Source organism: Pseudomonas lactis, from assembly GCF_001439845.1.
GTDB lineage: Bacteria > Pseudomonadota > Gammaproteobacteria > Pseudomonadales > Pseudomonadaceae > Aquipseudomonas > Aquipseudomonas lactis.
In genome coordinates this window covers 56,585-114,255 of sequence record NZ_JYLO01000008.1, presented here as the reverse complement: position 1 = coordinate 114,255, position 57,671 = coordinate 56,585, and the positions used below count along the sequence as shown (strand labels likewise).

Genomic DNA, 57,671 nt, shown 5'->3' with positions numbered 1-57,671 from the left:
CGACAAGCAGAGCCTGAGCCTGGCCCAGGAAACCGTGGCCATCGAAGTCCCTGGCCTGAGCCTGTACTACGGCGACAAGCAGGCGTTGTTCGACGTCAGCATGAACATCCCCAAGCAACGCGTGACCGCCTTCATCGGCCCGTCGGGCTGCGGCAAGTCCACGCTGCTGCGAACCTTCAACCGCATGAATGACCTGGTGGACGGTTGCCGTGTAGAAGGTGCGATCAACCTCTACGGCACCAATATCTACCGCAAGGGCGAAGACGTGGCCGAGCTGCGTCGCCGCGTGGGCATGGTGTTCCAGAAGCCCAACCCGTTCCCCAAGACCATCTACGAAAACGTGGTCTACGGCCTGCGTATCCAGGGCATCAACAAGAAACGCATCCTCGACGAAGCGGTTGAATGGGCGCTCAAGGGCGCGGCATTGTGGGACGAGGTCAAGGACCGCCTGCACGAATCGGCACTCGGCTTGTCCGGCGGCCAGCAGCAGCGTCTGGTGATCGCCCGTACCATCGCCGTAGAGCCGGAAGTGTTGCTGCTCGACGAACCGTGCTCGGCCCTCGACCCGATCTCCACCCTGAAAGTCGAAGAGCTGATCTACGAGCTCAAGTCCAAGTTCACCATCGTCATCGTCACCCACAACATGCAACAGGCGGCGCGGGTTTCCGACTACACCGCGTTCATGTACATGGGCAAGCTGGTGGAGTTCGGTGATACCGACACCCTGTTCACCAATCCGGCGAAGAAGCAGACCGAAGACTACATCACCGGTCGCTACGGCTAGGAAGCTGTGGTTCTGATTGCACTGACGCTGCGGTTCTCCGCACCTTACCGGACGCTCCAAGGACGCCAACATGATTAGCAAAGAAGGCCTTACCCACCACATCTCCGCGCAGTTCAATGCCGAGCTTGAGGAAGTGCGCAGCCACCTCCTGGCGATGGGCGGGCTGGTGGAGAAGCAAGTCAACGATGCGGTCACCGCGCTGATCGAGGCCGACTCGGGCCTGGCCCAGCAGGTGCGTGAGATTGATGAGCAGATCAACCAGATGGAACGCAATATCGACGAAGAGTGCCTGCGCATTCTCGCCCGTCGCCAGCCGGCGGCCTCGGACCTGCGTTTGATCATCAGCATTTCCAAGTCGGTGATCGACCTGGAGCGCATCGGTGACGAAGCCACCAAGATTGCCCGCCGCGCCATCCAGCTGTGCGAGGAGGGTGAAGCCCCTCGTGGCTACGTGGAAGTGCGCCATATCGGCGATCAGGTGCGCAACATGGTGCGTGATGCCCTCGACGCCTTCGCTCGCTTTGACGCCGAACTGGCGTTGTCTGTGGCCCAGTACGACAAAATCATCGACCGCGAATACAAGACTGCGCTGCGTGAGTTGGCCACTTACATGATGGAAGACCCGCGCTCGATCTCGCGAGTCTTGAACATCATTTGGGTGCTGCGTTCCCTGGAGCGTATCGGCGACCATGCGCGCAATATCTCGGAACTGGTGATTTATCTGGTGCGCGGCACCGACGTGCGGCACATGGGCCTCAAGCGCATGAAAGCCGAAGTTGAAGGCACTGCTGATCTAATCCCTAATGTTTCGGGCGAATCTGACGATAAGTAAGGTTGCCCGAGAAATTAACGCCCGGCCTCTGGCCGGGCGTTTTCGTTTGTGGCATCTGAATTTTTTGCACAGCAGGCGCCATAAAGTCCTTCTGTGACCCGCGAGTTTTGGCAAAATGCCATCAGTCAGGCGTTTTGCAGACGTTTTTATAGGATGAAGGGTCGATGAGTAAAGTCAGTGTGTTGGTGGTGGATGACGCCTCGTTTATTCGCGACCTGGTGAAGAAGTGCCTGCGCAATTACTTCCCTGGGATCAAGATCGAAGATGCGGTGAACGGCAAAAAGGCGCAATCCATCCTGATGCGCGAAACCTTCGACCTGGTGCTGTGTGACTGGGAAATGCCGGAAATGTCCGGCCTTGAGCTGTTGACCTGGTGCCGCGAGCAAGCCCACCTGAAGGCCATGCCGTTCGTGATGGTGACTAGTCGTGGCGACAAGGAAAACGTGGTGCAGGCCATCCAGGCAGGCGTTTCCGGCTACGTCAGCAAGCCGTTCACCAACGAGCAGTTGCTCAACAAGGTCAAGCAGGCCCTGCACAAGATCGGTCGCCTCGATGCACTGATTGCCAGCGCGCCGACCAAGATGAACTCAGCCTTCGGCAACGACTCCCTGAGCGCCCTGACCGGCGGCAAACCCGAAGCGGTCAAGCCGGCCCCGGTGGCGGCGCCCAGCAAAGGCCTGCTCAACACCCCGCCCGTCAAGGCCCCCGCGGCAGCGGCGCCGGCTGGCAGTCGCGGTCAGGGCCAGTTGCGCCTCGCAAGCGGCACCCAGCAATGCGTGATCAAGGCCCTGAGCATCAAGGAGGCGTTGCTGGTGGTAAAGCGTGGCGAGGTCCTGCCTCAGGTACTGGAAAGCGCCGTGCTCGACCTTGAGCAGGGCGACAACGCCGAAGTCGCACGGCTCAACGGCTACCTGCACGCCATCGTCGCCTACGAGCCCAAGCCCGACAGCGACTGGTTGCAACTGACCTTCCGCTTTATCGACCAGGATGCGCAGAAGCTGGATTACATTTCCCGCCTGATCGCCCGTGGCACGGCGCAGAAGCATTTCGTGCCGGGTGCGTGACCCTTCAAGGCGACGCTTGGTCCATGTGGGAGCGGGCTTGCCCTCGATAGCAATCTATCAGTCAACGATGCGCTGGCTGACCCACCGCTATCGCGGGCAAGCCCGCTCCCACACACAGCACTGCGCCTGCAGTCAGTCCAGCAGCAGCACCTTGGCCAGTACGATCTTCGGCCCTTTCATCTTCTTGATGATGATCCGCAAGCCTTCCACTTCCAGCACTTCCTCTTCTTCCGGCACGCGCTTGAGCGTGTCGTAGATCAGGCCGGCCAGGGTTTCGGCTTCGATGTGGTCCAGGTCGACGCCCAACAGGCGCTCCACCTTGAACAACGGCGTATCGCCACGCACCAGCAGTTTGCCGGGCTGGTAGGCGAGGATGCCGCGCTCGGCCTTGCGGTGTTCGTCCTGGATATCGCCCACCAGCACTTCCAGTACGTCTTCCATGGTCAGGTAGCCGATGATCTTGCCGTCGGCTTCTTCCACCAGGGCGAAGTGCGCGCCGCCTTTGCGGAACTGCTCCAGCAGTTGCGACAACGGCATATGCCGCGATACGCGTTCCAGCGGGCGGGTCAATTCGGCCAGGTTGAACGATTCGGGGATATGGTCCAGGGCCGCCAGCTCCAGCAGCAAATCCTTGATGTGCAACAAGCCGACAAACTCGTTGCGCACCGCGTCATACACCGGGTAACGGCTGAATTTGTGACGACGGAACAGCGCGAGGATTTCCTTGAGCGGGGCGTTGAAATCCAGGGTCACCAGGTCTTCCCGGGAGTTGGCCCAGTCCACCACTTCCAGCTCGCCCATTTCCACGGCGGAGGCCAGTACGCGCATGCCTTGGTCGCTGGGGTCCTGGCCACGGCTGGAGTGCAGGATCAGCTTGAGTTCTTCGCGGCTGTAATGGTGCTCATGGTGCGGGCCAGGCTCGCCTTGGCCAGCGATGCGCAAAATGGCGTTGGCACTGGCGTTGAGCAGGTAGATGGCCGGGTACATCGCCCAGTAGAACAGGTACAGCGGCACGGCCGTCCACAGCGACAGCAGCTCGGGTTTGCGGATCGCCCAGGACTTGGGGGCCAGTTCGCCGACCACGATGTGCAGGTAGGAAATCACGAAGAAGGCGGCAAAGAACGACACGCCCTTGATCACTTCCGGCGACTGCACGCCGACCGCGCCCAGCATCGGCTCGAGGATGTGCGCAAAGGCCGGTTCACCGACCCAGCCCAGGCCCAGGGACGCCAGGGTGATACCCAGCTGGCAGGCCGACAGGTAGGCGTCGAGCTGGCTGTGCACGGTACGCAGGATCTGCCCGCGCCAGCCGTTCTTATGGGCGATGGCCTCGACGCGGGTGGCGCGCAGTTTGACCATGGCAAATTCCGCCGCAACGAAGAAGCCGTTGAGCAGTACCAGGATCAGTGCAAAAAGAATCATGCCGAAATCGGCGAAGAGTGTAGCCAGGGTAATGCCAGGGGAAGGGTCCATGATGGGGTTTTGCAGGTTCCGTGTGTTCAATAAGGGGTGACAGGTGGGCCTGAAAGGCAGGCACAAGTCGGCCAATGTAGCGGCTGACGGGGCGCTTGCCTAGTGCCCGCTGCCGGGCGGGGCTGCAAAGTCGTGTCGCAGAACCCTTGTGGGAGCTGTCTTGCCTGCGATGGCGGTCTGCCTGCTACCGATAATTTGGCTGACCCGCCGCCATCGCAGGCAAGCCAGCTCCCACAGTGGGCCGTGCTCACTTCCACTTAATCATCGGCCTCGACCGCTCGCGAACGGTTTACCTGCGCCGGCGGAAAGTGACAGGTAAAGGTACTGCCATGCCCCAGCACGCTGCTGATTTCCAAGCGGGCCCGATGGCGCAACAGCACATGTTTGACGATGGCCAGGCCCAGCCCGGTGCCGCCGGTATTGGAGTTACGGCTGGAATCGACACGGTAGAAGCGCTCGGTCAGGCGCGGCAGGTGCTTGGCGTCGATACCGATCCCCGAGTCCTGCACACTCAGGTGTGCGCCATGCTCATCGGCCCACCAGCGAATGCGGATATTGCCCTTGTCCTGGGTGTACTTCACCGCGTTGAACACCAGGTTGGAGAAGGCGCTGCGTAGTTCGCCTTCACTGCCCTTGAGCAATACGGTTGGGTCGGCCTCCAGCGTGATCTGCTGCCCGCGTTCGCCTGAGAGCGCCTGGGCATCGTTCTTGATCGTCTGCAACAGGCTCTGCACAGCCACGGGGTGGTTGTCCGAGGGGTAGTCCGTGGCTTCAAGCTTGGCCAGCAACAGCAGGTCGTTGAGCAGGGTCTGCATGCGTGAGCCTTGCTGCTGCATCTGTTGCAGGGCGCGGCTCCAGCGCGGGTTGATCTCGTCGACATTGTCCAGCAGCGTCTCCAGGTAGCCGCAGATCACCGTCAGCGGTGTGCGAAGCTCGTGGGAGACGTTGGCGACGAAGTCTTTACGCATCTGTTCCAACTGATGGATACGGGTCACATCACGCACCAGCATCAAGTGTTCGTTGTTGCCGTAGCGCGTCAGGTACAACTGGATGCGCACGCGGTCGTTGGTGGGCGAGGGGATTTCCAGGGCTTCTTCGTAGTTGTCCTGCTCGAAGTATTCCTTGAAGCGCGGGTGGCGCACCAGGTTGGTCACCGGCTGGCCGCTGTCCTGGGGCGTCTTGAGGCCCAGCAGGGTCTCGGCGGCACGGTTCCACCATTCCAGGTTGCCGTCGCTGTCGAGCATGATCACCGCGTCCTTGAGCGCGGCGGTGGACTCCTGCACCCGGTCGATCACCGCTTGCAGCCGCCCGCGTACCCGTTGGTCGCGGCGTTGCAGGTGGTAGATGCTGTCGAACACCTCGCCCCACAGGCCGTAGCCATCGGGCGGTGCTTCATCGGGTTTGTGCTGGCGCAGCCATTCATGCAAGCGCAGCAACTGCTTGAGGGTCCAGCCCAGGTACAAGGCAATGCCCGCGGCCAGGCTCCAGCCGTAGTAGCCGCTGACCAGCCCCACCAACAGGCAGCCGGTGACCAGCAAGAGCATGTGGCGGATCAGGGTGCCATGCCAGTTTTGATTCACTTGAACATGCGTCCTTGTCAGCTGTTTAAGTCAGGCTATTGATTCACGAAACGGCTGGCTCAGCCTTTGGTAGAAAACCGATAGCCGGTGCCGCGCACGGTTTGTACCAGATTCTCGTACGCATCACCCAAGGCTTTGCGCAGGCGGCGGATATGCACATCCACCGTGCGCTCTTCCACATAGACGTTGCCGCCCCACACCTGGTCGAGCAGTTGGCCACGGGTGTAGGCGCGCTCCTGGTGGGTCATGAAGAATTGCAGCAGGCGGTATTCGGTCGGCCCCATTTCCGCAGGCTTGCCGTCGATGGTCACGCGGTGGCTGATCGGGTCCAGGATCAAGCCGTCGACTTCGATAGGCGCTTCGCCATCGGTCGGGCCGGCACGGCGCAGCACGGCTTTGAGGCGTGCCACCAGTTCCCGTGGGGAAAACGGCTTGGTGATGTAGTCATCGGCGCCGACTTCCAGGCCCTGGATCTTGTTGTCCTCTTCGCCCTTGGCGGTGAGCATGATGATCGGGATATCCCCGGTCAGCTCGTCACGCTTGAGACGGCGGGCCAACTCGATGCCCGAGGTGCCGGGCAGCATCCAGTCGAGCAGAATCAGGTCCGGCTTGCGGTCGACGATAATGGCGTGGGCCTGCTGGGAGTTCTCCGCCTCCAGGCAGTCATAGCCGGCCATTTCCAACGCGACGGCGATCATTTCGCGAATGGGCGCTTCGTCGTCAACGATCAGAATGCTCCTGCCAACCATGCTCAATCCTCTTGTCATTTAACTGTCTTGCGCCGCATTAGATAACGGAATTATTGCAGTCGTGTGACAGTAATTTAGTCGCTTGGGCAATTAACGGCACTCTGGACTACCCTTTGGGTCCGAATCCTGACAACCACAAAAGGAAGGTTCCGATGACTTACAGCACTGTTTCCTGGAAAGCCCTGCTGGTATCTGCGGTGTTGACGCTGCCAGGCCTGGCGTTTGCGGCAGAGCCGGCGATGACCAAAGACGGGATGTTGGTGGATCACAAGGGGATGACGCTCTACACCTTCGACAAGGACGCTGATGGCAAATCAGTGTGCAAGGACCAGTGCGCGACCAACTGGCCACCGCTGAAAGCAGAATCCACCGACACCAAGACCGGCGATTGGACGGTGATCACCCGCGACGACCAGACCAGCCAGTGGGCCTACAAAGGCAAGCCTGTCTATACCTACAAGGACGACAAGAAAGCCGGTGACAAGACCGGTGATGGGAAGGGTAGCGTCTGGCACATCATCAAGCCTTAAGTCTGCGGCGCTGCTGAATCCATCGGGGGGCAAGCCTCTCCCAATTTTTTGATCTGCGAATACAGTCAAAATGTGGGAGCTGGCTTGCCTGCGATGGCGTCCCAACAGTCACCACAGAATCCTCAGCGAACCGCGTAATCCACCACAATCCCGATAAAAATCGCTAACCCGGCCCAGTGGTTATGCAAGAACGCCTTGAAGCACTTCATGCGGTCCCTGTCCCGTGTGTACCAGAACTCCCAGGCAAAACAGCCCGCTGCCGCCAGCAGCCCCAGGTGGAACCACCCGCCCAGCTCGAACCGCGCGCCGGCCAGCAACAGACACGCCAGCGCCAGGCCTTGCAACGTGAGGATGATCACGCGGTCGGCATCGCCAAATAGAATGGCGGTGGATTTCACCCCGATCTTCAAGTCGTCATCGCGGTCGGTCATGGCGTAATAGGTGTCGTAGCCCACCGTCCACAACAGGTTGGCGATGTACAGCAGCCACGCCGTGGCAGGCAAATGGCCGGTCTCGGCGGTAAACGCCATCGGCATGCCCCAGGAAAACGCCGCGCCCAGCACCACTTGGGGGTAATAGGTGTAGCGCTTCATGAATGGGTAACTTGCCGCCAGAGCCAGGCCGCCCAGGGAGAGCAGGATGGTGCTGGCGTTGGTCAGCAGCACCAGCAGGAAACTGGTGCCCATCAGCACGGCAAAAAACACCAGGGCTTCTTTCGAACTGATCTTGCCGCTCACCAGCGGGCGTTGCTCGGTGCGTTTCACATGGCCATCGACCTTGCGGTCGGCCCAGTCATTGATCACGCAGCCGCCGGCCCGGGTGAGTACCACGCCCAGCACGAAAATCACGATATTGATCAGCGACGGCGAGCCCTTGCCGGCGATCCACAGGGCCCACAGTGTCGGCCACAGCAGCAGGTAGATGCCGATGGGCTTGTCCATACGCGTCAACTGAATGAAATCCCAGGCCCTGGGGTTCAGGCGGTTCAAGGACTTGAGCAGACGTTGGTACATCAGCAGTTCTCCGGATGATCGTGCAACGCGTGCCAGAAACTCGGCAGAAAGACTTCCGCCACCAGCACGCTCAGCGCCCCGCGGTCGAAGCGCGAGCGGCGCGCCCACAGGTTATCGGCCTGGTCCGCTGTTGGCAGCCAGGCACGAGGGTAGTGACACACTTCAATAGCCTGGCGGGTAAAGGCGCGGTCGCAGAACAGCAACTCGCCCAGCGAACGGCTGCCCAGCTCGTCCATGTGCAGCCCGTCGCCCTGCAAGGCACTGCGGGCCGCCACGCTGCGGGCGAACACCCAAGGCTGGCCGTGCCCGCGCAAATACACCTCGCGTACCCAACCGATACTGGCCGGCGGCAGGTCCAGCGCGGCACATTCGTCGTCGCGCAACGGTTGCCAGCCTTCGAACAGCGGCGTCACGCTGAAACCCTCGTTGGAAAGCCACGTCAGCCGTCGCGTCAGCGAGCCTTCGTCAAACAGCCAATTGAGGGTCAAGGGCGTGGGCAAGGGGCTCAGAAGGCTCTGGGTCAGCCATTGGCAAGCATCGGGAAGGGCGATTGAGTGCGGCACGGTGAGTCAGTATTGGCAGCAAAAGAGGCCGCGAGCTTACCATGGCACCCTGGGCTTTTGCCGTGCCAAACCCGTCGTTTGCGTCGAACATGCTTGCATCTGCAGGCCCCGATCAGTACAAAACGCCCTGAGCCGCGCGGCAACGCTGGATCCATCGACCGCCGGCCAACACGCCTGAACCTGAGGAAGCACGTAATGAAGAAGTGGCAATGTATCGTCTGTGGCCTTATTTACAACGAAGCGGACGGCTGGCCGGATGACGGTATTGCACCAGGCACTCTGTGGCAGGACGTCCCGGAAGACTGGCTGTGCCCGGACTGCGGTGTGGGCAAAATGGATTTCGAAATGATCGAAATCGGCTAATCAACGAATTAAGAAACGTACTACAAGGAGAAGGGAATGAACGCACCTGTCGTGATCATCGGCACAGGATTGGCCGGTTACAACGTCGCCCGGGAGTTTCGCAAGCTCGACAGCGAGACCCCATTGCTGCTGATCACTGCCGATGACGGACGCTCCTACTCCAAGCCCATGCTCTCCACCGGCTTTGGCAAGAACAAGGAAGCCGATGGCCTGAGCATGGCCGAGCCTGGCGCGATGGCCGAGCAACTCAAGGCCCAAGTGCGCACCCATACGCGCATCAGCGGCATCGACCCAGGCCACAAGCGTCTGTGGATCGGCGAGGAAGCAGTGACCTACCGCGACCTGGTCCTGGCCTGGGGCGCAGAAACCGTGCGCGTACCGGTCGAAGGCGATGCGGCTGAGTTGATTTTCCCGATCAACGACCTGGAAGACTATGCGCGCTTTCGCGCTGCCGCTGCCGGCAAACGGCGGGTGCTGCTGCTCGGCGCCGGCCTGATCGGTTGTGAGTTTGCCAATGATCTGATCCTGGGCGGCTATGAAATCGATCTGGTCGCACCGTGTGAGCAAGTCATGCCGACCCTGCTGCACCCGGCGGCAGCCGCAGCGGTGCAAGCCGGGCTGGAAGGCATCGGCGCGCGTTTCCACCTAGGCCCGGTGCTCAATCGCTTGCAACGCACGGCTGACGGCCTTGAAGCGCACCTGTCGGACGGCGAAGTGATCCACTGTGACCTGGTGGTGTCCGCCATTGGCCTGCGCCCTCGCGTGGACTTGGCCGCAGCCGCCGGCCTGCAAATCAACCGCGGCATCATGGTGGACCGCCACCTCAAGACCTCCCACGCCAACATCTACGCCTTGGGCGACTGCGCAGAGGTTGATGGTCTGAACCTGTTGTACGTGATGCCATTGATGAGCTGCGCCCGCGCCCTGGCGCAAACCTTGGCCGGCAATGCCACGGCGGTGAGCTATGGGCCTATGCCGATCACGGTGAAAACCCCGGTGTGCCCGCTGGTGGTGTCTCCTGCGCCACGGGGCACCGAAGGTGTGTGGAGCGTCGAAGGGCAGGGTGCCGACATCAAGGCCCTGTGCCGCGATGCCAGCGGCCGCCTGCTGGGTTACGCACTGACCGGCAGCGCCGTCATGGAAAAACTGGCGCTGAACAAAGAACTTCCGCCGTTACTGGCGTAAATACCAGCCGTTCTGTCGCAAACATCACGTTCATACCCGGAGAAAGGCCGCCGCGAGACTGGCGCGGCGCCCGAGGGCATGCCATCCTCACTCCCGTCTGCCGCAGAGTAGAGCCTGCGGCGCCTTGGCGCTGCTCCACCAGAGAGCAGCACGGACATAACAACAAAAAACCGTCAAAGAGGCTTCACATATGCGTAAACCAGATCTCGCAGCCGCCATCGCTGAAAAAGCCGATCTCACCAAAGAACAGGCCAACCGCGTCCTCAACGCCGTCCTTGAAGAAATCACCGGCGCCCTGCACCGCAAGGACAGCGTCACCCTGGTCGGCTTCGGCACCTTCCTGCAACGCCACCGCGGCGCCCGCACCGGCAAAAACCCGCAAACCGGTGAGCCAGTGAAGATCAAGGCCAGCAACACCGTCGCTTTCAAGCCAGGCAAGTCGCTCAAAGACAGCGTCAACCCGTAAGTTAAGCGGTACCGTCTCGAAGGGAGGCGGGGCGGTAAAGAAAATGGGCACGCCGACGGGGTCGGGTGCCCATTTTTGTTGGGTGTTAGAAGCGTTCCCGGTGGAATAACAGTCGTTGCCTCTTGCTTAGGTATTAATAAATACAGTAGCGACTACTTGAATCACTGTTTATGGTTTATGTTTTTTACTTCACTGTGGAACTACATCTGTACAAGAAGACACATATAGCGCGAGACAGCAGGGAGCGGCTCTAACTCATTTTAGAGGTGTGTATATGAAAATTGATCAGCCTTTTGTTCCATCTTCCTTTTTACCTCAAGAGAAAAAAGTGGAGGCGAATGCTCCAGCGGCCTCGGGTACTGCCGGCACAGTAGCAGACAGTTCTAACGTTGAACGTGACTCTAGTGCCGCGAACGAGAAGGCCCTTAAATACCCACTGGCGACCCCTGAAGAAATCGCTGCTAAAAACAAACGTGCCGATGCTGCAGTTGCTAATAACCTTAGCGCTGGTGTATCCGAGCTTGATACTGCCAAGTCTCGTGGAGCTGGATTTGGAGTACTTGGATCTAGCCGTTCTGGTCGCGGCTCCAAGAGGCCTCCGTCTCGTAGGCAGCCCGTGCCGAATACACCAACTCCGCCGAATAAACCAACTTCGCAGGACAAACCAACTTCGCAGGACAAACCAACTTCTCAGGATAAACCAACTTCGCAGGACAAACCAACTTCGCAGGACAAACCAACTTCTCATGATAAACCAACTTCGCAGGACAAACCAACTTCGCAGAATAAACCGCCCGTGTCGCCTTCGCAGCATAGGCCGACTACGCCATTGCCAAGTGGTACACCGAACAGTCCGAAGCCTACCGTAAGCACAATACAAAGTATTGTCAGCCAGCCACAGAGCTTGCCTCCAGCGCCTCCATCAGTAGCAGCCACTGTACGTAATGCTTTTATAAGCGCCGCGGCAGACAACATGGTCAGTAGCCCCTTTACTGTCGGACAGCAATTCTCGTCCAGCTATTTCCAGAATAAATTTGCAGCGTACAGTGAAATGCCAGGGGCGGAAGTACAGAACGCAGATGGCACGATTGGAACTGTAGATCCTGCTGCAACGAAAGAGCAAAAAATGGAGGCTCGCCTCACCGGCGCTGAAATAAAAAATGAGGCGACGGCCAACCTGTTTATTTTTCTGGCTTTAGGGCGCGACGCGATAGGGGTGCAGCCGAGCGATGATGCGCCTACTGATACAGAAGGGCGCTTGAGCAATATTGAGAAGACGCTGGATGAAATCGAAAAGCAAATGCCAGAGCTCGCCGAGCGGTTCGACATTCTCTACAAACCGTATGTAACTCCTGAGTCATCAGAAGCGCCGACTGAGCAGTCTCGTATGGACAATATTGAAAAGCGCCAAGCTTATATAGATGAAAAAGTCGATTTGCTGAAAACTATCCAGGAACAAAAGGCAAAGAAAAAACTAGGCGTTTAAGTAAAGGGACGAATAGGCGGGGAGGTTATTCGATTTTGGCAGTTGCTTAGGCCCCGTTATTTATTGAATAAACCTCTCCTCCTTCTCGTTGAAAAAGCCTTCTTTCTTTTGCCCGCTATATGTTCGGACAGGCAGGGACGGGTTTGAATAGCACTTACTCAACAGGTAATCCACGGAACCTGCTAAAAAATTGAAAAAGGCTGGCCTTGGTCTATAGCGATAGTTGGATGAACCCACCTTTCGGTATTGGGATTTCCCCTTTCAAAACCATATAAACGTTACCCAATCCAATTTGCACAGTTCGAAGTCAACGAGAATGGTAAAGGGGACGGATTAACTTAATTTATCTTATGGGTATTCATTTTGAATAATCTGCCTAATGAATAAGTTTGGGTCACACAAGAATAATAGGGTGAAATTCCAAAAGAGAATGGTCAAAGTCAAAGCCCTGCAACTTATTTTTATACGCTTCGCAAATGACGATGTTGAAAGCTCCGCCCCAGCCCTCTAAGCGAAAAACCTCTGTTTTTTTTGGGATTTTGTCTATGCTTAATGTTGGGTTGAAAAAGAAACGACCTCTTGGATTTTGCCACTCTTTGACCACATGTGATTCGGGCCACGCCTCGTATTCTGACAGCGCCCAATCGACGCAATCGACATGTTTGTAAGCGTTAAGAAGACGATAACGCACGTTTTGTTTTTCGTGGCTGATGGGCAAAAATTGCACATGCTCCGTCAGCAAGTTATCCAATCCTTGGAGAGCTTCGTCGAATACAAAAAAATCAGCCCCGATGGTGTTGACCGGAGCTGTTTTTCCATCTAGGAGAATCTCGTAGTGCAGGGGTTCGAAGACACAAGGCGTTCTACTATTAGACAGCTCGACATCGTCTACTTCCTCTCCTTTATAAAAGAGCCCTCCCAGGTTTACATAACCTTCCCACTTTTTACTGGTAACGTTTGGATTAAGTTTGAAGTAATTCATAAGTCTACTTTCCTCAAAATCTTATTAAGCGTGGAGGTAGGGTCCAGTGCCTCCTTCCTAAGCTCTGCGAGCTCGGCCTTGAATTGATCCGGCCCTTTCGGCTCGCATTTTGCGGTCGTTTGTTTTATGGTCGTGGGTTTAAATAAAACCGTTCATTTGTGCTGTGTTGCACTGGTTTTTTATGGCAAGTATTCGTGAAATAATTTTACTTCCTGTGGATCTTCCGATGACTGTAATGTTGCCCTGTATTGTTTCTCAAGGCTTTGCTTGAGCCCTTCCTTGTTGAGAAGATACAGAGAAGGGTAAACAGTATTGGAACGGATCCAGTCGTCTGAATCGACCTCTCTAAACCAAATCATTGCCAATTCAAAGCTCGCCATTAATTGCTCTTCCCAATCAGGCATTTCATCCAAATGGTCGAATGAGTACAACCATATGGAGAACCGTTTATTGAAATGCTCAAGCGGTTCGCTGGGGTCTTTTAACCCTCGCCAATCGGTGAGCTCGGCGACAATGTGATTAGACGTTCGGGTTTTTATTGTCTTTTCGATAATTGACTGCGACCAGTTTTCCGGATATTCAAGTCTTTCATCCCTGAGTGCTTTTTCAAGGATGATGTTAACGCTTTTCATTAGAGCTGGATCAAGCATTTGTAGCGTCAGGTGGAGAGAGAACCAGCCTTTTTTATTAGATAGGTTTATAGCATATCGACGAATCCGACCATTCTGTTCTACGTGTTCAAAGTATCGATCTTTTTTCAGGATATACCCGTTTTCGTTAAATGGAACTTTCAAAAAATCTGTAAGTGCTTTTAGTATGTTTTTTGTAGATTCTGTCACTACGGCAACCTCCATAATGGAACCCTGGCTTCGCTGACGGTTACGCCTTTGGTGCTTTTTCCAGAGCTTCCGAAAATACCTTTTCCGTCTGTGATAATTTTATCTTTTGCTAGCTGAGCTTTAGATCGTACCGCCCCGCCTGACTTGACTTCGACGGCGACAATTTTTCCAGTCTTGTTATTTCTTATAAGAATATCTACATAACGGCCCCGCCCCGCCCCGGGGGTTCTGATGTACACCTGTGTACCGAGTACAGTGACATTAGGGTTGTTGAGGAGTTTTTTATGCACCAAGTTTTCGGCTGCTTTACCGTTGGCTTTATTCTGTCGCCGTTGTGCGGAGGAACAAGCCCAACCCAATGGATCTATCCAGCCTGTCGGATTGGGGGCGTACTGGTAAAGGTTGCCCCCGCCCGCCAGCCCAATCGGGTCGGGTGTAGTAAAGCACCCCACAGCGGGATCGTAAAACCTGAACGTATTGAAATGCAGCCCAGTCTCTCGGTCCAGATACTGCCCCTGGAACCTAAAATTCTGCTCTTCAATATAGGACGGTTCGCGCTCCTCCGTCAGCGTGCTACCCCACACCCGATAAGTAGCACGCCAAACATCATGACCATCGGCCTCGGTGAGCTGTTCCGGCAAGCCATTGAGGTCGTTATGGTAATAGCGGATTTTTTGCAGCGGGCCAATACCGTCGACACGAGCGAGTGGTTCATAACCTTCGTCTTCATAAATATAAAGGCTGGTCTGGCGGTATTTTTGCTCCTGCAACAGACGCAGGCCATCCCAGATGAAGCGGGTCTCGCCCAGCGGATAGCCGTTACTGTCGTGCTCGGTTTTTTCATTACGCCGGCCCAGCGGGTCATAGGCCATCCTGACCACGCTGCTGTTTTCATTGCGCACTTCCACTAACCGGTTTTCGGCATCGTAAGCAAATCGTTGCAAACCCCGCGCCGCGCTGCGCTTTTCGATCATCCGCCCGAGGGCGTCGTACTTGTAACGTTTGTCCTGATAAGTGAGCAGCCGGTTATGTCGTACCAAACCACTTTGGCTCGGGCTGTCGAGTAAATTGGCGGCAGCATCGTAGGCATAGGTTTCGCTGTGTCCCGCTTGGTGGCTTGAGAGGATACGTCCCGTACTGTCGTAGCCCAGGTGCTCTTGACGGTCAATACGACGACGCCCGAGCAGATTATCACTGGGGTCGTAGGTGTAATCGGTCTCGACCAAGGGGGGCAACTGCCATGGCTGGTCGATGCTGCGACGCTGTCGGGACCGAACCCTTCCGCTACGGTCGTACGTAGTGCTTGTCTTGAGTTGACCCTGGGTACGCTGTACTTCGCGATGCAAGCGATCACGCTCGAAGTCGCTGATGACCTTTCCATCGAGATTCAACTGATGCAGATGGCCACTGCCGTAGTACAGGCGGTTCAGCCATCGACCGTCGGGTAACTGGGTTTGAATCAAATTCCCAAGTTCGTCATAGTGATGCCGCAAGGATCCTGCTGTGCTTTGCTCCTGTACCATTTGCCCCAGCGCGTCATAGCGAAAGCCCAGTATCTGCTCTGCACCGTCAAGCGCTGTGAAAGTGACGCTTACCAGTTGATCGTTCGGATCATGCTGATAAACGGTAGTGCCGTCCGCAGTGATTTTACTGGTCAGGCGTCCCACTGCATCTCGCTGAAACTGATGTGACAGCGGCGCTACCGGCTCACCTTCCGTCCCAGGCAGGTAGTCAACGGCGATGACATCATCCAGCGGATCATAGGTATAGCAGCGCCGGCTTTTATCCAGGTCTTGCTGCTGCACCATACGGTCGGCCGCGTCCCATTCAAAGCGGTAGCTTTCTCCGTTCTCGTTTGTCAGCTTGCGAAGTCGCCCGTAGGCGTCATGATCGAACATGACCGTGCGGTTATGCGCATCCCAGCGTTGCTTGACCAGGCCGCGTACGTCATAGGCATAGCGCGTGGTGCTACCGGCCGGGTCGATGTAAGCCGTCAGATAACCACTGGTGCTACGTTGAAATTGCTCCACGCGACCATCTGGAAGCTGGCATTCCAGCAATAGTCCCTGAGGTCCGTATCGGTAGCGCACCGATTCACCTTCGGCATTGGTCTGCACCACCAGATTGCCAAACGCGTCATATTGATAACGCGTCGGATAACCGGAGCAATCGACTTCTTCGACCAGTTGGCTCCACTCGTTCCAATGCAATGTTCTGGTTTTTTCCGTCGCATCAATGATGCGCACCGGCTGTCCGAAGCCGTCATAGACATAGCGCGTGCGGTTGCCCAGTGGATCGACTTCCTCAATGCAGTTGCCCCGTTGGTCGTAGCGGTAATGCCAACTATTGCCCGCAGGGTCGGTTTCAATCTGAGGCAATGCCCAATGCGCAAGCCATTGTGTGCCACGGGTCCTGCCCAGCGGATCGGTCACTGTACTCAGGTTGCCGGAGTCGTCGTAACAGAAGCGCCATCTGCCGTTCTTTGGGTCAATCGCGCCTGCAAACTGGCGATCTTCGTTCCATTCGAATTCCCAGATATCGCCCGCGTTATCAACGTATCGGGTGATCTGATATTGCGGGTTCCAATGCCGAGTGCTGACGCGCATCAACCCATCGGTGACGCGTGTAATGCCCGCATCCAAGTCGTAGTCGAAGTTGTATTCATCGCCCGCATCTGTCCAGTGCCGACTGACGCGCCATTCCTGGCCGTCTGGTCCAGGTACTTGAGCCCATTGGTAGAAGCAGCGCAGACCACTCGCCAATTGGTGCTCGACCATGCGTCTGCTGCTGTCGTAGGCAAAGCGTCGTAGGGTCGTGCCCTGGGCATCCAATACTTCGGCAAGATCGCCGTTGCTGTCATAGCGATAACTGACGAGCACGTCGCAGCGCCCATCGAAATGGTCCTGGCGCAGGTAACGGCGCTCGATATGGCTCACACGACGCGGATGCTGAGTTGTATAACTCAACTCGACGTGCATGAAATCATGGGTGTCACGCAAGCGGTGAAGCCTTCCCTGGGCATCGTAATCGAGAAAGATCCGCCCTTCATTGCGATCACCCAGCAGGTGCAAGCGCATCCGTGAGTTGTTCTGCGGGTCGATTTCGAACAGCCGATACAGACCGTCGATGCTCTCGATCAATACTGCGCCATCACCGCTGCGTCTCACCGCGAGGCCTTCGCCGGGATCGAACGCGCCACCGGACAACGGGATATAACCGATCTCCAGGCGCCGTCCCTGCTCATCGATATAGAAAAGGTTTTCATCGGCATCTATTTCGACGGACACCTCATAGTCGACGCTCCAGCCTGCGCCGAAGAGGCCATCGCGACGTGTATCGAGACTGTTGTAGAAACGTTGCCAATCGATAGGGAGCAGACCGGGCAGGACAAAGTCCAGCTCCTCCTCTTCGCCCAAGACCTTGGCCCCCGTCGCACTGTGCACCGGATTGGGTGAGCCATGCATGGCGCTCTTGAGTGCCGAGGTGACCTTGGCGGTCCCGTAAGAGATCGCGCCACCCACCAACGCACCTCCGATCATGCACGGCAGCTTGGTCCAGAAACATTTCAAGTTGCCCCGCAACGCCATCACCACGGCAATCGCCAGCCCCACCCCTGGCGTTTTCCCGCTACGAATCTCCTGCACCACAATGGTCTCACCACCAATGCGCACATCCGGCGAAATCAAGCCCTCGGCCGTCCCAATCTTTGCATCGCAGGTACTGCGATCCCCGCTGCGCGCCGCCGGCTGACCATTGATGAATACCGAACTGGAACCCTCGGCAATGAACTGCAGCGGCATAGGCGGATGCTTGTTGCACGCCACGGTGTCCAGCGGGCACGGCTCGGTGCCGGGGGCGGGCGAGGCGACGGTCGGGCGCCACATCTGCGAGAAAAACTCCCCGGCCATGTCCAGGAAGCTGGGTGCCGGCGGCTCGCTGGGCGCGACCGGCACGGCGGTCATCTTGCCGGCTGCACGGGCAGCTTTTTTGCCATTGATAAACACGTTGTACGAGCCGCTGGTGATGAATGCATCGATCACCGGCGGGAACACCCAGTTGGCGGCGGACTCGCACCAACTGGATATCTTCAGGTCCGCCCCCGTGAGGCCCGCGGTAATGCCGACGACCGCGCCGACCACCAACACCAGTGCCACACCGCCTGTGGCAATGGTTGCACCGGTCGCGAGGAAAACCGCTCCGGCAACGGCGAGGCAGCCCACGGTGGTGAGCGCCGCATAGGCGGCCACTTCCAGCACACCACCGAGAATGTCGGCCATCACCGAGGTGTGCAGCAGTGCGTCGCCTTCGCGGGCGGCCCAAAGATCCTCACTCATTGCTCAGGCTCGAGCTGAGCGGCTATTGGGTTCATGCGTAATAGTCGATGAAGTCTTCCAGTGAGGACTGGACTGTGTTTTTTCTGGAGGCGCTTTTGATTGATGGGATATGCGGCAATATGTTTGTTTTAAGTTCATTGGCCACGGCAGCCATGTCGTTATCGAGTGCTTCGACAGTGTTGTCCGACATGATGTCAAGCAGTGCGGCAAACAGTCGATATTCATCGCTGCCCGCCCGGTTGTCAGGATCCAACGGAGCATCATTCTGGCCTACCAAATAATCCAGAGGGTTGAACAGCTCAAAACCGAAATACTGATCCTCCGCCAGGAGTATCGTGAAGTCCTTTCCAAGGTTGACTCGGGTGAGCGCTTCTTTTTTAGTGGGAGGGCGCATGAAGCAAGACAACTGTCGGCCAAGAGGATCAAATAGTCTGAGCATGGTCGGCAGAACGTTAAAGACCGGCTTATGAAGTTTGATGCGGCCGGTTATTGTTTTATCGATCCTGAAAGTAGCCAGATGATTTTCTCCTGGTACGGAGAGCTCCAGGCAAGCCAGGTCGCCGTTTTCAGAGAATGAAAAGAGGTCCGAATTCTCTGAAATCCAATGCTCGGAGTTCGTATGCGGTTTGCGTGATGTGTCGAGGCGGACCACGGAAGAATTGGTGTCGAAAACCCATCTGACAGACGCATCCTCATAATAGAGTTGCGAGGTTTCTATCAATTCAATGTTGGGGGTGATCAGCACTTTCAAATGTCTTCCATTCTCGTCTTTTCAAACTCATTCTGTTGTGTATAAGTAAATTGCATCTTCGGTAATATAAATTATGTTGCCGTTTGGGTACGACTCTACTGGCGCAATCAAAAGCTCACGAAGATCGCCTGAGGTCTCGGCATTATCCAGGAAACTCAATAGATCGGTTTTTTCTGATTTGCAAAGTTCACCTTTGAAGATTTTTTTCTTGCCTTTGGTAATAAAAAGTTTGTTGGCAACGTAGTAACAGTCTGAGGTTAAAAAAGGTCGCAGCTTGGTCAATGAGTCAAGCACATGAGTGAAATTACCCGACAGGACAGTTTTGAGCATCATTGAAGAAATCTGCTCAATGTTTTCATTCGGGCCTAACCCGATTTTTTTGAGTGTTTCAAATCGATATTCATTTTTCATATCAATTCGGGACGTCATAAAATATATGACCATCCCCTCCATTGTTGTACCACTTGATGTGCGGTGTATCCCCAAAGCCGCCTTCTGGAGCCATATGTTGCTCATAGCCCTTAGGGTACTTCGCTACGCCGTCGGCGCGCGCACTCTGAGTATGGGCCTTATAGCGGTTCATATTACCTTGTGATTCTTTCAAAAACGCTTTGGCGTCCGAGCTTGATTTTACCTTGACCTGAAATTTTTCACCGTTAGCCATGGCTGCCCGGTTATCCAGGACGGCCTGTTTCCACTCCTTGGAGCCTTTGGTCAACGTGGGCATTTTCGAGGCTTTTTGGTTCAGCTTCCCTTTGTAAGCGCCGCACGCCAATCCTTTGGGGTCAATCCAGCCCGAGGGGTTTTGAGCATATTGATAAAGGTTCAATCCGCCCGCCAGTCCAATCGGATCCGGCGTTATGAATCGTCCAACATCGGGATCATAAAACCTGAACGTGTTGAAGTGCAGTCCGACTTCCCGATCCAGATATTGCCCTTGGAACCGTACGTTTTGCTCTTCCAAAAAAGAAGCTTCGTGCCACTCTTCTGAGGTATTGCCCCACACTCGAAAATGCGCCTGCCACACGATATGACCGTTGGTTTGCGTTAGCTGTTCAGGCATGCCGTTCAGGTCGTTATGGTAGTACCGCACATGTTGATGCTGGCCAGTGCCATCCACCCGTGCGATAGGCTCGTAACCGTCATCTTCATAGAGATAAAGGCTGGCCTGCCCGTTTCGATACTCCTTCAGCAACCGCAAGCCATCCCAGTCGAAGCGGGTTTCTCCCAAGCGAAACCCACGCTGATCATGTTCTGTTTTGCCAATACGCCGGCCCAGTGGGTCATACACCATCCGCACCAGCGTCTCCCGCTCGCCTTTCTGGTTACGGACTTCGATCAGTCGATGTTCGGCATCGTAGGCAAAGCGCTGTAAACCATGCATGGCGCTACGCTTTTCGATCATGCGACCAAAAGCATCGTATCGATAGCGCTTGTCTTGATAAGTGAGAAGCCGGTTATACCTTACCAATCCACTCTGCAGCGGAGCGTCGAGCAAGTTGGCGGCTGCGTCGTAAGCATAGGTTTCGCGATGACTCTGACGATAGCTGACCAGCACACGACCGGTACTGTCGTAACCCATATGTTCCTGATAGTCGAGTTGTCGATCGGTACGGCGGCGTCCGATCAGGTTGTCGCATGGGTCATAGCTGTAGTCGGTCTCGACCAATGGTGGCAACTGCCAAGGCTGATCAATGCTGCGGCGCTGGCGTGAACGTACCCTGCCACTTCGATCATAGGCCGTATTCGTTTTGACTTGGCCCTGAGTACGCTGCACTTCGCGATGCAAGCGATCACGCTCGAAATCGCTAATGACGTGGCCGTCAAGATTCAACTGATGAAGATGGCCACTGCCGTAGTAAAGTCTGTTCAACCACCGTCCATCAGGCAATCCAGTTTGGGTCAAGTTTCCTAACTCGTCGTAACGATGCTGCACAGAACCTGCAGAGCTTTGCTCCTCAAGCAGTTGCCCTAGCGGGTCATAGCTGAAACTGAGTACCTGCTGGCAACCGTCAAGGGCCGTGAAGGTTATTCCGACCAATTGGTCACGCAGATCATGCTCAAAAACTGTGGTTCCGTCGGCGGTGGTTTTACTGGTCAGGCGTCCTAGTGGGTCGCGCTGGAATTGGTGCCTGATTGGAGCCACAGGTTCGCCTTCGATCCCCGGCAGATAGTCCAAGGCCACAACCTCAGCCAATGGGTCATAGGTATAGCAGCGTCGACTCAGGTCAAGGTCTTGTTGTTGGACCAACCGGTTAGCCGCGTCCCATTCGAAGTGGTAGCTTTCGCCATTCTCATTGGTCAGTTTCAGCAATCGGCCATAGGCATCATGATCGAACATGACCGTGCGGTTATACGCATCCCAACGTTGTTTGACCTGACCGCGCAGGGTGTAGGCGTAGCGCGTGGAGCTGCCGGCGGGGTCGATATAGGCCGACAGATATCCATTGGCGCTACGTTGAAATTGCTCTATGCGACCATCCGGCAGCAGGCACTCCAGAAGTAGTCCCCGGGGGTTGTACCGATAGCGCACGGACTCCCCTTCAGCATTAATTTGCGTCACTTGATTGCCGAACGCGTCGTACTCATAGCGAGTGGGATAACCCGAGCAGTCCACTTCTTCGACCAGTTGGCTCCACTCGTTCCAATGCAATGTTCTGGTTTTTTCCATCGCATCGATGATGCGTACAGGCTGGCCGAAACCGTCATAGACATAGCGCGTACGGTTGCCCAGGGGGTTGATTTCCTCGATGCAGTTACCACGCTGGTCGTAGCGGTAATGCCAGCTGTGGCCCGCAGTGTCGGTTTCCACCTCGGGCAATGCCCAATGCGCCAGCCACTGCGTGCTGCTGGTTCTGGACAGTGGATCGATGACAGCGCTCAGGTTGCCGCACGCGTCATAGTTGAAACGCCACTGGCCGTTTTGCGGGTCAATCGCACCGAGCAGTTGGCGATCTTCGCTCCACTCAAACTGCCACGTATGGCCCAGGTTATCGACGTAGCGAGTGATCTGGTACTGCGGGTTCCAATGCCGTGTGCTGATCCGCATCAGCCCGTCGGTCACACGGGTAATGCCGGCATCGAGGTCGTATTCGAAGCTGTATTCATCGCCCGCATCTGTCCAGTGCCGACTGACGCGCCATTCCTGGCCGTCTGGTCCAGGTACTTGAGCCCATTGGTAGAAGCAGCGCATGCCACTCGGCAATCGGTGCTCGGTCATGCGCCTGCCGCTGTCGTAGGCAAAGCTGCGAAGGGTCGTGCCCTGGGCATCCAATACTTCGGCAAGATCGCCGTTGCTGTCATAGTGATAACTGACGAGCACGTCGCAGCGCCCATCGAAATGGTCCTGGCGCAGGTAACGGCGTTCGATATGGCTTACACGCCCAGGATGCTCTGCGGTGTAGCTCAGGTCGACGTGCATCAAGTCATGCGTGTCGCGTAGGCGGCACAGCCGTCCTTGGGCATCGTAATCAAGGAAGATCCGCCCTTCATTGCGATCACCCAGCAGGTGCAAGCGCATCCGTGAACTGTTCAGCGGATCGGGCTCGAACAGCCGATACAGACCGTCGATGCTCTCGATCAATACTGCGCCATCACCGCTGCGTCTCACCGCGAGGCCTTCGCCGGGATCGAACGCGCCACCGGATAACGGGATATAACCGATCTCCAGGCGCCGTCCCTGCTCATCGATATAGAAAAGGTTTTCATCGGCATCTATTTCGACGGACACCTCATAGTCGACGCTCCAGCCTGCGCCGAAGAGGCCATCGCGACGTGTATCGAGACTGTTGTAGAAACGTTGCCAATCGATAGGGAGCAGACCGGGCAGAACAAAGTCCAACTCCTCCTCTTCGCCCAGTACCTTGGCCCCCGTCGCGCTGTGCACCGGATTGGGTGAGCCATGCATGGCGCTCTTGAGTGCCGAGGTGACCTTGGCGGTCCCGTAAGAGATCGCGCCACCCACCAACGCACCTCCGATCATGCACGGCAGCTTGGTCCAGAAACATTTCAAGTTGCCCCGCAACGCCATCACCACGGCAATCGCCAGCCCCACCCCTGGCGTTTTCCCGCTACGAATCTCCTGCACCACAATGGTCTCGCCACCAATGCGCACATCCGGCGAAATCAGGCCCTCGGCCGTCCCAATCTTTGCATCGCAGGTACTGCGATCCCCGCTGCGTGCCGCCGGCTGCCCGTTGATGAACACCGAACTGGAACCCTCGGCAATAAACTGCAGGGGCATGGGAGGGTGCTTGTTGCACGCCACGGTATCCAGCGGGCACGGCTCGGTGCCGGGGGCGGGCGAGGCGACGGTCGGGCGCCACATCTGCGAGAAAAACTCCCCGGCCATGTCCAGGAAGCTGGGTGCCGGCGGCTCGCTGGGCGCGACCGGCACGGCGGTCATCTTGCCGGCTGCACGGGCAGCTTTTTTGCCATTGATAAACACGTTGTGCGAGCCGCTGGTGATGAATGCATCGATCACCGGCGGGAACACCCAGTTGGCGGCGGACTCGCACCAACTGGATATCTTCAGGTCCGCCCCCGTGAGGCCCGCGGTAATGCCGACGACCGCGCCGACCACCAACACCAGTGCCACACCGCCTGTGGCAATGGTTGCACCGGTCGCGAGGAAAACCGCTCCGGCAACGGCGAGGCAGCCCACGGTGGTGAGCGCCGCATAGGCGGCCACTTCCAGCACACCACCGAGAATGTCGGCCATCACCGAGGTGTGCAGCAGTGCGTCGCCTTCGCGGGCGGCCCAAAGATCCTCACTCATTGCTCAAGCTCGACTCAAGGCGTGGCGAGAAAGTTGAGTGTGCTTTTCAGCGTTGCCCAGTGCGCCGCCTCGGCCGGGCCCAGGGGCTGGGCCTTGACGTAACTGAGGGCGATCAAGCGACGCGTGCCCGGTATCTGCATGGCCAGCTGATATTGGTAAATGTTGTCGCTGCCTTTGCTGAAGTGGTTCTGCACTTCAAACGCGTCGATGTCCTGCGCCGGGCCGACCTTGACCGCTTGCGCCGGGGAATAGCGAAGGTCCTGGACCTGCTGTTCAAGCTTTTTCAGCTGGCCTTCGAAATTGCTTTGCAGGCTCTCGCCATCGGCCAAGGGGCTGCGGCTCACCACCAAGGTGGTGCCCAGCTTGGCGAACTTGAGGATATTGATCGAAGTGTCCTGTACCTCGACATCGGGCAGGGTGAATTGGGCTTCGTTGATCAGGTAGTTCATGGTGGCGAAATCTCGTTATTGACCAGCACCGGGCTTACCGGGAAATTTTGATTCGACGGCGGACTTGATCGTGCTTTGCACGCCCTGGGCACCGGGCGATGTGCCCTTGTCACTGCCCAGGTTGATGTCCAATTTTCCCTTTGTCTGGATCTTGCTGCTGCCGGTGGAAAACAGGTTGAACGAGCCACAGGTCAGGTTGATGTCGCCGCCAGCCTTGAGCTCAATCACGCTGTCGCCGCACACCAGGCGAAGACTCTCGCCGGCCTCGATGGTGTAATGCGTGGCGGCGCTGTCGGACTTGGCACCGCCCACGATCACCGTGTCGTTGTTGCGCACAACCCGCAGACGGTTACTGCCAATGGTCACCGTCTCGTTATGGCCAATGCTTTTATTGCGGTCATGCCCCACCGAGTGGCTCTCATCCACCTCCACCACGATGTCCTGGTTACGCTCGGCATGGATATACAACTGCTCCAACCCCTTCTTGTCCTCCATGCGGATTTCATTGAAGTTGGCCGGCGTTCCGCCCTTGCTGGAGCGGCTTTTCATGCCGCTCTGGGTGGCGTTCTCTGGCAAATCGTAGGGCACCGTCTGCTCAGCGTTGTAGACGCGGCCGGTGATGATCGGCCGGTCGGGGTCGCCTTCGAGGAAGCTGACGATCACTTCCTGGCCGATGCGTGGAATCTGCATCGAACCCCAGTTCTTGCCGGCCCAGGATTGCGACACACGAATCCAGCACGAGCTGTTCTCGTTGGATTGGTCGTGGCGGTCCCAGTAGAAGTGCACCTTCACGCGGCCGTACTGGTCGGTCCAGATTTCCTCGCCCTTGGGGCCTACCACCAACGCGGTCTGCGGGCCTTTGACGATGGGGCGGTGGGTGTTGGCCAGCGGGCGGAAACTCTGTTGGGCGTCGATGCAGGTCAGGCTGCTTTCAAACTGCGCCGAGCCTGAACCGCCACCGCTTTCCAGGCTTTCCTGCACGATGAAGTAGCGGCAACCGACGATCAGGTACTCGCGGTTCTGGTCCTGGCGACTGAACCCGGTGAGACTGAACAGATGGCCCGAGCCCAGGCCGCGCGCGTTGCCGCTGAACTCGATCTGTTCATGCAGGGTTTGCAGGGCTTCGATGCGGGTGCGCGCATAGTGTTCGCCGTCGGCGCTTTGCACGTACGTGCCGGGGTAGTCGTACAGCGGATAGTCACCGGCGGTGTGCGGGCGCGGCATGGCCGAGCGCACATCGATGCTCGCGCTGGGGCGCTGGAAGTCGTAGTCGTTCAGCTCCAGCGAGCCCGGCTGCACCTCCTGCGCCAGGTGCCAGTTGTGCATATGGTCGCGTTCGCGCTGTTGCTCGTCCTTGGGGTAGTAAGGGATCGACGCATAGCCGGGCACGCTGGTGTGGGCGCCATAGGCGTCGGCCAGCACCAGCACATGGCGATCCTGTTCATGGCGGAAGAAGTAGTAGATGCCTTCCTGTTCCATCAGGCGGCTGACGAAATCGAAGCTGGTCTCGCGGTACTGCACGCAGTATTCCCACTCGCGATATGGCCGGCTGAGGGCGTCTTCGAAGTCGGAAAAACCCAGGTCGCGGAACACCTGCTTGATAATCTGCGGGATGCTCAGGTTCTGGAAGATACGGCAATCGGAGGTACGGCTGAGCAACCACAACCAGGGGCGCAGGGTGGCCTGATAACTGGCGAACTGGCCCTGGTCGATGTTCTGGCTGCAGCGCGCGACGATGCCATGAAAGTACCGTTCGCCACCGTCGGCCAGTTGCAGGCCCACGCTCATCGGTTTGCCCAGCAACTGGTTGAGGTCGATGTTGGCGTCCAGGGACGTCAGTTGCAGCTCATAGTTGAACAGCCGGCCCAGCTCTTCACCGCCGCCCATTTCGTTGAGCAGCAGCACATCCGGCCCGAGGGGGCTGGTGATCTTGGCCAGGCGTGAGGCTTGGTTGAATAGCATCGGTAGTCCCGTAAATACCTTAATAACTGAAGAAACCGAATCCAGTGTGGGAGCTGGCTTGCCTGCGATGGCAGTGGTTCAGTCAACATTGATGTTGAATGTCAGACCGCTATCGCAGGCAAGCCAGCTCCCACAGTTTTGACCGTGTTTCTTCAGGTCAATCGTTGAACTGGTAGTGCAGTTCATTATCCCGACTGCTGATCCGCACCCCCGCCAACGCCTTGCCTTCCAACATGCGCGTGAGGAATTCGCGGCTCATGTCCGGCAGCAGGCTATTGGTCAGAATGGTGTCGATCATGCGCCCGCCGCTTTCAGTCTCGGTGCAGCGCGAGACGATCAGGTCGACCACGGCGTCGTCATACTCGAACGCGACTTTGTGGGTATTCTCCACGCGCTTCTTGATGCGGTTCAGTTGCAGGCGGGTGATCGCCTTGAGCATCTCGTCGCTCAGCGGGTAGTACGGGATGGTCACCAGTCTACCGAGCAAGGCCGGTGGGAAAATCTCCAGCAGCGGCTGGCGCAGGGCCTTGGCGATTTCCTCGGGCTCGGGGATGTTCGCCGGGTCTTTACAGACGTGGGAGATCAGTTCGGTACCGGCATTGGTGGTCAGCAGGATCAGGGTGTTCTTGAAGTCGATCACCCGGCCTTCGCCGTCTTCCATCACGCCCTTGTCGAACACCTGGAAGAAAATCTCGTGCACGTCCGGGTGGGCTTTCTCCACCTCATCGAGCAGCACCACGCTGTAGGGCTTGCGCCGCACCGCTTCGGTCAGCACACCGCCTTCGCCGTAGCCGATATAGCCCGGTGGCGCGCCTTTGAGTGTGGACACGGTGTGGGCTTCCTGGAACTCGCTCATGTTGATGGTGATGACGTTCTGCTCACCGCCGTACATGGCTTCGGCCAGGGCCAGGGCGGTTTCGGTCTTGCCCACACCCGAGGTGCCGGCCAGCATGAATACGCCAATCGGCTTGCTTGGGTTGTCGAGGCCGGCGCGGGAGGTCTGGATGCGCTTGGCGATCATTTGCAGCGCGTGGTCCTGGCCGATGATGCGTTTCTTCAAGTGTTGATCGAGATTGAGCACAGTCTCCAGCTCATTGCGCGCCATGCGGCCCACCGGGATGCCGGTCCAGTCGGCGACCACCGAGGCCACGGCCTGGTAATCCACGGTCGGCAGGATCAACGGGGTTTCGCCTTGCAGGGCGGTGAGGCGCTGTTGCAGGTCGACCAATTGCGCACGCAACGCATCGTTGCCGCTGTCCACCACACCGGCTTTTTCGCGCAGGGTTGCACGGGTAGCCAGCAATTCATCTACCAAGGCTTTTTCTTCAGCCCAACGGCTTTCCAGCGTGGCCAGACGCTCACGCTCGGCGGTCAGCAACGCTTCGCTATTGGTTTGACGCGCACCAATGGCAATGCCGATCGCATGCTCACGGGCGATGATTTGCAGCTCGGTTTCCAGGGCCTCGATACGGCGACGGCTGTCGTCCACTTCCGCGGGTACCGCGTGCAGGCTGATGGCGACGCGGGCGCAGGCGGTGTCGAGCAGGCTCACGGATTTGTCCGGCAACTGGCGCGCCGGAATATAGCGGTGGGAGAGCTTCACCGAGGCTTCCAGAGCTTCGTCGAGGATCTGCACCTGGTGGTGTTTTTCCATGGTGGAAGCCACGCCGCGCATCATCAGCAGGGCCTTGTCTTCCGACGGTTCGGCAACCTGTACTACCTGGAAGCGGCGGGTCAGGGCCGGGTCTTTCTCGATGTGCTTTTTGTACTCGGCCCAAGTGGTGGCAGCCACGGTACGCAAGGTGCCACGGGCCAGGGCAGGCTTGAGCAGGTTGGCCGCGTCACCGGTGCCGGCAGCGCCACCGGCACCCACCAGGGTATGGGCTTCGTCGATAAACAGGATGATCGGCTTGGGCGAGGCCTGCACGTCTTCGATGACCTGGCGCAGGCGCTGTTCGAACTCGCCTTTCATGCTGGCGCCGGCTTGCAGCAAGCCCACGTCGAGGCTGCGCAGCTCCACGTCTTTCAAGGCGGGCGGCACGTCACCGGCGACGATGCGCAGGGCGAAACCTTCGACCACGGCGGTCTTGCCCACCCCGGCTTCACCGGTGAGGATCGGGTTGTTCTGGCGCCGACGCATGAGGATATCCACCAGTTGGCGAATCTCCTCGTCACGGCCCACGATGGGGTCGAGCTTGCCGCTGCGGGCCTGTTCGGTCAGGTCCACAGTGAAACGCTTGAGCGCTTCCTGCTTGCCCATCGCGCTGGGCGCCATGGCGCCGCTGGCCTCGCCAGGGACACCGGCATTGAAGCCGTCGCTGGCGCTCAAGGCGTTTTCCGGCGAGTCACCGATGTATTCATCAAAGCGCTCGCTCAAGGCCTCGGCCTTGATCTTGTCGAACTCGCCGGACAAGCCCAGCAGCGCATGGCGCAGGCTCGGTGTCTTCAAGATGCCCAGCACCAGATAACCGGTGCGCACCTGGCTTTCGCCGAACATCAGGCTGCCATACACCCAGCCGCGCTCTACGGCCTCTTCCACATGGGAGGACAGGTCGGTGATCGATGTGGAGCCGCGCGGCAGGCGGTCCAGGGCTTCGGTGAGGTCGCGGGCCAGGCGCGCCGGCTCCACGTTGAACTGACGGATGATGCGGTGCAGGTCGGAGTCCTGCAGTTGCAGCAACTGGTGAAACCAGTGGGCCAGTTCCACATACGGATTGCCCCGCAACTTGCAGAACACGGTGGCGGCTTCGATGGCTTTGTAGGCCACGCTGTTGAGTTTGCCGAACAGTGCGGCGCGACTGATTTCACCCATGCTCTGGATTCCTTGAGGTGGTGGCGTGGTCGGCGTAATGCCGGGCCAGGATTAGGTCGTTGGCGTCATGCGCAGGTTGGCCGAGCCAGGTGTTGAAGCCCAGGCGGAACTGGCCGTTGAGTTGCAGCGCCGGAACTTCGGGTTGTTGCAAAACCAGATTCAAGTCCCAGTCCAATTCATGGCCCAGGTACTCGGCCACCCACGCCACCAGCTCGTTGAACGGCTGTTGGCCGGGCAGCATGCCCATGTAGTCATCCAGCGTGAGCGGGCCCAGGCGGATGCGGAATTTGTGCTGGCGGTCCCACACGTGGCTGCCCAGGCAGAAGTCCACGCCCAACTGGTTGGCGCTGACCCCCACACGGCTGCGTTCGGGCAGTTCCAGCCATTGGCCGACGTATTCCTCGATCTCTACCGGCAGGCCGAAGTACTCGCTGAGGATCGCTTTCAAGCCATCCGGGTAGCGGGTTTGCGCCGACAGATGGCCGCTGTAATGCAGCTTCGCGGTATCGGGGATCAGCCCTTGATTGAGCAGGCTCGGCATCCCGCGGCCACTCAGGGCGGCGAGGCGGGCGGACCAGTAGTCATCGTCCGGGCGGTCATGGCTGACCGTTGGCCGCGCCTCGGCCCAGGCCCGATAGAACAGGGTCAGCAGGCGATGGTGGAATACATCCAAGAACTGCTTGCTGGTGCTGTCGGCGTTGTTGCGCTGGCGCTCGCGCACGTACTCGGTGATGTGCAGCGGCAGCGGGCCGTTGGGGCCGCCGAGGCCGAAGAAGAACTGCTCCAACCGCGCCGGCTTGCCATCGCCTCCTGGCTCGACCGAGGCAAGGGTGGCGGGTGCGAAGGTGCAATCGGCCTGCTGCCCCAGGCGCAGCGGATCATCGGCCAGGCGCAGGGAATGGCCCAGGCGTGGCAGCTCGGGCGTTTCGCACTCGATGCGCCGCAATGCCTGGAAAAAGTCATATTCCCAGGGCTCCTGGTGCATCGCGTCCAGGGTTCTCACAGGGTCGGACGCCGTCCGGGCTTGGCTTTCCATCGCATGATCTCGCCGCGTTCGGTGGTACGGATCACCGTCTCGGTAAAGCTGTTGATCGACACGTAGCGTGCCAGGAAGCGCTCCAGCACGGCACCGAGCAGGAACACGCCGGTGCCGCGAAACGCGTTTTCATCGAACTCCAAGGTGATTTCCAGGCCGCGGCCAAACACAATCGGGCCGGGCATCGGCAGGCGTCGGGTCACCGCCTTACTGCTGACTTCGCGCAAGCCCTCGATCTGCAATTGCAGGGCGGCGTCATTGCTGTCGCCGTACAGGCGCAGCAGTTCGCGCAAGGCGCCGGCGCCCTGGCCCTGTTCGCTCAAGGAGAGGTAGTTGAGCGATAACTGGCTGATCAGGCGCCAGGCCTTGGCGTCATGCGCATGGCTGGCACGCGGGCGGCTTGGCCCGGCGACGCACCGCACGGCCAGCACCGGCGCACTATCGGCCAGGGTGAAGTCGGTCTTGCCGTTGCCCACGCTCATGAACAGCGGCAGGTCGCGGTTGGTGCACAGCGCCGTCACGCCCAGTTGGCGCAGGTCATGGCGATACGGTGCCTGGCGGCTGTCCACCAGGCTGACGAAGGTTTCACTGCCCACATACGTGGAGCGCGGGCCATTGCGGCGTTGGTCGCTGGACAGCACCCGCGGCTCGCGGCGCACGCTGTAATAGGCCTGGTCGCGGCCATAGCGCGACGGATCGCGCACGGCATAGAACGGCAAGAACGGCTGCTCCGGCCCGGTGCCATGACCAGTGATGCCGCTCAAGGAATGAATCTCGAAATCCATTGGCCGCGTACGGTCGGCGATCACGTGGTGTTCATTGACCCGGTCGGACAAGTGGATGCGGTCCACGCGCTTGGGGAACAGGTTGATGGCGGGCGTGCAGAACGGCAAGAACTGCGCCGCGCCGACACTGCCTTCCAGGCTCGGTTCGTGGCGGTCGAACAGCACGATCAGTTCCAGCTCCTGGCCGTCACACCGTTTGACTGCACGGCTCAACTCGGCGAACTCAACGAACAGGAAGCGATGGGGCAGGGCAAAGTATTCCTGCAACAGGCGATAGCCCTGGAACGCCCGCGCCACCACCGGCATGGCCGCATCGGCATCATCGAACCCCCGCGAGCGCAACGCGCCCTGGGGCAGGCGCTCGACCCAATCGCCACCGGGCTGGCGCGCAAACACCGCGCAGGCATTGCCCAGCAGTTGTTCGTAGAGGCGAAACGGTTGTTCATCGGCGCCGCTCAGGTACAGCGGCAAGGTGTCCAAATCGAGGCTGTTGAACGGCAGCTCGGCACCGGTGCGCAGGGTCAGGCGCAGGCCGGCCTTGGCTTTCGGTTCGCTGGCGGCCAGGCGGCCGAGCACGGCGGCGGGGTTGCCGAAGTACTCGGCGTTGCTGACCTGCAACGGCCACAGCGTCACCGGGTGCGCGGTGCGGTACTCGCAGCAGGTCTGGGTTTCACGGCCCAGGGCGGCACGCAGCACGGTGTCACGGGGTAGCGGGAAACCGCCGGCCAGGGAGCCTTCATCGGGGTCGGTCTGCAGTTGCACTACGGTCATCGACGGCGTCGGTGCCAGGTAGTGCGGGTAGGCGATTTCCAGCAAGTTGTGGGTGAAGGTCGGGTACTCGGCGTCGAGCTTGAGCTGCACGCGGGCGGTGAGATAGGCGAAGCCTTCAAGCAAACGTTCGACGTATGGGTCGGCGCAGTCCATACCGGACAGGGTCAGCCGACTGGCGATCTTCGGGTATTCCTTGGCGAACTCGGCGGCGCTTTCGCGCACATGGTGCAGTTCCTGGTTGTACAGCTCCAGCAGGCGCGGGTTCATGGGCGTCTCCGCTGGTCGGCATTGAGCACGCGCACATGGCCGGACTCCAGGTCCACGTCGGTCTGCAACAGCAAACGCAACGGCACCGGCTGTGCCCACAGGTCGCCTTCAATCTCGAAACTCAGGGCATTGTGATTCATCTCGCCATGGCCCATGCGCGCCTTGACCCGCAATGTGTGGCGCAAAATACGCGGCTCGAAGGTGGCGATTGCCTGGTAAATCAAGGCTTCCAGGGCTTTGATATCGACGCTCGAAGCGCTGTTGCCCGCCAGTGCCGGCAGGCCGTAATTGACCACCGATGTACCGGCCGGGGTGTGCAGCGTGGCATCGGTATCGAGTAACGAGGTGGTGTTAAGCAACCACGCCAGGTCACGCAGCACCGAGGCCTTCAATTGGGTCAGGGACAGCACGCGTTTGTCGGCGCTTTCCTTGGGGTTGGTCGGGTCGTCGTCGGTCAACCGGTCCAGCAGGGACGGTTGCAGACGGTCGCGGGAAGCGATTTCAGTTACCACCAAAGCAGCTCCACGGACGGGTTGAGAGAGGGACACAATGGCCGTGGCACCGGGCCACGGCCACAAGGGCTATCAGCGTTTGGTGTTGGAGCGGATGTTCCAACCAAACTTGATCGCGCCGCCGTCTTTGGTGCCGTCGGCTTTCTGCGGCTGGTAGTCGACCATCACTTGGGCGAAGTTCAGGGTGACGTTTTCGGTCAGGCGATCATCGCTGCCCGAACCGCCGGTGCTCAAGGAGGTGACCAGCACTTCTTCCAGGTTGATCACCATGTACTCGACCTGGCTCTCGCCACCGGCCTTGCGCACGGTCAGCTTGACCTTGTCGATGTGCTTGCCGCTGGCGCAGTGCATCATCAGGTTGGGCGAAGCCTTGTCGACGTACTTGGTCAGCGACAGGTCCTGGATATTCACCTTGCCCGCACCACCGCCACCGCCGACGTGCATGTTGCCGGACTGGGACATGCCCCAGCTCCAGTTCAACACATCGATTTCGTCCTTGTGGGCCTTGTCCATGGACTCGCCCTTGATGTCGCCGATCTTGATGAAAATATCAACAGCCATGTTTTCTCCCTGTGTGGCTCATGCCACTTGATTGGGTGATCGTTCCCACGCTCTGCGTGGTAACGCATCCTGTGACGCTACGCGTCACCGGGACGCAGAGCGTCCCGGGCGGCATTCCCACGCGGAGCGTGGGAACGAGCTAGCTCAACCGTTACTTATGCGCTTTTTGCCGAAGGCAGCTTCGATACCAGGCGCAACGACACCGTCAGCCCTTCAAGCTGATAGTGCGGGCGCAGGTAGAACTTGGAGTTGTAATACCCCGGGTTGCCTTCGACTTCTTCCACGATCACTTCGGCGGCTGCCAACGGGTGCTGGGCCTTGGTGGTTTCGGTGGAGTGTGCCGGGTCGCCGTCGACGTAGTTGAGGATCCAGTCCTGCAACCAGCGCTGCATTTCGTCCTTCTCTTTGAAGGAGCCGACCTTGTCGCGCACGATGCACTTCAAGTAGTGGGCGAAACGGCAGGTGGCGAACAGGTACGGCAGGCGCGCGGCCAGGTTGGCGTTGGCGGTGGCGTCCGGGTCGTCGTATTCGGCAGGTTTTTGCAGCGACTGGGCGCCAATGAACGCGGCGAAGTCGGTGTTTTTCTTGTGCAGCAGCGGCATGAAACCGTTCTTCGCCAGTTCCGCTTCACGGCGGTCGCTGATGGCGATTTCGGTCGGGCACTTCATGTCCACGCCACCGTCATCGGTAGGGAACGTGTGGGCCGGCAGGTTTTCCACCTCACCGCCAGACTCGATGCCACGGATACGCGAGCACCAGCCGTAGTGCTTGAACGAACGGTTGATGTTCACCGCCATGGCGTAGGCGGCGTTGGCCCAGGTGTACTTGGAGCTGTCGGCGCCGTCGGTGTTTTCTTCGAAAGCGAAGGCTTCCACCGGATCGGTCTTGGCGCCGTACGGCAGGCGTGCCAGGAAGCGCGGCATGGTCAGGCCGATGTAGCGCGAGTCTTCCGATTCACGCAGCGAGCGCCAGCCGGCGTATTCCGGGGTGGTGAAGATCTTGGTCAGGTCGCGTGGGTTCGACAGTTCCTGCCACGAGCCCATGCCCATCACAGTCGGCGAGGCCGCAGCGATGAACGGCGAGTGCATGGCGGCGCAGACTTTCGACAGCTCGCCCAGCAGTTCCACATCGGGCGGCGACTGGTCGAAGTAGTAGTCACCCACCAGGCAGCCGTAAGGCTCGCCACCGAACTGGCCGTATTCTTCTTCGTACATCTTCTTGAAGATCGGGCTCTGGTCCCACGCGGTGCCCTTGAACTTCTTCAGGGTCTTGTGCAGGTCTGGCTTGGAGATGTTGAGTACGCGAATCTTCAGTTGCTCATCGCTCTCGGTGTTGTTGACCAGGTAATGCAGGCCACGCCAGGCGCTTTCCAGTTGTTGGAAGTCCTGGTGGTGGATGATCTGGTTGACCTGGGCGGTGAGCTTGGCGTCGATGGCGGCGATGATCGATTCGATCGACTTGATCGCGTCGTTGGACACCAGGTCGGTTTGCGCCAGGGCCTGTTCGGCCAGGGTGCGCACCGCGGTTTCAACGGCTTCGCGGGCACGCTCGGTCTTGGGTTTGAATTCTTGCAGCAGCAGGTTCGCGAACTCGCTGGCTTCTTCGGTGGTACCCAGGATCTGGCTGCCTTCGCGGGCGGTATTGTCCGTCATGATTACTGCTCCCCTGCAGGCTTGGGCGCACTGGCAAGTGCCTGAAGCAATGCCGGGTCCTTGATCGCCTTCATGATGATTTCTTCAGCGCCAGTCTTGCCGTCCATGTAGGTCAGCAGGTTGGCCAATTGGGTGCGGGCTTCGAGCAGCTGGTTCAGGGAGTCGACCTTGCGCGCCACGGCGGCCGGGCTGAAGTCGTCCATGCTTTCGAAGGTGATGTCCAGGCTCAGGTTGCCTTCGCCTGTCAGCTCATTGGGTACGTGGAACGCGACGCGTGGCTGCATGGCCTTGAGGCGTGAGTCGAAGTTGTCGACGTCCACCTCAAGGAACTTGCGGTCGGCCACGGGTGCCAGCGGCTCGGCAGGCTTGCCGGCGAGGTCGGCCATCACGCCCATTACGAAGGGCAGCTGGACCTTTTTCTCGGCGCCGTAAAGCTCGACGTCGTACTCGATCTGCACTCGAGGCGCACGGTTGCGCGCGATGAATTTCTGAGAACTTTGCTTCGCCACGTTGCTGCTCCTGGTCGCTTGAGCGACGGTGTTGTTACTGCACGGTCCGGCGGCTTACTCGCTTTCGGGGCCGCGCAGGTTTTCAAATTGGGACATGCCATCGGGAATCAGATTGCGCACGATGGCCGCAAAGTCGGCATGCACCAGATTCTTGGCTCGGTTCAACAACACCGGCAGCGGGCTCGAAGGCTCGTGGCGGGTGTAGTACGCGAGGATTTTGTCGAGGCTGCGCAGCACATCGTCGCGGGTGGCGATGTCGCCAGAAGGGCGAGGAGCTGCGGGCGCGGCGGCGTTATCGACCGAGGGGGCATTGTCTTCACTGACGGCCTCGGGATCGCTGCTGCTGTCGGTGCCTGGCACCGCTTGATTGAGCAGTTGCAGGGCCTGTTTGAGCGGCTGCTTCAAGGCGCTGAGGTCCACGCCCTGGGCGGAACCGACTTGGTCATTGACCTGTTGCTCAATGGCCTCGCACGCCGCACGCGCCGCGCTCAAGGCGTCACGGGTGGCTTGCAGTTGTTCGGGGTCGCTGTCCAGGAACGCGGCGTTGAGTTGCTGGTTGCCCAACTGCTCATCGGCAAAACTCTGCAGGCCGCTGGCGTTGAGCGCTGCGCGCAGGGTCACGGGCCCGAAGGTGCGCGAGCGCGTCAGGATGCTTTCGCGCAGCAGACGAATATTGGTCTCGCAGGTCAGGCCGGTAAGGGCGTTGATGCGCACGGTGGGGTCGTTGTCATCGTCGGCATCCAGGCGCGGGTGCAGCTCGGCCCAGTATTGGCGCAGCAAGGCGTCGATCAGCGTGAGGACTTCGGCCAGCCCGGCCACACCCTGGAGGGCGAGGGTGCTTTGCAGCAGAAAGTGGGTGATGCGCAGGTCTTTGCTGCGCTGCAACAGGTCGAGGCTTTGCTGCTGGATGCTGCGCCACTCAGGCGGCTCAGCGGGCAGGATCGAGTCGCCCATGCTGCGTTCGGGTTGGCCCTTGGCATCACGTTCCAATTGCAGAAATTGCGCGTCATATTCCATGTCCTCGCCACAGGGCGACGTCGCGGAAACGGCGGTGAGCAGCAACGGCACATCCACTGAATTCGATCTCCTTATCGGCCCGCTGGATGGCGGGCAACGCATGCATTAGTTGCGTAATGAACTTTGCATGTTTTCTTGGTCATATATTCAGCGTGCCACTACTGCGCCATCACTGATGTTCAAGAAGTTGTGCATTTTTGGTGTAGTACTTATGGCTTGTCAAGGTAAGCTATTCGCCCTCTGTGACAGATGTGCGGTGTTTAACAACCTGCGCGACTGGCGAGTCGAAAGGCGCGCCCAGAGCGGATTTTTGTCATGGAAGCCAGTTAAGATCAGCGATCATGCTGGTAAAAGCAGATTTTGGCGGTCGTTTGTACGACAGGACGGGACTTTCCAGGGCGGCACAGCCTCCTGGGTAGGCTGCGCGCGATGTATCAGCAAGGAGGCAAGATGTCGCTGTGTTTGACTATCACTAGTTATCACAAGATCACACCTGGGCAATGCCCCGAAAAGTCCATGGATCAGGGCGTGATGGCTATTGGCCGCAGTTCTGACAATGACTGGGTATTGCCCGACCCTGAGCGTCTCGTCTCTTCGCAACATTGCGTTATTCAATACAAAGATGGCCGTTATTATTTGACCGATAACAGCACCAATGGTGTGGAGTTGGTCAAGGCGGGTATTCGTATGCGTCGGGGTAACAGCGAGCCGTTGCAAGACGGTGAATTGATCCGCATCGGCGATTACGAAATCCAGGCGCGTATCGACTTCAACGTGCAGGCCATCGACAGCCAGCCATTTGCCGGCGACTCACCCAATAGCTTTGAAGCGCTGATGGGCGCCGTGGTGAGCCAGCCTGCGCCCACGCCGATGATCGCCCCGCAATTCCAGGGCGCCTCGGCCATGGAAACCCTGCCCGACCTGTTCGACTTCCTCAGCCCCACCGCCGTGCCGCCGCCCACCGTGGCGGACCATGTGCCGTCCGAGCAACACGATTTTCGCCCCCCGGCTCCGGTGGCCGTACCGGCGCCCGAAAAGCCGGCGGTGCAAGGCTCGGTGATTCCCGAAGACTGGGACCTGTTCGGCGACGCGCCCGCGCCTGTGGTCAATGCTGCGCCTGCCCCAGACCCGATCATCCCGCCGCCACCTGTGGTCGAGCCTGTTGCGCTCCCCGTGGCCAATGCCGAGCCACAACCGGACCTCCTGCAAGCCTTCCTGCGCGGTGCGGGCTTGGAGCAGTTGCGCCTGGACAGAGCCGACGCCTGCGCGCAGATGGAAAGCATCGGCCGCAGCTACCGGCTGATGGTCGAGGGCCTGATCGACGTACTGCGCGCCCGTGCCAGCCTCAAGGGCGAGTTCCGCATGCAGCAGACTATGATCCGCCCCGCCGAAAACAACCCATTGAAATTCGCCCCGAATGCCGATGAAGCGTTACTGCTGTTGCTGCGTCATGGCAACCAGGCGTTCATGGCGCCGGACCTTGCCGTACGTGACAGTTTCGACGACCTGCGCGCCCACCAGTTGGCCGTAATGGCTGGCGTGGAAGCGGCGATCAAGCACCTGCTCGCGCGCTTTGAACCGGCGCAATTGGAGGAGCGCATGGGCAAGCCCGGCGGCCTCTCGAGTCTTTTCAACGGTTCGCGCCAGGCCCAGTACTGGCAGCAGTTCACCGAGCTCTACAGCAACATTTCCCGCGAGGCCCAGGACGATTTCCAGGACCTGTTCGGTCGCGAATTCAGCCGGGCCTACGAAGAACACAGTGCACGACAGCGACGCTGAAAACGCCTCGCACCAATGGATAAAACGGATAGCTAAATACGTCATTGAGGACGCAGGATGATTCCCAGGTTTTTACTCGCAGCCGCTACCGCGCTGCTGCTGACGGCGTGTGCCAACGACGCGGTCAAACCCCAGGCGGCTGCCGAGGCCGAAGCCGACACGGCCGCCGTCGAATTGCACTTTCACGCGATTGCTGGGCTTAACCCCGGTGCCAACGGCCAGGCCGCGCCGGTGCGGGTGCGCATTTTCGAATTGAAAAACGCCGCGACCTTTTCACGCTCCGATTACTTCGCCCTGGCGGACCGTGCGCAATCGACCCTCGGCCTCGACCTGCTGGACCAGGACGAAGTGATGGTGCAGCCCGGCCAACAACTGAGCGTGCAGCGCGACCTCGACCCGTCCACGCGCCAGATCGGCCTGCTGGTGGGCTACCGCGAGTTGGACCGTGCGCAATGGCGCACGGTCATCAACGTGCCGCCGCGCCAATACAGCGAATACCAGATCAGCCTCGACGTGCATGCCGTGCGCGCCGACGTCGTGGCTTCCCCATCCAGCCCAGCCCAATAACAAGCAATCGGAGCCCCCATGTCCTGGAACAATCGCGTGGTCTGGTCGGAAGGCATGTTCATCGGAACGCAGCACTTCCAGCAGCATGACCGTTACCTGGAAAACCTGATCGACGCCCGCAGCCGCCCGTTGTCGGCGGGTGCCTGGGGGTTCTCCGAGTTGCTGATCGACCAGGGCCTGCTGGCCCAGGGCAAGCTGGCGATCGTGTCGGCTCGCGGCCTGCTGCCCGATGGCACGCCGTTCAATATTCCCCAGGACGACCTGGCGCCGAGCCCGTTGAATATCGACGACAACCTGCGCGACGGCCTGGTGTACCTGGCCCTGCCGCTCAAGCGCGCCGGCGCCCGTGACACGGTGGACGAGGGTGAAGCCCTGGAAGCGGCGCGCTACGTGAGCCAGGTGCGCGAAGTGCGCGACGACAACGCCCCGTTCGAAAACCGTGCACCGGTGGCGGTGGGGTCGCGGGCATTGCGCCTGCTGACAGCGCAGGATGGCATCAGCGACTACGCCGCCATCGGCCTGGTACGCATCAAGGAAAAACGCGCCGACCGCGCATTGGTGCTCGATGACACCTACATCCCGCCGGTGCTGGACGTGGCTGCGAGCAAACCGCTGACGGCCTTTCGCAGCGAACTGCTGGGCCTGTTGCACCAGCGTGGCGAAGCGCTGGCCGGTCGCGTGGTGGCTTCGGGTGCCGGTGGCGCCTCGGAGATCGCCGACTTCATGTTGCTGCAACTGGTCAACCGCGCCCAGCCGCTGATCCAGCACTTCAGCCAGTTGAGCCCGTTGCACCCGGAGCGCTTCTTCAGCGAACTGGTCAGCCTGGCCGGTGAATTTTCCACCTTCTCAACCTCCGGCCGCCGTCCCCACGAATACCCGCAGTACCAGCACGACGACCTGGCCCTGAGCTTCATGCCGGTGATGGCGGCCCTGCGTGAGGCGCTGTCGATGCTGATCGACAGCAAGGCCACGCCGATCCCGATCGTGGAGAAAGCCTACGGCATCCATGTGGCGATGCTGGCCGACAAGACCCTGCTCGACAACGCCAGTTTCATCCTCGTGGTGCGCGCCGATGTGCCCGGCGAAACCCTGCGTGCGCGTTTCGGCCAGCAGAGCAAGGTTGGCTCGGTGGAGCACATCCGCGACATGGTCAACCTGCAACTGCCGGGCATCGGCCTGCTGCCATTGCCGGTGGCGCCACGCCAATTGCCTTACCACGCTGGCAGCACCTACTACGAGCTGGACCGTGGCAGCGAGCACTGGCAGCAGCTGAACAATTCCGGCGGTTTCGCCTTCCATATCGCCGGGCAGTTCCCGGGCTTGAACCTGGCCTTCTGGGCGATCCGAGGATAATTGGCGATGCATCCCAATGATGATGACCGCACCCAGTTCATGCCGCGCCCGGGTGGCCGAGAACCTGCACCTGCGCGTGCCGAACCTGCGCCGCTGTCGATGCCGGCTGCGCCGATCCTCACCGGCAAGAGCCAGGGCCTCAACCCGCTGGAAAGCGCCGCCGGCCCGTTGCTGGCGTTGTTGACGCGGCTGCGCAACACCATCGCCCACCCCGCGCCGGCCAGCCTGCGCGCGCAGTTGCTGGCGTACCTGCGCCAGTTCGAAGAACGCGCCGAAGCCGCCGGTGTGGCACGTAACGAAGTGCTGTTGGCCCGTTACGCGCTCTGCACCGCCTTGGATGAAGCGGTGCTGAGCACGCCGTGGGGCAGCACCAGTGACTGGGGTAAGCAGAGCCTGCTGATCACCGTGCACAACGAAGCCTGGGGCGGTGAAAAGGTCTTCCAGTTGCTTGACCACTGCCTGCAAAGCCCACGGGAACGCCTGTACCTGCTGGAGCTGTTGTACCTGTGCATGTGCCTGGGTTTTGAGGGCCGCTACCGCGTGATGACCGACGGGCGCAGCCAGCTGGAAGCTTTGCGCGAGCGCACCGCCGCAGCGATACGCAGCGCCCGTGGCGAACACGAGCGTGAGCTGTCACCGCACTGGCGCGGTGTGACGGTTGCCCGTGATCGCCTGGCGCAGTTCATGCCGCCGTGGATTGCCGTGGCGATTGGCTTGGCGCTGCTGTTGGCGTTGCTGTTCGGCCTGCGCCTGAAGCTGGCCTCGGACGCCGAGCCGGTGTTCAAGAATATTCATGCTCTGGGCGAGATCCCGGTGCAGGCCATCGACCGTCCGGTGGTGCAGCCCAAAGTGATTGAGCGCCCGCGCCTGGCCGGGTTCCTGGCCGATGACATCAAGGCCGGCCGCGTGGCGGTGGAAGACAAGGTTGACCGCTCTGTCGTGACCATCCGTGGCGATGAGCTGTTCGCCTCGGCCAGCTCCAGCATCGTCGATGACTACCAGCCGCTGATGCTGCGCATCGCTGACGCCATCCGCAAGGTCAAGGGCCAGGTGCGTGTCACCGGGCACAGCGACAATCGCCCGATTGCCACGTTGCGCTTCCCGTCCAACTGGGCGCTGTCCGAAGCCCGGGCCAAGTCGGTGCTGGAAATTCTCGCGGCCAAGACCGGCCAGGCCGAGCGCTTCAGTGCCGAAGGCCGCAGCGACACCGAGCCGTTGGCCACAAACAGTACTGCCGAAGGCCGTGCCCGCAATCGTCGGGTTGAAATCACCGTATTGGCGGAGGGCGTCGAGTGAAGGCGTTTTTCAGTTTCATGATTCGCTGGGTGATCCCCGTGCTGGGCCTGATTGCCCTTAGCCTGATCATCTGGTTTGTTGGCCCGCTGCTGGACGTGCTGGTGCCCGAAGGGCGCCGTTGGGCGCTGATCGTGCTGGTGTTTGCGCTGTGGGTGGCCTATCGCGTGTTCCGCATTATCCAGGCCCGTCGCCAGGCCGCCGAAGTGATGCGCAGCCTGGCCGCAGAAACCCCGGTCGACCCCAACAGCGTCGCGACCGCCGAAGAGCTGTCCACGCTGCGCCAGCGTATGGACGAAGCCCTGGCACTGCTGAAAAAAGCCAAGCTGGGCGGCGATGAGCGCCGCAACCTCTACGAGTTGCCGTGGTACGTGATCATCGGCCCACCGGGCTCGGGCAAGACCACCGCGCTGGTCAATTCCGGGCTGCATTTCCCGCTGGCGGCGCAATTGGGCGCCGGTGCGGTGCGCGGCGTGGGGGGCACGCGCAACTGCGACTGGTGGTTTACCGACCAGGCCGTATTGCTCGACACCGCTGGCCGCTATACCACCCAGGACAGCAACTCCACGGTGGATAAAGCCGCCTGGCTGGGCTTTCTCGACCTGCTGAAAAAGCAGCGTGCGCGCCGGCCTATCGACGGTGCGTTTATCGCCATCAGCCTCTCGGATCTGCTGCTGGGCACCGACGCCGAGCGCGCTGCCCATGCCGCCGCGATTCGCTTGCGCATCCAGGAGCTGTATACGCAGCTGGGCGTGCGTTTCCCCATCTACCTGATGCTCACCAAGCTCGACCTGGTGCCGGGCTTCATGGAGTTCTTCGACAACCTGAGCAAGGAAGAGCGCGCCCAGGTGTGGGGCATGACCTTTGCCCTGGACGACGGCAAAAACAGCGACAGCCCGCTGGCGCACCTGCAAAGCGAATTCGCCGGCCTGGAGCAGCGCCTCAACGAACGCCTGGTCGAGCGCTTGCAACAGGAACGCGACCCGGCACGGCGCGACCTGATCTACGGCTTCCCGCAACAGTTCGGCGCGTTGAAAGATTGCCTGCAAAGCTTCCTCGAAGGCGTTTTCAAACCCAATGCCTTTGAAGAACGCGTGTTGCTGCGTGGCGTGTACTTCACCAGCGGCACCCAGGAAGGCAGCCCGATTGACCGCCTGATCGGTGCCATGGCCCAGAGCATGAACCTGGACCGCCAGCACCTGGCGCGCCAGAGCGGCACTGGGCGCAGTTACTTCATCGAAAAACTCTTCACCGCCGTGGCCTTTGCAGAGCGCGGCCTTGTGGGGGTGAACCCGAAAGTCGAGCGGCGCCGCAAGTGGATCGCCCGTGGCGTACTGGCGGCCACCGTCACGCTGGTGGTGGTGGTCAGCAGCCTGTGGTGGGTGAGCTATCGCGCCAACCAGGCGTATATCGCCCAGGTCGATCAGAAGGTCGCGCCCCTGGGCCAGACCGTCCAGAACCTGAGCCCGGCACAGCGGGAAGTGCTCGCCGTGCTGCCGTTGCTCAACGCCGTGAAGAACCTGGCGGGGGATTCACCGAGCTGGTCCGAAGGGCTGGGGCTGTACCAGGGCGATATGCTCGAAGCCGAGTCCGCCAGCGTGTACCGCAAACTGTTGATCGCCGTGTTCGCGCCACGCCTGGTGACGCGTATCGAAGAGCAACTGCACGGCGGCGGCAACTCGGACTTTCTCTACGAGGGCCTCAAGGCTTACCTGATGCTCGCCGACACCGAGCATTATGACCCGGACTTCATCAAGGCCTGGATCGCCCTGGACTGGGACCGCAACCTGCCCCGCGACCTGCCGGCCGACCAGCGTCAGGCCCTGGCCGGGCACTTGCAGGCGCTGTTCGAACGCCACCCGCCGAACGCGCGCCTGGACCCACGTCTGATCGACGATCTGCGTCGGCAGTTGCAGCAATTGCCGGTAGCCCAGCGCGTGTACGACCGCGTCAAGCGCCAGAAACTGCCCGAAGGTATCCCGGACTTTCGCATCAACGAGGCCGCCGGTCGCGATGCCGCACTGGTGTTCAGCCGCAAGAGCGGTAAGCCGTTGGGTGAGCCGTTGAGTGGTTTCTTTACCGCCAAGGGCTATCGCCAGGCGTTCTTGCTCAGCAGCCTGAACCAGACCGGCACCCTGGCCGAAGAGCAATGGGTGCTGGGCCATGAACAGGCCGACCAGCAGAACGTGGTGAGCCTCGCCGCCGACGTGCGCCGCTTGTACTTCCAGGATTACCAGCGCCAGTGGGACGCGTTGCTCGCTGACATCGACTTTGTGCCGATCACCAGCGTGGCCCAGGCCTCCGATGTGCTGCGGGTGATTTCCGGTCCCACCTCGCCGCTGAAAAAGCTGCTGGTGGCGGTTGCCAGGGAAACCGACCTGCAAGCCGAAGAACGCCAACTGGCCGCCCAAGGCGTACCGGTGGAAGGCGGCGTGGACAAGCTCAAGGAGCGCCTCGGCAGCTTGCTGGGCGAGGCGCAACCGACGGCGAATGCCCCGGCGCCGGCGGATGATCCAGTGACTGCGCACTTTGCCGAACTCAACAGCATCGTGAGTAAAAACGAAGGCGAACCGGCAGCCATCGACGGCCTGCTGTCGGACATGAATGCACTGTATGTGCAGGTCAGCGCCATGGTCGGTGCCAGCGGCGATGCCTTGCTCGGCGAGGCCAAGAACCAGGCGGCGGCTGCGGCCACACGGGTCAGCCTGAACGCCGAGCGCCAGCCGCCGCTGGTGCAGGGCATGGTCAAGTCGGTGGTCAACTCCACCACCAACAGCATGATGGGCGGGGTGCGTAACCAGCTGAACGCGGCCTGGGTCAGTGAAGTGGTCAACGTGTATCGCCAGTCGTTGGCCGGGCGTTACCCGATGTCGCCGGGCAGTGCGCGGGACGCCACCTTGGATGACTTCGGCCAGTTCTTCGGCGTGGGCGGGGTGATGGACAACTACTTCCGCAAATACCTGCAGCCCTATGTGGACACGTCGGCACAGACCTGGCGCTGGCAACCGGGGGCGGCGCAGAAGCTGGGGATTGCTCCTGGCGTGCTGCAAACCTTCCAGCGTGCGGCGACAATTCGGGACGCGTTCTTCCGCTCCGGTGGCACCCAGCCGATCGTGCGTTTCGAGCTCAAGCCGGTGTCGATGGACCCCACCATCACCCAGTTCCTGCTCGACCTGGACGGCCAGCAACTGAGCTACGACCACGGCCCGAGCCGCCCGGTAGCTATGCAATGGCCGAACCCCGGCAGCATTGGCGTGGTGCGTATTTCCATCATGCCGCCGTCGGCCAGTGGTCGCTCCGGTATCACCCTGGACGGCCCGTGGGCCTGGTTCCGCCTACTGGAGCAATCAGACCTCACCGCAGGCAACTCGCCGGACCGTTTCAACCTGCGCCTGCGGGTCGATGGCGCGAGCATCGCCTACGAGTTGCGCGCCAACAGTGCGTTCAACCCATTCAAGAGCCGCGTGCTCAGCGGCTTCAGCCTGCCGGAGCGGCTATGACGGCCCTGGGTTTTTACGGCAAGTTGGCCAGCCGCGGCGACTTTGTCAGCCGCGCCTTGCCCCAGAGCTTTATCGGCCCGTGGGACAGCTGGCTGGCTGCGGGTTTGCTCGCCAGCCAGAACAGCCTCGGCGCTGACTGGCTGAATGCGTACCTGGTCAGCCCGTTGTGGCGCTTTGTGTTGGCGCCGGGCGTGTGCGGGCCGGATGCGGCGGCGGGCGTGGTGATGCCGAGCATTGACCGGGTCGGACGGTACTTTCCGCTGGCGGTGGTGACCTTGCTGGATCACAACACCAACCCGGCGTCGCTGGTGGGCGGTTCGGACGCCTGGTTCGAGCAGGCTGAAACCTTGTTGCTCAGCACCCTCGACAGCGGCGCGACCTTCGAAAGCTTCAACGCCGGGCTCGACGAGTTGGGTGTGCCGGCCAGCGAGCCGCGGGCGGTGGACAGCCGTTTCGCCGGCCTGCAAAAGGTGGCAGCCACCGTGCCGCACCAGCGTATGACCGCGCTGGCTGAACAGGCGTGCGAGGGCGCAAGCCTGTGGTGGGGGCGAGGTTCGCAGCGTATCTCCCCTGGTTTATTACGGTGCCAGGGCCTGCCTGCTGCCAGCGATTTTGCGCAGTTTTTGCTCGGACAAGAAGGTGTGGTGTAGATGGGCGTGACGTACGAATCCGCGAGCAAAAGCCATGTGGGCATGGTTCGCCAAGTCAACGAAGATGCCTTTCTGGACCTGCCGGAAAACCGCCTGTGGGTGGTGGCCGATGGCATGGGCGGGCACGCGGCGGGGGACTATGTCAGCAGCTTGATCGTCGACAGCCTGCGCCATGTGCCGCTGGGCCGTTCCCTGGACGAATACTCGGCGGCGCTGCGCAATGACCTGCTGCGCATCAACGCGGCCGTGCGCGAAGAAACCGCCAACCGAGGCGTAACCATGATGGGCAGCACCGTGGTGGTGTTCGCCGCGCGCGGCTTGCGCGGGGTGTGCCTGTGGGCCGGCGACAGCCGCCTGTACCGCTTGCGCGACGGCGTGCTGGAAAGCATTTCCCGCGACCACAGCTACGTGCAAGACCTGCAAGACAGCGGCCTGCTCAGCGAAGCCGACGCCCGCACCCACCCGCGCTCCAATATCGTCACCCGCGCCATTGGCGTGGAGGCCCAGTTGGATGTCGCTTCAGTGGACCTGTTGATCGCGCCCGGCGACAGCTATTTGCTGTGCAGCGATGGCCTCAACAAAACCGTCGAAGACCACGAAATCCGCGAGGTGCTCAGCCATGACGCACCGGATGAAATCGTGCGCAGCCTGGTGCACTTGGGCCTCAACCGCGGCGCACCGGACAATATCACCACCCTCGTCGTGAAGGTCTCGTCATGAACATCGTCATCCCGGGTTATGACATCGAAGGCGAGATTGGCGAAGGCGCCATGGCCAGCGTGTACCTGGCGACCCAGCGCTCGCTGGAGCGCAAAGTGGCGCTGAAGGTGATGGCGGCAGCGCTGGCAGCCGACCCGAGTTTCTGCGAACGCTTCCTGCGCGAGGGCAAGACCCTGGCGCGCTTGTCGCACCCGCACACGGTGACCATCCATGACATCGGCAACGTCGGTGAGCTGTATTACATGGCCATGGAATACCTGCCCAACGGCACGCTCAAGGAGCGCATTGCTGCTGGGCTGACCCCGGAGCAGGGCGTGACGCTGATCCGCCAGATTGCTTCGGCCCTGGGCTATGCCCATGCCCAAGGGCTGGTGCACCGCGACGTCAAGCCGGCGAACATTCTGTTTCGGGCCGATGGCACGGCAGTACTGTCCGACTTTGGTATCGCCAAGTCGCTGGACGACCGCACCCAATTCACCCAGGCCGGGTTTGCCGTGGGTACACCCAGCTACATGAGCCCCGAGCAGGCGCGGGGCCAGGAGATCGACGGGCGCGCCGATCTCTACGCACTCGGTGTGGTGTTGTACGAAATCCTCGTCGGCAAGCTGCCTTACAGCGGCACCGATGCGCTTTCCACTGCGCTGGCGCACCTGACTGAGCCGTTGCCGGAATTGCCGGTGCATCACGGGCGCTACCAGGGTGTGCTGCGCAAGTTGTTGGCCAAGGACCCGGCGGAGCGTTATCCGGATGCGGCAGCGTTGTTGTTGGCGCTGGATCAACTGCCGGCGGATGAATCGGATGCCACGCTGGTGCGGCCGCTGCCGATTCCATTGAGCGTTGATCTGGCGGGCATGACTCCTGTCACCATCGACATTCCGACTGATAAACCGCAGCCGCAGCCAATAGCGCGCCAACCGGTGGTCACGCCGACCCAGCACAATGCCCCGTCCGAGCAGCGCCGTGGTCCGGTATTGGCCTTGGCCGCCGTGGCGGTCGCCGTCGCGTTGGCCATTGGTGGCGCCAGCTACTGGTGGTTGAGCGGCGGCGATGAACCGGCCCCGCCGCCAGCCGCCGTGGTGCCCAAGGTGACGCCAGCGGTGGCTGTCGCTGAAGTGGATGGCGGTCAACGCCCGTTGCTGATGGCAGGCAAGAAAACCTTGTTCCAGCGCGTACTCAGCAAACCCGGCGCCCAGCTTTCAGCGGACGCAGGGAGCTCGCCGGGTAAAGCGCTGCCGGCGTTTTCCGTGCTCTACGTGTACCAGCGCAAAGACGTCGACGGCAGCCCGTGGGTACGCGTCGGCGCCGCCACCGATGGTCGCAGCGACGGTTGGCTGCCGGCCTCCCAGGTCAGCGACTGGAAACAAAGCCTGGTGCTCAAGTTCACCGAGCGCTCAGGCCGGGCGCCCGTGATGTTCCTGCGCCAGCCCGGTGAGGTGGAAAAACTACTGGCTGACCCTGCTGCAGCGAAAAGCGCCTTGGCCAAGGCGCAGAACAACCGAGAAGACAACCAGCAAGTCCTGGCCCTGGAACCCACCGCCAGCGCGGTGCCGCAAAACCAGTTCTACCTGTTGCCGATTTTCGATTCCAAAGAGAGCTTCGACGACAACGGCCAGCCGGTGCAGTTGCTCAACGTGGCCTCCATCGACCCAGGCAGCCGCGCCACGGCCAAACCGGCCAGCCCGACGCTCAGCGCGAATGCCGACGCGTTCCGCACGGCCGTGGTGCTGGTGGTGGACACCACCGTGTCGATGCAGCCCTACATCGACCAGATTCGCGACGTGGTGCATGAGCTACAAACCCGTATTGCCGAGCGTGGCGAGTTGGACAGCGTCAGCTTCGGCATGGTCGGCTTTCGCAGCAGCATCCAGAAAACCCCGGGCCTTGAGTATGTCGCCAAGACCCTCATTACCCTCGACCAAGGCCGCGATCCGCAGCGCTTCCTGGATATGGCGCGCCAGGTCAAAGCGTCGACGGTGTCCAGCCACTCGTTCAACGAAGACGCGTTTGCCGGGGTGATGCAGGCGGTGGACGGCATGGATTGGTCCGGCTACGGCGGGCGCATCATCCTGCTGGTCTCCGATGCCGGCGCGCTGCGCAAGAACGACCCGTTCGCCGCCACCCAGATGAACGAAGCCGAAGTGCGCCAGGCGGCGCTGGGCAAGCAGATCAAAATCTACGCGCTGCACCTGCGCACCGACGCCGGCAAGAAAACCCATGCCGGCGCCGAGAGCCAGTACCGCGTCCTCACCGCCGACGCCAACCCGCAGATCGGCGACCTGTACACGCCAGTGCCAGGGGGCGATGTGCGCAAGCTGGGTGAGCGCGTCGATGAGATCGGCACGGTGTTCGCCAACCTGGTGCATCAGGTGCGCAGCAACACGCCGCAGCCCGTGCCGTTGCTCAGTGCTGCGCCGAGTCTGGCGGACAAGTCCGCCGCCGTCGGCTATGCCATGCACATGGACTTTCTCGGGCGCAAGACCGCGAGCCAGGCACCGCAATTGGTCAGCGCCTGGACCGCTGATCGTGACCTGACCAACCCGGCGCTGCCAGCGTTCCAGGTGTGCGTGATGCTGACCAAGCTGCAACTCAACGACCTGCAACAATCGTTGAAGTTGATCGTGGATGCGGCGCGCAAGACCCAAAGCTCGCCCAAGGATTTCTTCCAGGAAATCGCCAGCGCCTCGGCCTATATGAGCCGTGACCCGCAGGCCCTGCGCAAGGGCGGCAACCTGGCTGACGGCGGCCTGCTCGGCGAATACCTGGAGGGCCTGCCGTACCGCAGCAAGTCGCTGAGCATGACCCAGGACTTGTGGTTGTCGTTGAGCGTGGCCGAGCAGGAAGACTTTATCGACGAGCTGGATTCGAAAATCCGCCTGTATGAAACCTTCCATAACGACGTGGCCAACTGGGTCCGTTTCGGCGATGCCGAACCGGGCGATGCGTTGTACCGCGTGCCACTGTCGACGCTGCCGTAATGCTGAGCCTGAACGCGGTGCACAAGAGCCGGGGCCTCGGTAGCCAGCGCTACAGCCTGGTGATCCCTGCGTTGCAGCTGGGCGCTGGTGAACAACTGGCAATTGTCGGCCCCAGCGGTTGCGGCAAGAGCACCTTGCTCGACCTGCTGGCGCTGGTGTTGGCGCCGGATCAGGTGGGGCAGTTTGCGTTCAACCAACAGGACATCGGCGCGCTGTGGCGTGCCGACCGGCAATCGGCGCTGGCCGCGTTGCGCAGCCAGCACTTGGGCTATGTGCCGCAGACCGGGGGGTTGCTGGGGTTTCTGGATGTGCGCGGCAATATCGCGCTGTCGCGCCAACTGCTGGGCTTGCAGGACGACGGCCGGGTGGCGCGCCTGGCTGAGCAGTTGCAGATCAGCGATCAGTTGGCCAAGCGCCCGGCGGCGTTGTCGGTGGGCCAACGCCAGCGGGTCAGCTGCGCGCGGGCTCTGGCCCATGGGCCGCAACTGGTGCTGGCCGATGAGCCGACGGCGTCCCTGGACCCGCTCAACGCCGAGCGCGTGATGCAGGCGCTGCTGGCCCAGGCCCGCGAACACCGTACGGCCTGTGTGATCGCCACCCATGACGAACCGCTGGCCCGCGCCAGTGGGTTGCAGGTGCGGCGTATCAGTTGCCAGCGCGATCCAGACGGCGGCGTCACCGCAACCCTCGGGGAGGCGTGCTGATGCGCATCGGCCTGGTTGCCTCGCTCGCCTGGCAGGACTACCGCAACGATGGGTGGCTGTCGGCCTGCTCGGTGTTGGCACTGGTAGCGGTTATCGCGCCATTGCTGGTGTTATTCGGGCTGAAATTTGGACTGGTTAGCAGTTTGACCGAACGCTTGGAGACCGACCCCGCCAGCCGTGAAATCATCCCATTGGGTGGTGGCCGATTCAGCGCGGCGTTTATCGCGCAACTGGGTGAGCGCAGCGATGTGGCCTTTGCTGTGCCGCGCACACGGCAAATTGCGGCCACGGCGCAGGTGGGCACCTTGACCTTGGAAATGCTGCCGACTGCCGCAGGGGACCCGCTGTTGGCAGGCTTGCCGATGCCCCACGGCCTGGACCAGATCGTGCTCAGCCATACCGCCGCCGAAAAGCTTGCGGCAAGGCCCGGTGACTGGCTGGAAACCAGCTTTGCGCGGCAATTGGCGGGGCGCGTCGAGGCCCAGCGCACGCGGTTGCAGGTGCTGGCGGTGTTGCCGCTGGAAGCCTTCGCTCGCGAGGGCCTGTTTGCCGATCTGGGGTTGCTGGAGGCAGCGGAAGATTACCGCGATGGCCGTGCGGTGCCGGCGTTGGGTTGGGCCGGTGACGCGGCGAGCGTGAGCGAACAGCGTATCTACCCGGCGTTTCGCCTGTATGCGCGCAGCCTCAGTGATGTGGAACCGTTGCGGGTGTATTTCGCCGGGCAGCACCTGTTGGTTTCAACCCAGGCGCACACCATCGCTCAAGTGCAATCGTTGAGCCGCAACCTGTCGATTGTGTTCTGGATCATCGCCGGGTTGGCGTTGGCCGGGGCGTTTGCGGCTATTTTCGCGGGCACCCTGGCGGCGGTGGCGCGCAAGCACCGGGAACTCTCGGTGTTGCGCCTGCTGGGGTTTTCCACCGCCGCGTTGTTGCTGTTTGTGCTGCTGCAAGCGCTATACAGCGCAGGGTTTGCCGCTGTGCTCAGCGTTGGGCTGTATGCCCTGGCCGAGGCCGCGTTGAACAAGCTTTTTGTGCAGGTGCCGGGCGAGTACGCCAGCCACCTGTTGGCGCGCCATTACGGCCTGGCCCTGGTGGCGGTGCTCGGCGTCAGTGCCGTGGCGGCCGCCTGTGGTGGTTGGCGGGTGGCCCGTATCCAGGCTTCTGAAGGAATCAGAGATGTATAAATTACTGGGCGCCTGCGTGGCGCTGAGCCTGGCCTCGCTGGCCTGGGCCGATGAGGCAAGTGACAAGCTCGACAACCCCAAGCCGTTGCCGGACGACGTGAGCCTGCCGCTGCCCTGCGAAGGCAACATGGTGTTCCGCTACGCCTACATCCTGGCCCAGGGCACCCTGGATGACCGTGAAATCAGCCTGGGCTACCCCTTTGCCGAAGGCGAGGCGGGTTATCAGCAGTCGTTTATTTCCGGCTACCGCCGCGACTTCATCAACGGCCAGTTCACCCTCAAGGACTTGCCCAAGGACTGGAGCAAGGTCATCGCGCCGCAGATGCCGAAGACCGACGCCAAGACCCCGCTCAAGCCCATGCTGTATTTCATCGGCAAATACGAAGTGACCGCCCGCCAATACGCCCAGGTGATGGCCCAGGCGCAATCCCTGGCCAGCGGTGAACCGGCGCCGGCGTGTGACGTGCCCACTGGCATGGCCGGGCGTTTGCCCAAGGTGAAACTGTCGCGCTTTGAAGCCGAGCGTTTTTCGGCGGTGTACAGCGCCTGGCTGATGAAATACCACCGCGAGCTGCTGCCGGTGAGCGGGCGCGGTGCGTCCGCCGAAGACGGCGGCCTGGGCTTTGTGCGCCTGCCCACCGAAGTGGAGTGGGAGTACGCCGCACGCGGTGGCCAGGCGGTGAGCCGCCAGGACCTGGAAGGCCGCCTGTATCCACGCCGCGCCGAGGGCAGTGAAAGCGATGGCCCGCTGGCCGATTACGCGGTGTTCAACCAAGTGGCCGGCGGCACCGGCCAGGCGGCGCGGTTGATGCCCATCGGCACCAAATTGCCTAACCCCATCGGCATGTTCGACGTGATCGGCAACGCCGCGGAAATGGTCCAGGAATCCTTCCAACTGGTCCACGCCGGCCGCCGCCAGGGCACCTACGGCGGCTTTGTGGTCAAGGGCGGCAACTACCTGGAAGGCGAGGGCACGTTGTTCACCGGCATGCGCCGCGAATACCCGCTGTTTGCCGCTGATGGCACCGAGCAAAGCAACGAGACCACCGGTTTTCGCGTGGCGATTGGCGCGTTGTCGGCGCCGCGCTCACGCTACAAGGAATTGTTCGCCCAGTGGCAGAAGGAAGGCCGCCTGGCCGCGCTGACCGACGCCATCGACGACGCCCAGGACCCGACCAAACGCCTGGACAGCATCATCGCCGCCAGTGTCGATCCCAAGCTGCAAGCCGAACTGGGCCTGGTCAACGAAGAGCTCAAGCGCAACGTGTCGCTGATCGCCCAGCAACGCGAAGAAGCGGCGGGCAATTTGATCCAGTCGGCGGCGTTGGTGGCCGAGACCATCAGCAACTACAACATCCGCCTGGCCAACCTGCAGAAGAGTCGCCAGCAGGCGGTGGACAGCAAGGACGAGGCCAGCACGCAGCTTTTCGACATGGCCATCACCAATGGACGCAGCGCGTTGGACGGCGCGGTGGCGATTTACATCGACAACCTTGCCACCGGCACGCGCTACACCGATGCGGTGATCCAGGCGCAGTTTCAACGGATCAAGGAAGAGTTGGATCGCAAGCCAGTGCTCGGCAAGAGCCTGGTGACGCGCGCGACACTGTTCGTTCGCCATGTCGGCAACTACCGCAAGCAACAGCGGGCCGACCCGGCAACGATCTTGAAGGAATTGCTCGCAGCGAGCGGTCAGCGGTCTTGATCGTTGGCTGTCTAGCGAGCTTGGAAGGGACTCAGGCGGCGGTGGGCCGTGCTGGGCAAGTCAAACTTAACAGAGATCACATCTATGCTTTTTTCCCGTAAGGCGGTTTCCAAGCGTCACCTGCTGCTGATCGCAGCTGGTTTCAGCACCGTGTTGACTGGTTGCGCTACGTCGCCTGCGTCCAAGGTAGCGTCGAGCACCAAGGTCGAGTACTACCCCAACTGCTACGAGCCGGTGCAGCACCTGCGCGCCACCGATTCGGACATGACCAAGTCGGTCGTCACCGGTGCAGCCCTCGGCGCGGCTGGCGGTGCCCTGCTGGGCGCCCTGACCGGCGACAAGGACAGCCGTGGCCGCAATGCCGCAATTGGTGCCGCAGGCGGCGCCCTGGCTGGCGGCGCGGCGGGTTACTACACCGAGCGTCAGAAGCAGATCACCGATGACAACCAGCGCATCGCGTCCTACTCCACCGACTTCAACAAAAGCGCCTCGGACATCGACCGCAGCACCGCCTATGCCAAGGCCTCGCAGCAGTGCTACCAGAGCGCATTCACCAAGCTGGTGGCTGATCGCAAGGCCAAGACCGTCAACGACACCGAAGGCCGCAAGCGCCTGGCGGAAATCGTCGCGGGCCTGAAGGAATCCAATGACCTGATCGTGACGGTCAACGGCAAAGCCAGCGAAGACCTGAACAACTACACCCAAGCGTACGAGAAAGATCTGCAACAGGTCGGCGTACAGCGCAGCGATGTGGTGACCGTGGCCACCGCCGATACCACGCCAGTGGTCGCTCCGGCCAAGGGCAAGAAAGCCGTCAAGCCGGCCAAGAAGCCGGTGCTGCCGACAGTGCCGAAAGAAGCGGTAACCACCGAGCGCAGCATCCAGACCGTGCAGGCCAAGCAAGCTGAAAGCAAGCAGGTTGCCAGTGCGGGTAAGACCCAGATCGAAGCGACCTGCCGCAATCCAAACCTGGCCGACTGGGCGCCAGTGCCGTGCCCTAACGTTTAAGTACTTGTTGCTATAAGCGTTAAACGCCAACCGATCTGCGCCTAAAGCGCGAGATCGGTGGCGTTCTTTTTGCAAATCGTTACACTGCTGCGGCCACTCCAATAAATACACCGAGGCCGTGTGCATGAAATTTCGTCTTCTCCTGTGGGTGCTGGGCCTGATGATGGGCAAAGCCAGCCGCACCAACCCCGCCTTCCAGCAGCAACTGGGTGACAAAGACCTGGCCTTCCAGCTGCAGACCCTCGACGGCAAGGTTGCCCGTCACTTCATCGTCAAAGACCAGCGCATCACCAGCCGCTCAGGTGTCCACCCGGCGCCGGCCTTCGCGATTGCCTTCAAGGATGCCGCCTACGGCTTCGCCACGATGCAGGCGAAGAACAAGCAACTGGCGTTCATGACGGGGATTCAGGACAAGTCGATCCAGATCAAGGGCAACCCGGCACTGGTGATCTGGTTTCAGGGGCTGACCAAGTATTTGAAGCCGAAGAAAAAGAAGTAACGATGACGCGGGTTGCCTGCCGCCCCGCGGTGTTCTCAGGTTTTTCGCGAGCAAGCTCGCTCCTACATTGAGGGGGGATGTTCAGGGACACCGCGTTGGATTCATCGCAGGCAAGCCAGCTCCCACAGTGACCGCGTTCCAACTTGGAAATACGGTCAATTGTGGGAGCTGGCTTGCCTGCGATAGCGGTGTAACAGGCGGCGGGTTTACCCCTGGCTGCGCAACAGGCGCACCGCCAGACATACCAGGTTCTCGGGGTATTGCCGTCATCTCACCGGGTTACTTGCCCTGAGACATTGAGTACCCGATCAGCTAGCAACTGTGCCAGTTCGATTAACTGCGCAACGCCCAGCAGCTCCTCTCGTTTTGGTCCTTCAAGGTCAAAGGCCAGATCGCAACTCAGCGCATTGGCCGAGGCCAGTGTTTCGCTGAGGTTGACCAACAGGTCTTCGGTACTGATGCCTGCGGCTACAGTGAACAAGCGGATGGGGGGATGGGGGGTAGGTTGGATCATCGTGAACTTCCTGATTTAAGTGGAGCTGCCACAGATCGCCGCGACGCGATCGGGTGGTAGCTGTACGCAGGTTCGCGGACCGGAATCAGGAAACCGGCATACCCGAAGGTATCCCGCGCACAGCCACCATAACGCCGCACAGTAGACGATAAAAAGGCGTCATCTGAAAGCGGAAATGGCACTTTGCGTCTGATTAAACCGGGCCGCGACGCCCAACCGCTGCGTGTGCAGCGGTGTACGAAGACTAGAGGTCGAGTGTCCTAGGGACAACCTCAAAGCCTTGTAAGACGTTTCTGTTTTTCCCACTACCTAGCCGAACGGACAGTTGTTTGGCTTTGCGCTCGTCAGCAATATCTTCCTTGCGCCATTTCGGCGCCCTTCCTTTTGCATAACAACGCAACGACCGCGTTTGAGCATCCTTGCGCGCTAAAAAAGGACCAAACATGAAGAGCATTGATTTTCAAGTTCAGCAGCCAGTTGGACCGACCAACGCCAACCTCATCGACTGCATGGAGAACCCAATGTAAGGCGCTACAACATCACCACCGGTTCAACCACCACGGTGGGTGGCAAGGTAACCAGCGGTTGTGAGGGCACCAGTTTCAACGGCGAAATGATCTCGAGGGAGGGTGACCGGGTCGCTTGTCCGGCATGCGGCACTGAAGGCTTCATCGCGCTTACCGGCCCTCATTTGCACGAAGAGTGGAACGGCAAACAAGCGGCACTGGAGGGTGATCTGTGCATCTGCAAATGCGATCCGCCGCCGGAGTTGATTGCCAATCAGAGTTCCAAATCTCAGGAGTTCGGTCCCCAACCTCAACGTGTCACCCCGATTGTAATGAGGCCGACTGCATCCGCCTCGCCCCCTGCGAATTATGCCGCGCCCGTTGCGTTGAATCGTGCCGCTGATGCCTGCGTTTTCGCCAAGCCCTGCGTTTCGGTGCCAGCCGGCTCTACGGCCGCGGGCACCACCCCGGAAAACGCCAAAAACTTTGGTACCACGGCCCTTATGGCCTCAACCGGTAGCACGGGCGCCGTCGGCAGGGTAGCCGGCACACTCGGCAGCGACCTCGGTGCCTGGGCTGTACGAGGCTTGGCCGGCGCCAGTTCCGCCCTCAACCTCGTGCTGCTGGCATTCTGGCCACGGGATATCGGTGATTCAACGCTGTACACCCCGGAGCAGTTGGAGGGGATACGTTTGGCCAGCACGCGAGTGCGTTTCCAGTTTCGCCAGGATGAGTCCGGTGAACTGCGTGTTTATGGCCTACATACCCAACCTGGCAGTGGCGCTGACCGTGTGCCGGTTGCACAAGCCCGGTGGAATGTGGACAAAAGCGCGATGGTGGCGGTGCTGGATGGCATCAGCATCACATGGACGCCGAACCATGGGCCGGTGGTCAACGCGCCGAGTCCGTATCCGGGTGCACAGGAACGTCTGGATAATTTGTTCGTTCATCCGATTGCAGTGGGGCAAGACTCGGCAATCAGCCACTACCCTGGCCGGGAAGCTAACGAAGTTACCTGGCAGGATACGATCATTTCGTTTCCTGCTGACTCGGGTATGCCGCCGTTGTATTTGGTGTTTGCCAAGCCAATGGTTCACCCACTGGAAGTTGGGCCATATGACGACTTGAGCAGTCGCAGCATCAAAGACGGCTATGACATCGATCATCTTCCGGCTCGTAAAGTGCTTGAAGCTGTTCTGCTAAAACTTGACGGAGAAATGGATCCACGGGAAATAAGGGATTACCTTCGGCGAGCCCCAAGCATCGCTATTCCTGCCCGAGTCCACCAAAAATATAGTGAGACCTACGGCGGGCGTAGTACCAAAGCAAAGCAGATGCAGGATGCCTCCGACCTGAGGGCCGCGGTGGACAGCAACTTCAATGCGATTAAACGCGGACTTCTGGAGGAAGGCTTCACCGAAGCAGACGTCGAAGTGGCTCGGGAGCAACTGCATAGGCTCAGTAAAGAACAGGGGTGGTATTGATGAGTGCGCAAACTATTAATGGCTGGATCAGAAATCTGGGCAAACGCTACGAAGATTTGATTACCGAAGGGCTGATACCGAACCAGCCATTACAAGAACTTTATGACGGGCGGGATCGCCTGCACTTAGAACCTGCATGGGGACTTTCCCTGAGTTTTTGGGCAGAAACCAAGCGATTGGAAGCGCTGTTCATCACTCTGATTAAAAGCACTCCGTCGACATTGGAATATAAGGGCGAGCTGCCCAAACCTCTCGCTTCTACGATGACGAAAACCGACATTCGGTCGCATTTCGGCGTCCCTGTAGAATCAGGTGTTCCTGTAAAAATGCCACAGCCCGGGGGTATGACTGGAGGGTGGGATGCCTATCATCTTGATCCAAGCACACATCCGAATACCAAGCTGGTTTGCAAGTACACCTCCACTTTTCAGGTAAAAGCGTTGGTGTTTACATTGATTGATAAGAACCACGACTGATCTGCGTTCTGTTCCCAACTGGTTCGCCCCGCGTGGGAACGAGCGTCAAAGACGTAGAGCGTTCAGATGCACCGCGTTGGATTCATCGCAGGCAAGCCAGCTCCCACAGTGACCGCGTTCCAATTTTGAAATACGGTCAACTGTGGGAGCTGGCTTGCCTGCGATAGCGGTGTAACAGGCAGCAGGTCTATCCCTGACTGAACTGCGAAGCCAATTCGCGCAACAGCACCTCGGCATCCAACACTTTACCCACCACATCCTCCGCCTTCTCGCGGCTAAAACCCAGGCGCTCAAGCAGTGCGTCCGGAATGGATTCATCCGGCCCGGAGCCAATCCCCCGGCTGCGCAACAGGCGCACCGCCAGGCACACCAGGTTCGGGTATTCGGCGTATTGCCCGTCATACGTGGGGTCGTGCTGGAAGCGCAGGGCGGTGCACAGTTCGTCCGGCATGTCCCAGTAACGCATCAACCAGGCGCCGATCTGTTCGCGGCTGATGCCCAGCAAGTGTTGCTCGACGTAGCTGTGGCACAGGTGCGGGTTGACCTCCAGGTGCCGGCAGATCAGCGAGAAGTGCGGCGGAAACACGTGGGCCAGCAGCAGGTAGCCGAAGTTGTGCAGCAAACCTGCCAGGTAGGTCAGGCCGGCCTCC

46 protein-coding genes (2 of these 46 running past the window's edge) are annotated in these 57,671 nt (G+C 60.2%); 23 read left to right on the top strand and 23 right to left on the bottom strand.

What is annotated here, in order from left to right:
* The 3 genes from pstB to TX24_RS14855 all read left to right on the top strand — a co-directional run.
* Positions 1 to 784, top strand: the 3' portion of a protein-coding gene (pstB, locus tag TX24_RS14865; RefSeq protein ID WP_003195626.1) for a phosphate ABC transporter ATP-binding protein PstB. 50 nt of this gene lie to the left of the window's left edge; the window shows 784 of its 834 coding nt (coding positions 51–834); the start codon falls outside the window, past its left edge; the stop codon is at positions 782 to 784.
* Between the two features lie 70 nt (positions 785 to 854).
* Positions 855 to 1,616: a phosphate signaling complex protein PhoU gene (gene phoU, locus TX24_RS14860; RefSeq protein WP_003195624.1), complete on the top strand. Its 762-nt coding sequence runs from the start codon at positions 855 to 857 to the stop codon at positions 1,614 to 1,616.
* A 164-nt stretch (positions 1,617 to 1,780) separates the two neighbouring features.
* The gene (locus tag TX24_RS14855; protein WP_003195622.1) at positions 1,781 to 2,680 is read left to right on the top strand and encodes a response regulator; all 900 of its coding nucleotides are present in this window, start codon (positions 1,781 to 1,783) and stop codon (positions 2,678 to 2,680) included.
* 132 nt (positions 2,681 to 2,812) lie between these two features.
* On the opposite strand, the gene TX24_RS14850 is transcribed toward TX24_RS14855, so the two are convergent.
* From TX24_RS14850 to phoB, 3 genes are all read right to left on the bottom strand, one after another.
* Positions 2,813 to 4,153 carry a hemolysin family protein gene (locus TX24_RS14850; protein WP_003195620.1) on the bottom strand — a complete coding sequence of 447 codons (1,341 nt, stop codon included), beginning with the start codon at positions 4,151 to 4,153 and terminating at the stop codon, positions 2,813 to 2,815.
* A gap of 257 nt (positions 4,154 to 4,410) precedes the next feature.
* Positions 4,411 to 5,697 carry a phosphate regulon sensor histidine kinase PhoR gene (gene phoR, locus TX24_RS14845; protein WP_186354319.1) on the bottom strand — a complete coding sequence of 429 codons (1,287 nt, stop codon included), beginning with the start codon at positions 5,695 to 5,697 and terminating at the stop codon, positions 4,411 to 4,413.
* A gap of 95 nt (positions 5,698 to 5,792) precedes the next feature.
* Entirely contained in the window at positions 5,793 to 6,482 is a 690-nt protein-coding gene (phoB, locus tag TX24_RS14840) for a phosphate regulon transcriptional regulator PhoB (protein WP_003195617.1), read from the bottom strand.
* A 152-nt stretch (positions 6,483 to 6,634) separates the two neighbouring features.
* Between phoB and TX24_RS14835 the strand changes: the two genes are divergently transcribed.
* On the top strand, positions 6,635 to 7,012 hold the full coding sequence (locus TX24_RS14835; RefSeq protein ID WP_003195615.1) for a COG4315 family predicted lipoprotein: 378 nt from the start codon (positions 6,635 to 6,637) through the stop codon (positions 7,010 to 7,012).
* Between the two features lie 122 nt (positions 7,013 to 7,134).
* On the opposite strand, the gene ubiA is transcribed toward TX24_RS14835, so the two are convergent.
* The gene (gene ubiA, locus TX24_RS14830) at positions 7,135 to 8,025 is read right to left on the bottom strand and encodes a 4-hydroxybenzoate octaprenyltransferase (RefSeq protein WP_057710595.1); all 891 of its coding nucleotides are present in this window, start codon (positions 8,023 to 8,025) and stop codon (positions 7,135 to 7,137) included.
* On the bottom strand, positions 8,025 to 8,588 hold the full coding sequence (locus tag TX24_RS14825; protein WP_003195610.1) for a chorismate--pyruvate lyase family protein: 564 nt from the start codon (positions 8,586 to 8,588) through the stop codon (positions 8,025 to 8,027). The genes ubiA and TX24_RS14825 overlap by 1 nt, the downstream gene beginning before the upstream one ends.
* 195 nt (positions 8,589 to 8,783) lie before the next feature.
* On the opposite strand from TX24_RS14825, the gene TX24_RS14820 reads away from it, so the two are divergent.
* From TX24_RS14820 to TX24_RS30860, 4 genes are all read left to right on the top strand, one after another.
* A complete protein-coding gene (locus TX24_RS14820) occupies positions 8,784 to 8,951 on the top strand; it encodes a rubredoxin (protein WP_002555879.1) in 168 nt (55 codons plus the stop codon).
* A 36-nt stretch (positions 8,952 to 8,987) separates the two neighbouring features.
* Positions 8,988 to 10,136: an NAD(P)/FAD-dependent oxidoreductase gene (locus TX24_RS14815; protein WP_003195591.1), complete on the top strand. Its 1,149-nt coding sequence runs from the start codon at positions 8,988 to 8,990 to the stop codon at positions 10,134 to 10,136.
* Positions 10,137 to 10,326: 190 nt separating this feature from the next.
* Positions 10,327 to 10,602 carry an HU family DNA-binding protein gene (locus tag TX24_RS14810; protein ID WP_003195589.1) on the top strand — a complete coding sequence of 92 codons (276 nt, stop codon included), beginning with the start codon at positions 10,327 to 10,329 and terminating at the stop codon, positions 10,600 to 10,602.
* 274 nt (positions 10,603 to 10,876) lie between these two features.
* Positions 10,877 to 12,088: a type III secretion effector protein gene (locus TX24_RS30860; RefSeq protein WP_082628809.1), complete on the top strand. Its 1,212-nt coding sequence runs from the start codon at positions 10,877 to 10,879 to the stop codon at positions 12,086 to 12,088.
* A 394-nt stretch (positions 12,089 to 12,482) separates the two neighbouring features.
* On the opposite strand, the gene TX24_RS32315 is transcribed toward TX24_RS30860, so the two are convergent.
* The 16 genes from TX24_RS32315 to tssA all read right to left on the bottom strand — a co-directional run bounded on the left by TX24_RS32315 (position 12,483) and on the right by tssA (position 36,161).
* A complete protein-coding gene (locus TX24_RS32315) occupies positions 12,483 to 13,070 on the bottom strand; it encodes a hypothetical protein (RefSeq protein WP_169878765.1) in 588 nt (195 codons plus the stop codon).
* Positions 13,071 to 13,249: 179 nt separating this feature from the next.
* Positions 13,250 to 13,909 (bottom strand): hypothetical protein, encoded by a 660-nt coding sequence (locus TX24_RS14795; protein ID WP_137204647.1) that lies wholly within the window; start codon positions 13,907 to 13,909, stop codon positions 13,250 to 13,252.
* Positions 13,909 to 18,243: an RHS repeat-associated core domain-containing protein gene (locus tag TX24_RS14790; RefSeq protein WP_057710593.1), complete on the bottom strand. Its 4,335-nt coding sequence runs from the start codon at positions 18,241 to 18,243 to the stop codon at positions 13,909 to 13,911. The genes TX24_RS14795 and TX24_RS14790 overlap by 1 nt, the downstream gene beginning before the upstream one ends.
* A gap of 31 nt (positions 18,244 to 18,274) precedes the next feature.
* Entirely contained in the window at positions 18,275 to 18,994 is a 720-nt protein-coding gene (locus TX24_RS14785; RefSeq protein WP_032900937.1) for a hypothetical protein, read from the bottom strand.
* Positions 18,995 to 19,021: 27 nt separating this feature from the next.
* Positions 19,022 to 19,405: a hypothetical protein gene (locus tag TX24_RS14780; protein ID WP_137205442.1), complete on the bottom strand. Its 384-nt coding sequence runs from the start codon at positions 19,403 to 19,405 to the stop codon at positions 19,022 to 19,024.
* A 1-nt stretch (position 19,406) separates the two neighbouring features.
* A complete protein-coding gene (locus TX24_RS14775) occupies positions 19,407 to 23,771 on the bottom strand; it encodes an RHS repeat-associated core domain-containing protein (protein ID WP_057710592.1) in 4,365 nt (1,454 codons plus the stop codon).
* Between the two features lie 14 nt (positions 23,772 to 23,785).
* On the bottom strand, positions 23,786 to 24,220 hold the full coding sequence (locus tag TX24_RS14770) for a DcrB-related protein (RefSeq protein WP_003195571.1): 435 nt from the start codon (positions 24,218 to 24,220) through the stop codon (positions 23,786 to 23,788).
* Between the two features lie 15 nt (positions 24,221 to 24,235).
* A complete protein-coding gene (locus tag TX24_RS14765) occupies positions 24,236 to 26,182 on the bottom strand; it encodes a type VI secretion system Vgr family protein (protein WP_057710591.1) in 1,947 nt (648 codons plus the stop codon).
* A gap of 157 nt (positions 26,183 to 26,339) precedes the next feature.
* Entirely contained in the window at positions 26,340 to 28,994 is a 2,655-nt protein-coding gene (tssH, locus tag TX24_RS14760) for a type VI secretion system ATPase TssH (RefSeq protein ID WP_057710590.1), read from the bottom strand.
* Positions 28,987 to 30,030, bottom strand: coding sequence for a type VI secretion system baseplate subunit TssG (gene tssG, locus TX24_RS14755; RefSeq protein ID WP_003195566.1), 1,044 nt, complete (start codon positions 30,028 to 30,030; stop codon positions 28,987 to 28,989). The genes tssH and tssG overlap by 8 nt, the downstream gene beginning before the upstream one ends.
* Positions 29,994 to 31,853 carry a type VI secretion system baseplate subunit TssF gene (gene tssF, locus TX24_RS14750; RefSeq protein WP_003195564.1) on the bottom strand — a complete coding sequence of 620 codons (1,860 nt, stop codon included), beginning with the start codon at positions 31,851 to 31,853 and terminating at the stop codon, positions 29,994 to 29,996. The genes tssG and tssF overlap by 37 nt, the downstream gene beginning before the upstream one ends.
* The gene (gene tssE / locus TX24_RS14745) at positions 31,850 to 32,365 is read right to left on the bottom strand and encodes a type VI secretion system baseplate subunit TssE (protein WP_003195563.1); all 516 of its coding nucleotides are present in this window, start codon (positions 32,363 to 32,365) and stop codon (positions 31,850 to 31,852) included. Before tssE ends, tssF begins: the two co-directional genes overlap by 4 nt.
* Positions 32,366 to 32,437: 72 nt before the next feature.
* Positions 32,438 to 32,926, bottom strand: a complete 489-nt coding sequence (locus TX24_RS14740; RefSeq protein ID WP_003195562.1) for an Hcp family type VI secretion system effector — start codon at positions 32,924 to 32,926, stop codon at positions 32,438 to 32,440.
* A gap of 155 nt (positions 32,927 to 33,081) precedes the next feature.
* Positions 33,082 to 34,578 (bottom strand): type VI secretion system contractile sheath large subunit, encoded by a 1,497-nt coding sequence (gene tssC / locus TX24_RS14735; protein ID WP_003195559.1) that lies wholly within the window; start codon positions 34,576 to 34,578, stop codon positions 33,082 to 33,084.
* Between the two features lie 2 nt (positions 34,579 to 34,580).
* Complete coding sequence (gene tssB / locus TX24_RS14730) at positions 34,581 to 35,087, bottom strand: type VI secretion system contractile sheath small subunit (protein WP_003195557.1); 507 nt, start codon at positions 35,085 to 35,087, stop codon at positions 34,581 to 34,583.
* A gap of 54 nt (positions 35,088 to 35,141) precedes the next feature.
* Positions 35,142 to 36,161, bottom strand: a complete 1,020-nt coding sequence (tssA, locus tag TX24_RS14725) for a type VI secretion system protein TssA (protein ID WP_003195555.1) — start codon at positions 36,159 to 36,161, stop codon at positions 35,142 to 35,144.
* Positions 36,162 to 36,554: 393 nt separating this feature from the next.
* On the opposite strand from tssA, the gene tagH reads away from it, so the two are divergent.
* From tagH to TX24_RS14660, 13 genes are all read left to right on the top strand, one after another.
* Entirely contained in the window at positions 36,555 to 37,883 is a 1,329-nt protein-coding gene (gene tagH / locus TX24_RS14720) for a type VI secretion system-associated FHA domain protein TagH (protein WP_057710589.1), read from the top strand.
* Positions 37,884 to 37,940: 57 nt separating this feature from the next.
* Positions 37,941 to 38,450, top strand: coding sequence for a type VI secretion system lipoprotein TssJ (gene tssJ, locus TX24_RS14715; RefSeq protein WP_003195552.1), 510 nt, complete (start codon positions 37,941 to 37,943; stop codon positions 38,448 to 38,450).
* Positions 38,451 to 38,468: 18 nt separating this feature from the next.
* Entirely contained in the window at positions 38,469 to 39,803 is a 1,335-nt protein-coding gene (tssK, locus tag TX24_RS14710; protein WP_044269913.1) for a type VI secretion system baseplate subunit TssK, read from the top strand.
* A 6-nt stretch (positions 39,804 to 39,809) separates the two neighbouring features.
* Positions 39,810 to 41,099, top strand: a complete 1,290-nt coding sequence (locus TX24_RS14705; protein ID WP_057710588.1) for a DotU family type VI secretion system protein — start codon at positions 39,810 to 39,812, stop codon at positions 41,097 to 41,099.
* Complete coding sequence (tssM, locus tag TX24_RS14700) at positions 41,096 to 44,596, top strand: type VI secretion system membrane subunit TssM (protein ID WP_057710587.1); 3,501 nt, start codon at positions 41,096 to 41,098, stop codon at positions 44,594 to 44,596. The genes TX24_RS14705 and tssM overlap by 4 nt, the downstream gene beginning before the upstream one ends.
* Positions 44,593 to 45,246: a type VI secretion system-associated protein TagF gene (gene tagF / locus TX24_RS14695; RefSeq protein WP_057710586.1), complete on the top strand. Its 654-nt coding sequence runs from the start codon at positions 44,593 to 44,595 to the stop codon at positions 45,244 to 45,246. The genes tssM and tagF overlap by 4 nt, the downstream gene beginning before the upstream one ends.
* Positions 45,247 to 45,966, top strand: coding sequence for a PP2C family protein-serine/threonine phosphatase (locus TX24_RS14690; protein ID WP_003195541.1), 720 nt, complete (start codon positions 45,247 to 45,249; stop codon positions 45,964 to 45,966).
* Positions 45,963 to 48,941 (top strand): serine/threonine-protein kinase, encoded by a 2,979-nt coding sequence (locus TX24_RS14685; RefSeq protein ID WP_057710585.1) that lies wholly within the window; start codon positions 45,963 to 45,965, stop codon positions 48,939 to 48,941. Before TX24_RS14690 ends, TX24_RS14685 begins: the two co-directional genes overlap by 4 nt.
* Complete coding sequence (locus TX24_RS14680; protein ID WP_057710584.1) at positions 48,941 to 49,645, top strand: ABC transporter ATP-binding protein; 705 nt, start codon at positions 48,941 to 48,943, stop codon at positions 49,643 to 49,645. The genes TX24_RS14685 and TX24_RS14680 overlap by 1 nt, the downstream gene beginning before the upstream one ends.
* Positions 49,645 to 50,829, top strand: coding sequence for an FtsX-like permease family protein (locus TX24_RS14675; RefSeq protein ID WP_057710583.1), 1,185 nt, complete (start codon positions 49,645 to 49,647; stop codon positions 50,827 to 50,829). Before TX24_RS14680 ends, TX24_RS14675 begins: the two co-directional genes overlap by 1 nt.
* Positions 50,822 to 52,534 (top strand): formylglycine-generating enzyme family protein, encoded by a 1,713-nt coding sequence (locus TX24_RS14670; RefSeq protein WP_057710582.1) that lies wholly within the window; start codon positions 50,822 to 50,824, stop codon positions 52,532 to 52,534. Before TX24_RS14675 ends, TX24_RS14670 begins: the two co-directional genes overlap by 8 nt.
* A gap of 84 nt (positions 52,535 to 52,618) precedes the next feature.
* Positions 52,619 to 53,542, top strand: coding sequence for a type VI secretion system-associated lipoprotein TagQ (tagQ, locus tag TX24_RS14665; RefSeq protein ID WP_057710581.1), 924 nt, complete (start codon positions 52,619 to 52,621; stop codon positions 53,540 to 53,542).
* A gap of 124 nt (positions 53,543 to 53,666) precedes the next feature.
* Positions 53,667 to 54,041, top strand: coding sequence for a hypothetical protein (locus tag TX24_RS14660; protein ID WP_003195530.1), 375 nt, complete (start codon positions 53,667 to 53,669; stop codon positions 54,039 to 54,041).
* A 271-nt stretch (positions 54,042 to 54,312) separates the two neighbouring features.
* On the opposite strand, the gene TX24_RS14655 is transcribed toward TX24_RS14660, so the two are convergent.
* Entirely contained in the window at positions 54,313 to 54,555 is a 243-nt protein-coding gene (locus TX24_RS14655; protein ID WP_057710580.1) for a DUF6124 family protein, read from the bottom strand.
* A 562-nt stretch (positions 54,556 to 55,117) separates the two neighbouring features.
* On the opposite strand from TX24_RS14655, the gene TX24_RS14650 reads away from it, so the two are divergent.
* Positions 55,118 to 56,545, top strand: coding sequence for an S-type pyocin domain-containing protein (locus TX24_RS14650; protein WP_244175868.1), 1,428 nt, complete (start codon positions 55,118 to 55,120; stop codon positions 56,543 to 56,545).
* Positions 56,545 to 57,021 carry a DUF6392 family protein gene (locus TX24_RS14645; protein WP_057710578.1) on the top strand — a complete coding sequence of 159 codons (477 nt, stop codon included), beginning with the start codon at positions 56,545 to 56,547 and terminating at the stop codon, positions 57,019 to 57,021. The genes TX24_RS14650 and TX24_RS14645 overlap by 1 nt, the downstream gene beginning before the upstream one ends.
* Positions 57,022 to 57,208: 187 nt before the next feature.
* On the opposite strand, the gene TX24_RS14640 is transcribed toward TX24_RS14645, so the two are convergent.
* Positions 57,209 to 57,671 carry the 3' end of an aminoacyl-tRNA deacylase and HDOD domain-containing protein gene (locus tag TX24_RS14640; protein ID WP_057710577.1) on the bottom strand. Its footprint extends 938 nt past the window's final position, so only the last 463 of its 1,401 coding nucleotides appear in the window; the start codon falls outside the window, past its right edge — the gene reads right to left on this strand; its stop codon occupies positions 57,209 to 57,211.

What these genes read in the sequence shown, in the direction of transcription:
- phoU (WP_003195624.1), top strand. Translation starts at nt 855, where the DNA reads ATGATTAGCAAAGAAGGCCTTACCCACCACATCTCCGCGCAGTTCAAT.
- TX24_RS14855 (WP_003195622.1), top strand. Translation starts at nt 1,781, where the DNA reads ATGAGTAAAGTCAGTGTGTTGGTGGTGGATGACGCCTCGTTTATTCGC.
- TX24_RS14850 (WP_003195620.1), bottom strand. Translation starts at nt 4,153, where the DNA reads ATGGACCCTTCCCCTGGCATTACCCTGGCTACACTCTTCGCCGATTTC.
- phoR (WP_186354319.1), bottom strand. Translation starts at nt 5,697, where the DNA reads ATGCTCTTGCTGGTCACCGGCTGCCTGTTGGTGGGGCTGGTCAGCGGC.
- phoB (WP_003195617.1), bottom strand. Translation starts at nt 6,482, where the DNA reads ATGGTTGGCAGGAGCATTCTGATCGTTGACGACGAAGCGCCCATTCGC.
- TX24_RS14835 (WP_003195615.1), top strand. Translation starts at nt 6,635, where the DNA reads ATGACTTACAGCACTGTTTCCTGGAAAGCCCTGCTGGTATCTGCGGTG.
- ubiA (WP_057710595.1), bottom strand. Translation starts at nt 8,025, where the DNA reads ATGTACCAACGTCTGCTCAAGTCCTTGAACCGCCTGAACCCCAGGGCC.
- TX24_RS14820 (WP_002555879.1), top strand. Translation starts at nt 8,784, where the DNA reads ATGAAGAAGTGGCAATGTATCGTCTGTGGCCTTATTTACAACGAAGCG.
- TX24_RS14815 (WP_003195591.1), top strand. Translation starts at nt 8,988, where the DNA reads ATGAACGCACCTGTCGTGATCATCGGCACAGGATTGGCCGGTTACAAC.
- TX24_RS14810 (WP_003195589.1), top strand. Translation starts at nt 10,327, where the DNA reads ATGCGTAAACCAGATCTCGCAGCCGCCATCGCTGAAAAAGCCGATCTC.
- TX24_RS30860 (WP_082628809.1), top strand. Translation starts at nt 10,877, where the DNA reads ATGAAAATTGATCAGCCTTTTGTTCCATCTTCCTTTTTACCTCAAGAG.
- TX24_RS32315 (WP_169878765.1), bottom strand. Translation starts at nt 13,070, where the DNA reads ATGAATTACTTCAAACTTAATCCAAACGTTACCAGTAAAAAGTGGGAA.
- TX24_RS14790 (WP_057710593.1), bottom strand. Translation starts at nt 18,243, where the DNA reads ATGAGTGAGGATCTTTGGGCCGCCCGCGAAGGCGACGCACTGCTGCAC.
- TX24_RS14780 (WP_137205442.1), bottom strand. Translation starts at nt 19,405, where the DNA reads ATGAAAAATGAATATCGATTTGAAACACTCAAAAAAATCGGGTTAGGC.
- TX24_RS14775 (WP_057710592.1), bottom strand. Translation starts at nt 23,771, where the DNA reads ATGAGTGAGGATCTTTGGGCCGCCCGCGAAGGCGACGCACTGCTGCAC.
- TX24_RS14770 (WP_003195571.1), bottom strand. Translation starts at nt 24,220, where the DNA reads ATGAACTACCTGATCAACGAAGCCCAATTCACCCTGCCCGATGTCGAG.
- TX24_RS14765 (WP_057710591.1), bottom strand. Translation starts at nt 26,182, where the DNA reads ATGCTATTCAACCAAGCCTCACGCCTGGCCAAGATCACCAGCCCCCTC.
- tssH (WP_057710590.1), bottom strand. Translation starts at nt 28,994, where the DNA reads ATGGGTGAAATCAGTCGCGCCGCACTGTTCGGCAAACTCAACAGCGTG.
- tssG (WP_003195566.1), bottom strand. Translation starts at nt 30,030, where the DNA reads ATGGAAAGCCAAGCCCGGACGGCGTCCGACCCTGTGAGAACCCTGGAC.
- tssF (WP_003195564.1), bottom strand. Translation starts at nt 31,853, where the DNA reads ATGAACCCGCGCCTGCTGGAGCTGTACAACCAGGAACTGCACCATGTG.
- TX24_RS14740 (WP_003195562.1), bottom strand. Translation starts at nt 32,926, where the DNA reads ATGGCTGTTGATATTTTCATCAAGATCGGCGACATCAAGGGCGAGTCC.
- tssC (WP_003195559.1), bottom strand. Translation starts at nt 34,578, where the DNA reads ATGACGGACAATACCGCCCGCGAAGGCAGCCAGATCCTGGGTACCACC.
- tagH (WP_057710589.1), top strand. Translation starts at nt 36,555, where the DNA reads ATGTCGCTGTGTTTGACTATCACTAGTTATCACAAGATCACACCTGGG.
- tssJ (WP_003195552.1), top strand. Translation starts at nt 37,941, where the DNA reads ATGATTCCCAGGTTTTTACTCGCAGCCGCTACCGCGCTGCTGCTGACG.
- tssK (WP_044269913.1), top strand. Translation starts at nt 38,469, where the DNA reads ATGTCCTGGAACAATCGCGTGGTCTGGTCGGAAGGCATGTTCATCGGA.
- TX24_RS14705 (WP_057710588.1), top strand. Translation starts at nt 39,810, where the DNA reads ATGCATCCCAATGATGATGACCGCACCCAGTTCATGCCGCGCCCGGGT.
- tagF (WP_057710586.1), top strand. Translation starts at nt 44,593, where the DNA reads ATGACGGCCCTGGGTTTTTACGGCAAGTTGGCCAGCCGCGGCGACTTT.
- TX24_RS14690 (WP_003195541.1), top strand. Translation starts at nt 45,247, where the DNA reads ATGGGCGTGACGTACGAATCCGCGAGCAAAAGCCATGTGGGCATGGTT.
- TX24_RS14685 (WP_057710585.1), top strand. Translation starts at nt 45,963, where the DNA reads ATGAACATCGTCATCCCGGGTTATGACATCGAAGGCGAGATTGGCGAA.
- TX24_RS14680 (WP_057710584.1), top strand. Translation starts at nt 48,941, where the DNA reads ATGCTGAGCCTGAACGCGGTGCACAAGAGCCGGGGCCTCGGTAGCCAG.
- TX24_RS14675 (WP_057710583.1), top strand. Translation starts at nt 49,645, where the DNA reads ATGCGCATCGGCCTGGTTGCCTCGCTCGCCTGGCAGGACTACCGCAAC.
- TX24_RS14670 (WP_057710582.1), top strand. Translation starts at nt 50,822, where the DNA reads ATGTATAAATTACTGGGCGCCTGCGTGGCGCTGAGCCTGGCCTCGCTG.
- tagQ (WP_057710581.1), top strand. Translation starts at nt 52,619, where the DNA reads ATGCTTTTTTCCCGTAAGGCGGTTTCCAAGCGTCACCTGCTGCTGATC.
- TX24_RS14660 (WP_003195530.1), top strand. Translation starts at nt 53,667, where the DNA reads ATGAAATTTCGTCTTCTCCTGTGGGTGCTGGGCCTGATGATGGGCAAA.
- TX24_RS14655 (WP_057710580.1), bottom strand. Translation starts at nt 54,555, where the DNA reads ATGATCCAACCTACCCCCCATCCCCCCATCCGCTTGTTCACTGTAGCC.
- TX24_RS14645 (WP_057710578.1), top strand. Translation starts at nt 56,545, where the DNA reads ATGAGTGCGCAAACTATTAATGGCTGGATCAGAAATCTGGGCAAACGC.